Here is a 56,269-nt window from a genome sequence, read left to right on the forward strand (position 1 = left end):
AACCCGGTCGAAGGCGTCCGCGAACACCGGGAACGTCGTGTAGAGGCCCCGGCCCATGCCGGCCCGCTGCGCGCCCTGACCGGTGAACAGGAACGCCAGGCGACCGGGCCGGGCGACACCCCTGACCGTGGTCTCGCCGAGAATCACGGCGCGATGCGACAACGCGGCACGCCGCGCGGCAGCAGCACCGATGGCGAGCACATCGCCGTCGAGACTCCAGAGGGCCTGCGCTTCCAGGGCCTCCTCCGTGTGACCGGACACCAGCACCGGCACCACCGGCAGGTCGAGCGCCTCCGTCTGCGCCGGCGGCGAGGTCGGCGGCTCCTCCAGGATCACGTGCGCGTTGGTGCCGGAGACGCCGAACGACGAGACGGCCGCGCGGCGGGTGCGGTCGCCGCCACGCCAGGGCTGCGCCTCGGTAAGCAGCTCAACGCGGCCGGCGCTCCAGTCGACGTGCGGCGACGCCTCGTCGACGTGCAGGGTGGCCGGCAGCGTCTCGTGGCGCAGCGCCAGGACCATCTTCACGATGCCCGCCACACCCGCGGCCGCCTGGGTGTGACCGATGTTCGACTTGATCGAGCCCAGCAGCAGCGGCCGCTCCCGGTCCTGACCGTAGGTGGCGAGCAGCGCCTGCGCCTCGATCGGGTCACCCAGCGCGGTGCCGGTCCCGTGCGCTTCGACGACGTCCACCTCGGCCGCGGTGAGCCCGGCGGTGTTCAGGGCGGCGCGGATCACGCGTTGCTGGGCGGGACCGTTCGGCGCGGTCAGCCCGTTGGACGCGCCGTCCTGGTTGACCGCCGTCCCCCGTACCACGGCAAGGATGGACCGACCGGCGCCTCGCGCCGCGGAAAGACGCTCGACCAGCAGCATGCCGGCGCCCTCGCCCCAGGCCGTGCCGTCGGCCGCGGCGGCGAACGACTTGCAGCGGCCGTCGGTGGCCAGGCCGCGCTGACGGCTGAAATCGACGAAGGCGTCCGGGGTGGACATCACGGTGACACCGCCGACCAGAGCCATCGTGCACTCGCCGGAGCGCAGCGCCTGCACGGCAAGGTGCAACGCGACCAGCGACGACGAGCACGCCGTGTCGACCGTGACCGCCGGGCCCTCCAGGCCGAACGCGTAGGAGACCCGGCCGGAGACGACGCTGCCGGCGGTGCCGGTGCCCAGGTAGCCCTCCAGGTCGCTGGGCACGTCGTGGCGGTGGGTGGCGTAGTCCTGGCCGTTGGAGCCGGCGAACACGCCGATCTGCTGGCCGCGCAGGCTCAGCGGGTCGATCCCGGCCCGCTCGAACGCCTCCCACGACGTTTCCAGCAGCAGCCGTTGCTGCGGGTCCATCGCGAGGGCCTCACGCGGCGAGATGCCGAACAGGGCCGCGTCGAAGTCGGCGGCGCCGTGCAGGAAACCGCCCTCGCGGGCGTACGACGTACCGGCGTGATCCGGGTCCGGGTGGAACAGCGTGTCCAGGTCCCAGCCGCGGTCGGCGGGGAACTCCCCGATCGCGTCGGCGCCCGCGGCGAGCAGCTCCCACAGCGCCTCGGGGGTGTCCGCGCCCCCGGGGAACCGGATACCCATGCCGACGATGACGATCGGGTCGCCGGTGGCCACGCCGGCCGGCGCGGTGACCTGCTCCGGCAGGGTGCCGGCGAGCTGCTGCTGCACGTAGGCGGCGAGCTGTTGCACGCTCGGGTGGTCGAACGCGAGCGTGGCCGGCAGCGTGAGCCCGGTCGCGGCGTTCAGCCGGGTTCGCAGTTCGACCGCGGTCAGCGAGTCGAAGCCCAGTTCCTTGAAGGCCCGGCCGGGCGTGATGGCGTCGGTGGAGGCGTGGCCCAGCACCGCGGCGACGTGGGTGCGCACCACGTCGGCGACCAGCCGTACGCGTTCGGGTGCGGCGAGGCCGAGCAGCCGCTGACCGAAGGTGGAGAACACGGTGCCGGCGGCGGCCGGTGCCGTGGTGAGCTCGGCAAGCAGCGGACGCTCGCGGGCCGCGGCGAACAGCGGCACGAAATCGTCCCAGCGCACGTCGGCGAGGGTGATGGCAGTGTCGCCGGCCCCGACCGCGGCGGCCAGCGCGGCAACGGCCTGCTCCGGCGGCAGGGGAAGCAGGCCCTGCCTGCGCAGCGTGGCGGTCTCCTGCTGGTCGGCGGCCATGCCGATCCGGTCCCAGGGTCCCCAGGCCAGTGCGGTGCCCGGCCGGCCCTGGGTGCGGCGGCGTTCGACGAGGGCGTCGAGGGCGGCGTTCGCGGCGCCGTAGGCGGCCTGGCCGCGGCTGCCCCAGACGCCGGAGATGGAGGAGAACACCACGAACGCGCCGACGTCGCCGGCGAGGTCGTCCAGGTGCCGGGCGCCGTCCACCTTGCCGGCGACGACGCGGCGCAGGTGCTCGTCGTCCGCGTCGGCGAGGGTGGCGTCCTCGCCGATCCCGGCGGCGTGCACCACCGCGTCGAGCGGGCCGACCGCCGCCAGCAGGGCCTCGACGGCGTCCCGGTCGGCCAGGTCGCACGCGTGGATCTCGGCATGCGGCAGCGCGGCGAGCAGGTCGGCGGCGCCCGGCGCGTCCGGGCCGCGCCGGGAGACCAGCACCAGCCGGTCGGCGCCGTGCGCGGCGGCCCAGCGGGCCACCTGCGCGCCGAGCCCGCCGGTGCCGCCGGTGATCAGGACGGTGCCGCGCGGCTGCCAGGTCCGCCCGGACGTGGCGGGCGCCGGGGTGAGCCGGCGCAGCAGGATGCCGCCGCCGCGGACCGCGATCTGGTCCTCGGTGCCGAGCGCGCCGCTCAGGACGGCGCCGATGCGGGCAGTGGCGCGGGCGTCGACGGTCTCCGGCAGGTCCAGCAGGCCACTCCAGAGGCCGGGATGTTCGAGGCCGAGCACCCGGCCGAGGCCCCACAGGGCGGCCTGGTCCACGTCGGGCGCGCCGTCGGCCGGCCCGGTGCGCACCGCACCCCGGGTGACCAGCCACAGCGGCACGTCGCGGCCGGCCGCGATCAGGTCCTGGATCAGGTGCAGCGCCTCGGTGAGCGAGGACGGTGCGGCGATCACGCCGGTCCGGGCATCCGCCACGGGCACCACGGTGGCGCCCAGCCGGGTCAACAACGCGGCGAGGTCGTGCCCGTCGTCGCCGGCCACCGCCCAGGTGCCGGTGAGCCCGGCCGGGGCCGGGTCGGCGGCCGGGCGCCAGGTGACCCGGTAGCGCCAGCCGTCGACGAGCGAGCGGGACTTGCCGCGCTCGCGCCAGGACGCCAGCGCGGGCAGCACCCCGGCGACGTCCTCGGCGCCGACGCCCAGCTCGGCGGCGAGCGCGCCGGGGTCGGCCCGGTCGACGGCCGCCCAGAACAGCGCGTCGGCACCGGCCGGGCGGGCCGGGGCGCTGTCGAGCCAGTAGTGCTCGCGCTGGAAGGCATAGGTCGGCAGGTCCACCAGGTGGGCGTGCGGGTACAGCGCCCGCCAGTCGACCTGGGCGCCCCGGGTGTGCAGGGCGGCGAGCGCGGCAGCCACCGTCTGGTTCTCGTCGTGGCCGCGGCGCAGCAGCGGCACCGCGCCGGGCACCAGCGCGGACAGCACCGCGTCCGGGCCCAGCTCCACGAACCGGGTCACGCCGGCGAGGGCTTCGAGCGCGTCGGCGAAGCGGACGGTGTGCAGCACGTGCCGCACCCAGTACTCGGGGTCGGTCCACTCCCCCGGGCCGACCGGTCGGCCGGTGACCGTGGAGACGACCGGCACCGCCGGCTCTCGGAAGGTGAGGAAGCGCAGCAGCCGGCGGAACTCGTCGAGCATCGGCGCCATCAGCCGGGAGTGGAAGGCGTGGCTGGTCCGCAGCCGGGTGGCGGTCCAGCCGTGCCCGGCGACGGCCGCCAGGTCCGCGTCGGTGCCGGAGACCACCACCGCCGCCGGGCCGTTGACCGCGGCGATGTCCAGGTCCGGGAACGCGGCGCGGACCTCGTGCTCGCCGGCGCGCACGGCGAGCATCGAGCCGCCGGGCGGCAACGCTTGCATGAGGCGGCCGCGCGCGCCGACCAGGGCGGCGGCGTCGGCGAGCGACAAAACCCCGGCAGCGTACGCCGCGGCGATCTCCCCGATCGAGTGCCCGGCGAGCACGTCCGCGGTGATGCCCCGGTGCCGTACCAGGGCGAGCAGGCCCACCTGCACGGCGAAGATGGCCGGCTGGGCGTACTCGGTGCGGGCGAGCAGGTCCTCGTCGGCCAGCGCCTCGCGCAGCGGGCGGTCGAGCTGGATGTCGAGGTACCAGGCGGCCTCGTCGAAGGCGGCCGCGAAGACCGGTTCGCGGGCGTACAGCTCGCGGCCCATCGCCACACGTTGCGAGCCCTGCCCGGTGAACAGGAACGCGGTGCGGCCCTCGGCCACGGTCCCGGTGATCACCGTGGCGGACGGGTCGCCGGCGGCCAGCGCGGCGAGGCCCCGGGCCAGCTCGTCGCGGTCGGCGCCGAGCACGACGGCCCGGTGCGCGAAGTGCGTGCGGGCGCTCGCCAGCGACCAGCCCAGGTCCGCCAGGCCGGCGTCCGGCTCACCGAGGCGGTCCCGCAGGGCCGCCGCTTGCGCGGCAAGAGCCTCGGGGGTACGACCGGACAGCGGCAACACGACGGTGGACGGCACGTCCACGGTGGCCGGGTCGTCCACCTCGTCCGGCGCTTCCAGGATCACGTGGGCGTTGGTGCCGCTCATGCCGAACGAGGAGACCGCCGCGCGCCGTGGCCGGCCGGTGCCGGGCCAGGGCTGCGCCTCGGTCAGCAGCCGGACCGCGCCGGCGGTCCAGTCGACGTGCGGGGTGGGCGCGTCGACGTGCAGGGTCGCCGGCAGCACGCCGTGCCGCATCGCGTGAACCATTTTGATCACGCCGCCGACCCCGGCCGCAGCCTGGGCGTGGCCGATGTTCGACTTGAGCGAGCCGAGCCACAGCGGGTCGCCGGTACGGTCACGGCCGTACGTGGCCAGCAGCGCCTGCGCCTCGATCGGGTCGCCCAGGGTGGTGCCGGTGCCGTGCGCCTCGACGGCGTCCACGTCCTGCGCGGTGAGGCCGGCGTTCGCGAGCGCCTGGCGGATCACCCGCTGCTGCGACGGGCCGTTCGGTGCGGTCAGGCCGTTGGACGCGCCGTCCTGGTTGACCGCCGAGCCGCGGATCACCGCGAGCACCCGGCGGCCGGCGGCGCGCGCCGTGGAGAGCCGCTCGACCAGCAGCATGCCGACACCCTCGGCCCACGCGGTGCCGTCGGCGCCGGCCGCGAACGGTTTGCACCGGCCGTCCGGGGCGAGGCCGCGCTGGCGGGAGAAGGCCAGGAAGGACGCGGGGCTGGCCATCACGGCGACACCGCCGGCCAGCGCCATGGTGGCTTCGCCCTGGCGTACCGCCTGCGCGGCCAGGTGCAGGGCGACCAGCGACGAGGAGCAGGCGGTGTCGACGGTCAGGGCCGGGCCCTGCAGGCCCAGGGTGTAGGAGACCCTGCCGGAGGCGACGCTCGCCGCGTTGCCGGTGACCAGGTAGCCCTCCAGGCCGTCGGCGGCGTCCTGCAGGCGCGGGCCGTACTCCTGGGCCTCCGCGCCGACGAACACGCCGACGCGCTGCTCGCGCAGGGTGTCCGGGGCGATGCCGGCGCGTTCCAGCGCCTCCCACGAGGTCTCCAGGACCAGGCGCTGCTGGGCGTCCATGGCCAGCGCCTCGCGGGGGCTGATGCCGAAGAAACCGGCGTCGAACCCGGCGGCGTCGTAGAGGAAACCGCCGTGCCGGGTGTACGTGGTGCCGGGGTGCTCGGGGTCGGGGTCGTAGAGCGCGGCGAGGTCCCAGCCGCGGTCGGCCGGGAACTCGCCGATCGCGTCAGTGCCGGTCGCGACGAGCTGCCAGAGCGCCTCGGGTGTGCCGGCGCCGCCGGGGAACCGGCAGGCCATGCCGACGATCGCGATCGGCTCGCTCGCGTCGCCGGGCCCGTCGCCGGTGCCGTCCGGTTCGGGCGCCAGGTCGAACAGTTCGCCGTGCAGGTGGCGGGCGAGCGCGGCCGGCGTCGGGTGGTCGAACGCGAGGGTGACCGGCAGCGCGAGGCCGGTCGCCGCGGTCAGCCGGCTGTGCAGTTCGACGGCGGTCAGCGAGTCGAAGCCGGACTCGAAGAACGTGCCGCCGGCCGCGACGGGTTCGCCGGCCGGGCGGCGCAGCGCGGCCGCGGCCAGCTCGGTCACCAGGTCGGTGAGCATCCGCCGGGCGTCGGCGGGCGCCAGGGTGGCCAGGCGGTCCCGCAGCTCGTTCGAACCTGTCATAACGCGACCACCATTTCGGCGAAGCAGAACACACTTTCGCGCGAGGTTAAGTGGCGATGCTTTCGCGGCAGAGCCCCTGCGGCACCCCTAGGGGGTGATGCTCACGGCGTTTTCTTCGACCGGTTCGGGCGCGGGTGGGAAATCGTCGGCGAGAAACGGTTCCAGCATTCCCGGGGTGGCCGCGCGAATGAGCGCGAGGCCGTCGGCGAGCGCCACGTCGCGGATCTTGTAGCCGCCGCGGCCGGCGGGCACCAGGGCAACCAAAGTGGCCAGCCCGGCACGCCGCTGGGCGCTCGAGCGGTTGATGCCCCAGCCGAGGATGCCGGAGCGGTCCAGCAGCACGGTGCGCCGGGCGTACGTGCCGCAGCGGGTGACCAGGTAGCGGCCGAGCAGTCCGGAGCCGAGGTTGCGGTAGGCGTCGACCGCCGCGGCCAGCGCCACCGGCAGCAGCACCAGGGCGCTGATCCAGGCGAGGTGCAGCAGCACGTCGGTGAGCAGCAGACCGAGGATCACCAGCGGCGCCTCGATCACCGCGACGGCGGCGAGGGCCCAGGTGATCCGCCGGCGCAGCGCGGCGCGGGGTGCCCCGGCCAGGGTCAGCCCGGCCAGCAGGTCCGGTCGTTCGCCGAGCACGGCGGTGGCGACCCGCTCGGCCTCGGCCCGGGAGGCCGGCGGCAGCAGGGCGCTCTTCATCGACGTCGGCCGGTCGTCGGCGCTGCCCAGCCCGGTGGCCACCGCGTTGAGCCGGGCGCCGCGGGCCCAGCGCAGCGGCAGCGGTTCGGTGAGCTGCACCCCGCGCAGCCGGTCGCGGTCGAGCCACACCGACCGGGTGCTGAACAGGCCGCGGTGCAGCCGGACCGTGCCCGCGCCGGCGTGCTGCAGGCGGTAGTCCCACCAGGTCTCGACGAAGGTGGCCACCGAGGTCAGCGCGCCGAGCAGCAGCATCACCAGGATCGGCAGGACGATCGCGAGGGCCAGCGGCAGATCGGCGAGGGTGAACCACAGGTCGCGCAGCACACCGACCTCAGCCGGGTTGATCTTCAGCGAGTCGAGCAGCCGGGCGAAGCCGCCGACCACGACACCGACGCCTGCGATGCCCCAGAGCGTGAGCGGGGCGTAGCGCAGCCAGCGCCAGGTCAGCACGGCGAGCGCGGCGTCCCCGCCGGTCGCGTCCTGGGCGAGCCGGCGCAGTTCGTCGGCGCGCGCGACGGTCACGCCGTCGAGGGTCAGGTGCCGGCCGTCGCCGGCCACGTGCTCGCCGGTGCTGAACCGGACCGCGCGCAGCCCGAGCAGCCGGTACAGCGGGGTGGCGGTCACGTCGACGGTACGGATCCGGTCGCGGGGAATGGTACGGAAGCGCCGCAGGAACGCCCCGGAGCGCATCTCCACCCGGTCCGCGGTGATCCGGTAGCGGGTGGTGGCCAGCCGGACCGCGAACGCCGCCGCGATGACCAGGAAGCTGAGCAGGATCGAGCCGAGGGTGATCACCGCGGCGAGGTCGAGGTTGCCGCCGGTGAGCAGCAGGGTGAGCAGGATCGAGCCGAGCGGCGGGATCAGCCAGGTGAGGCTGATCGCGACCATCCGCGGGTGCAGCCGCTGCCACGGCGGCGCCGGGTCCGGCGTGGTCACTGCCCGTCTCCCGGGGTGGCCTGCGCGCGGCCGGCCAGGGTTTCGGCCAGCTGCTGGGCGAGCTTGCGGTCGAGGCCCTGGATGCGGATCGGCCCGGCCGCCGAGGCGGTCGTCACCACCAGCCCGGTCAGCCCGAACAGCCGCTGGATCGGCCCGCTCACCGTGTCCACGGTCTGCAGCCGGGCCACCGGTGCGATGCGGGAACGCTGCCAGAACCAGCCGGAGACCGCGTAGACCGCCTCGTCGGTGGTCTCCCAGCGGTGCACCCGGTAGCGCCAGATCGGCATCACCAGCAGATAGGCCAGCCCCAGCCCGGCGACGATGCCGAGGCTGAGCCCCAGCCAGGTGCGGGCCGGCGGGATCAGCGCGGTCAGCAGGGTGAGCACCGCGACCGGCGGCAGCACCACGACGGCGGCCTGCACGCTCCACCAGCCGAGGACGCGTCGTTCCAGCCGGTGACGGGGACGGCGCAGCTGTGGCGGGTCGTGGTCGGACACCCGGCCAGCATAGGGGCCGGACAATTTCCGGCCGTTGTGGGATTGCGCACTGGGGTGCTGCGGCCGGATAGGGGTTGCCGATTTCCGGGGCCGCCGATAGCAATTCGCAGGCCACGTCACAGCGCCTGCTCGAAATGCGGGGATAAACGACCGGTGAATGATTCGGAAACTGCAGGGACAATGCGTGTCGCGTGCTGGCAGCCCGCATGGGTGCCCGGCCGGGCGCACCGCGACGCCTTCCTGGCCCGGCTGGGCGCGGTCGCGGCGGACGCGGCGCGCGGCGGCGCCACGCTGCTGATCACGCCGGAGATGTCGGCGACCGGGTACCACCTGGGCCGGGCCCGGACCGCGGAGCTGGCCGAGCCGGCCGGCGGGCCGCTGGCCGACGCCGTCGGCGAGATCGCCGCCCGTACCGGTGTCGCGATCGTCTACGGCTGGCCCGAGCGCGACGGCGCCCGGATCCACAACAGTGTCCGGCTGGTCGACGCCGCCGGTACGGCCACCGTCTACCGCAAGACTCATCTGTACGGCGAGGGTGACCGTGCGGTGTTCACCGCCGGCGACGAGCTCGTGGTGCAGGCGCGGCTGGGCCCGCTCACCGTCGGCTTGCTGGTCTGTTACGACGTCGAGTTCCCCGAGGCGGTCCGGGCGCACGCGCTGGCCGGCACGGAGCTGCTGGTGGTGCCGACGGCGCTGGCGCGGCCCTGGGAGGTCGTCGCGCGCACCCTGGTGCCGGCGCGGGCCTTCGAGAGTCAGCTGTTCGTCGCGTACGTGAACTGGTACAGCGACGGCCCGGACGGCTACTGCGGGCTGAGCCGGGTGCTCGCGCCGGACGGCACCGCACGCGGCGGCGCCGGAGAGGGCGACACCGAGACGCTGTTGTTCGCCGACGTGGACCCGGCGGTGATCCTGGCCGCCCGGCAGGTCACGCCGTATCTGGTCGACCGGCGCCCGGAGCTGTACGGACCGGTCCGTTGACCACGTTCGCCGAGATCACCGCGCCGCCGGTGACCATGTTCGGCCCGGACTTCCCGTTCGGCTACGACCGGTGGCTGGCCCACCCGGACGGGCTGGGCGCCGTTCCCGCGGCCCGGCTCGGCACCCCGGTCGCGGTGGTCGGCGGGGGTGTCGCCGGGCTGGTCGCCGCGTACGAGCTGATGCGGCTGGGGCTGCGCCCGGTGGTCTTCGAGGCCGAGCAGCTCGGCGGCCGGATGCGCTCGGTCAGCTTCGAGGGCCATCCCGGCACCGTCGCCGAGCTGGGCGCGATGCGGTTCCCGCCGTCGGCCACCACGCTGTTCCACTACGTCGACCTGGTCGGCATCGGCACCCGGCCGTTCCCGAACCCGCTGACCGCGGCCACGCCGCACACCGTGGTGGACGTCAACGGCGACCGGCGTAGCGCGCACCGCAGCGACGACCTGCCGTCGGTGTACCAGGAGGTCGGCGACGCCTGGGCCAAGGTCCTCGAGGAGGGCGCCGACTTCACCGCGATGGAGTCCGCGATCCGCCGCCGCGACACCGCGACGCTCAAGGCGCTCTGGAACCGGCTCGTGCCGCTGCTCGACGACCAGTCGTTCTACGGTTTCCTGTCGTCGTCGCCGAGCTTCGCGTCGTTCCGGCACCGGGAGATCTTCGGCCAGGTCGGTTTCGGCACCGGCGGCTGGGACACCGACTTCCCCAACTCGATGCTGGAGATCCTGCGGGTGGTCTACACCGCGGCCGACGACCGGCACCTGAGCCTGGTCGGCGGCGCCCAGCAGCTGCCGCTGCGGCTCTGGTCGCACGCGCCGCAGGCCATGGCGCACTGGCCGGCGGGCACGTCGCTGGCGTCGCTGCACTCCGACGGTTTCCGCCCGGCGGTCTCCCGGCTGTCCCGCAGCGCCGAAGGCATCCGGGTGGAGACCGCGGACGGTCGCGCCGACTTCGCCGCGGCGGTCGTCACCCCGCAGGTACGCCTGCTGCTCAACCGCATCGACACCGCCGAGGACCTGCTGCCCGCCGACGTGTGGACCGCGGTGGAGCGCACCCACTACATGGGCGGGTCGAAGCTGTTCGCGCTGGTCGACCGCCCGTTCTGGTCCGACCGCGACGAACGCACCGGCCTGCCGGTGATGGGCATGACGCTCACCGACCGCGCCCCGCGCGGTGTCTACCTGTTCGACGGCGAACCGGGCGAGCCGGGCGTGATGTGCCTGTCCTACACGTGGAACGACGACTCGCTCAAGACGGCCGCGCTGCCGGCGGGCGAGCGCCTCGACGTGATGCTGCGCCACCTGCGCCGCGTCTATCCCGGCGTGGACATCGGCGGCCGGATCATCGCCCCGCCGGTCGCGGTGACCTGGGAGACCGAGCCGCACTTCCAGGGCGCGTTCAAGGCCAACCTGCCCGGTCAGTACCGCTACCAGCGCCGGCTGTTCACCCACTTCATGCAGCGCGACCTGCCCGCATGCCAGCGCGGCCTGTTCCTGGCCGGCGACGACGTGTCGTGGACCGGCGGCTTCGCCGAGGGCGCGGTGACCACCGCACTCAACGCGGTGTGGGGTGTGCTGCACCACCTCGGCGGCGCCACGCCCGCGACGAACCCGGGCCCGGGCGACGTCTTCGACGCGATCGCACCGATCGACCTGCCGACCGGCTGACGCACCGGCGCCGATTGCCGGCGGGCGGCGGTCAGCGACGCGGGCGGGCGGTCAGCGACGCGGGCGCACCAGTACCCGGCGCAGGTCGCAGAGCTCGACGGCGAAGGTGTCCACCGTGCTGCGCAGCCGGGAGAACATCGTGTCCGGCCCGGCCACCCAGAGCCGGTCGACGCCCTGCTCGCGCAGGCCGCGGACGGTGTCGAGCCAGCGGATCGGGCGCACGAACCCGTCGAGCAGCGCGGTACGCAGCGCCACCGGGTCGGTCAGCAGCGCGCCGTCCTGATACGACACGATCGGGATCCGCGGGGCCGCCAGGGTGTACCGGGCGTAGACCTGCTGCATCCGGGCGCGGACCCCGGTGAACAGCGATGCGTGCGCCGGCGGGCGCATCGTGTAGAGCGAGTAGCCGCCGGCCGCGCTGATCGCCGTCTTGAAGTCGTCCAGGGCGGTCTCGCGCAGCGACACCATGTGGAAGTCGGTGTCCAGCCGGCCGGAGATGTCGTGCCAGTCCAGGCCGGCCAGCAGTTCGTCGAGCCGGTCCGGTGGCACCCGGGTGAACGAGTGGGTGACGACGTCGCGGTGCTCGGTGGCGAAGTAGTCCTTCTCGGCGCGGGCGATCTCGTCGACCAGGCGCACCGTGTCGGCCAGCGGCAGCGCACCGGTGTAGGCCAGCGCGGCCCGCTCGCCGAAGCTGGGGCCGGCGCAGTACGCCGGGGTGGCGCCGTGTTCCCGCTGCGCCCACTCGGCCAGCGCCAGGCAGGCGACGAGCACCGCCACCTGGACCGGGGCGGCGTAGTCGTCGTCGGCGGGGGCGTCGGCCAGCGCGTCGCTCAGGTGGTAGCCGAGCACGTCGTCGGCTTCGGCCAGGCGCTGCCGGGCGTACGGATGGATCTGCAGGAAGGTGCCGAGGTCCTTGCGCCGCACCGGCGACAGTGCGGGAAAGACGATCGCGTCGCTCATGCCGGCACCTCGGCCGGCAGTTGCAGCGCGGCCCGTTCCAGCGCGGCCCGGTCGGGTTTGCCGTTGCGGTTGAGCGGCAGCCGGTCCAGCACGACGACCCGGTTGGGCTGTTCGTAGGCGGGCAGCACCGCGCAGATCTGCTCGCGCCACCGGGCCACGTCCGCGCCGGTCTCGTCCTCCACGAAGAAGGTCAGGGAGCTGCCGCGGCGCTCGTCCGGGGTGGCGATCACCTTGGTCGAGCAGCCCGCGGTCGCCAGCCGGGCCTCGATCAGCTCGGGGTAGAGCGTGTAGCCGAACCGGCGCACCGCCAGTTTGCGCCCGGCGACCTCGAGGTTGCCGTGCTCGTCGAGCCGGCCCAGGTCGCCGGTGCGCCGCCAGGTGCGCGGCGCCGGGTCCACCTGGCCGTCCGCGTCGAGGTAACCCTCCATCAGATCCGGGGAGTCGACCTCGATCTCACCGATCTCGCCGGCGCCGAGCGGTTCGCCGTCGTCGCCGACGATGCGCACGCCCATGCCGTCGACCGGCTGTCCGGTGGCGACCGGGTTGTCCGCGGTGGCGAACGCGACGTTGCCGAGTTCGGTGCTGCCGTAGCTGTCCAGCAGCGGTTTGCCGAACAGCGCGAGGTAGCGGGCGGTCACGGTGGGATCGAGCGGCGCGGCGCCGCTGCAGAACAACCGCACGGTACGCAGGTCGGCGGGCGCGCCGGGCCGCCGGTCGACCAGGTTCGCGAGAGTCCGGTACGTCGCCGGTGTCGCGTCCAGCACGGTGGCACCGGTCTGCCCGGCCATCCGCAGCGCCCGGTCCGGGCGCCGGTACGGGGCGATGACCAGCGAGCACCGCACCAGCCACGCGATCAGGACCATCGACAGGCCGTACTGGTGGGAGAACGGCAGCAGCGGCAGCAGCACGTCGTCGCGGCGGTGACCCATGTGCTCGGCGTTGCGTCGCAGGTTGTCCAGGAAACGCGCGCCGGTCTTGACGATGCCCTTGGGCGTGCCGGTCGAGCCCGAGGACCACATGATCAGGCCGTCCGGCAGGGCCCGCCAGACGTCCAGGTCGAGTGGGCCGTCCAGGGCCGGGCCGGTGCGGGCCGCGGCGGCGGCCAGCAGCTGGTAGACGTAGACCGTGCGGCCCTCGGCCGGCGGCACGGCGTCGTCGTCGACGATCGACAGCGCGGCGCCGGTCAGCCGGTGCACGCGGGTGGTCTCCTCGGCCTTGTCCTGGTGGTCGAGCAGCACGATGGAGGCGCCGGCGCGGGCCAGGCCGAGCAGCACGGTGACCCAGCCGGCCGAGTTGTCCGCCTTGAACAGCACCCGGATGCCGGGCCGGACCCCGAGGCCGGCGAGCACCTCGGCGACGCGGGCGGCGGTGCGTTCCAGCTCGGCGAGCGGCTGGGCGGAGTCGGGCGCGAACACTGTGGCCGTCATCGGACGGATGTCCTTCCGCGATACGGGCGGACGCGTCAGACCAGCGGGAACTTGAGCTGGCCGGAGGCGATCGGGTTGACGTAGTCGGTGCTGACCATCCCCGCCTTTTTCATGGCCAGGCCGGTCAGGCCCTCGAAGATGGCCCGGCGCGCGTTCATGGTCGTGGTGTAGCCGGGGTCCAGGTGCGGGGCGACCTCGACCACGTCGATGCCGATGACGTTGGTCTCGGCACAGATGCGCCGGAACGCCGGGAACAGCTCGCGCGGGGTCAGGCCGCCGGGTTCGGGGGTGCCGGTGCCCGGGGCGTACGCCGGGTCGAGCACGTCGATGTCGAGTGACAGGTAGACGAACTCGGGCCCGTCGAGCACCTCTTCGATGACCTTGTCGAGCACGGCGGTGAAGCCGGAGCGTTCGATCTCCACCATGAAGTGGGTCCGCAGTCCCTGCCGGCGCATCCAGTTGAACAACTGGTCGTCGGGCCCGGTCGGGGTGCGCAGTCCCACCTGGATGAAGTTCTTGCCGGGGATCTTCTTCTCCTCGATCAGCCGCCAGATCGGGGTGCCGTGCGTGACGCGGTGGCCGAAGATGTGCTCGTGGCAGTCCGGGTGGGCGTCGAAGTGGACGACACCGATCTTGTCCGGGCCGTAGAGGTCGGCCAGCGCGCCGACGCTCGCGATCATCAGCGAGTGGTCGCCACCGAGGATGACCGGGATGGCACCGGTCTGCGCGACCTCGGTGACGGTCGCGGCGATCGACGGCAGCGACTTCTCCACGCTGAAGATGTCGATCGCGGCGTCGCCGTAGTCGACGACCTTGAGCTGCTGGAACGGGCTGACCCGGGTACTCGGGCTGATCAGCAGCTCCGGGGTGTTGAACAGGTAGCGCTCGTCGGAGCGCAGCGCGCGGGGGCCGTACGCGGCGCCGCGGTGACCGGACGAGGAGTCCAGCGGCACGCCGAGCACCGCGACGTCGACGCCGCCGGCGCGCAGGTCGGCCGGGTCGAGGCAGACCGGCAGGCCCATGAACGTGGGGATGCCGGAGTAGGCGGCCTGCAGGAAATTGCGGCGCAGGTCGATCGGGCCGGGTTCGCGCGCCGGTGCCTGGGTGCGGTCGACCGGAATCTGCCAGTCCTCGCCCGCTCCGTTTTCCGTCACGCCACTTCCTCACCGTGAAAGCTGTCAGCGCCATTATCAAGCGCCTGCTCCGGACCGTACGTAATGCGGAATGACGGACCAACCCCAGCACACCCCCTAGCAGTTAAGACGCATTACTTCAGAGACCGTCCACGGTTAGATCAGCCGCAGGAAATCATCCGTTAAACTTTCCGTCCAAAAGAGACGTACGCGACATGGGAGCGCGCCCAGTTTTCGATGACCCAGAGCGATAACGCCTGCTCTCTCCGCATAATCTCCACCCTTTTTGCCCGGATACGAGATGATCTTGGGCCGATGCTTTTCGCCGTACGTACCCGATTTGCGACCCGGGCGAAGGTCCAAAGTTCACGGCTGCGTTGATTGCTCCACGCATCCAGCCGATGCCATACTCGCTGCGCCGTACAAAACCCGGAAATGATTCCGCAACGATGGCAACCGATACACCCCTATCGGTTGTCTATTTTTTCGTGCATACGAAGGAATGCGTCCCCCGCACCGCAACCCGGATAACGGGCGGTGACTTCTAGGAGAAGCCACGCATGTTTGTCGAACGACAGGAACAACTCGCCGCATGCGACGATGCCCTGGCGGCCTGCCGGGCCGGCGAGGGACGCGTCCTGGCGATCACCGGTTCGCTCGCCAGCGGGAAATCCACGATGCTGCGCGCCCTGGTCGACCACGCCCACCGGGCCGGCTACGCCGTCGTGCGCGGCACCGGCGCCCGCACCGAGCGGGAGCTGCCGCTGAGCCTGGTCAACCAGTTCTGCGCCGACCTGCCGTTCTCCGCCGAACGCCCGGACCTCGCCGCACTGATGCGCGAGGTGCACGGCGCGGCACTGCGCCACGGCCACACCCCCGGCCAGATGATCCCCGATCCCCTGCTGGGCACCCTGCTCGCGACGGCCGCGGCGGCGCTGCTGACCGGCGCCGAGCACACCCCGCTGCTGATCGCGATCGACGACCTGCACCACGTCGACCCGCTGTCGCTGCACTGCCTGCTCTACCTGATCCGGCGCATCCGCCATGCCCGGATCCTGGTCGCGGTGGCCTGCGGCGACCTCGTCGAGCCGTCCGACCCCCAGCTCTACGCCGAGCTGCTGGAACTGGCCGCCGGCCACCACCTCGCCCTGCCGCCGCTGACCCGCCGCGGCGTGGGCGAGTTGCTCGCCGACGCCCTCGGTGAGCGCCCCGGCGAGAGCCTCGTGCGGGCCTGCACCGAAGCCTCCGGCGGTAACCCGCTGCTGACCAGCACACTCATCGCCGACCTGCGCGACGCCGGCGGGCCCCACCTCGACCACGACGGTCAGGTGCAGCCGGGCCGCGCGTACACCACCGCGCTGCGCCGCTACGTTGAGCGCTGCGACCCGGTCCTGCGCAAGATCCTGGCGGCCGCCGCGCTGTTCGACGGCACCCCGCCGGCCGATGCCCTCACCCTCGCCCGCCTCGCCGAGGTCGACACCGCGGCCGCCAGCCGCACCCTGGCCGCCCTGCAGAGCGCCGGGCTGATCAGCGACGGCCGCCTGCCGCACGCCGCCGCCCGCCAAGCCGTGCTCGACCAGCTGCCGCCGGCCACCGTGACGGATCTGCACCTGCGCGCGGCCCGGCTGCTCTACGAACAGGGCGCGGCGCCACTCGCGGTCGCCCGGCACCTGCTCGCCGCCGGCCGCGCCCCGGGCTGGGCCGCCGCGGCGCTCGGCGTCGCCGTCGACGGCCTGCTGGCCGCCGGGGACACCGCACCGGCGGTCGCCCTGCTGCGCCTGGCCCACGACGGCGCGGCCGACGACCGGCAACGCGCCGCGCTCAAGGTCGACCTGCTGCGGGCCGAGTGGCGTGGCGACCCGGCCGCCGCCGGGCACCGCCTCGATCAGCTGATGGCCGTCGCCCGGGCCGGGCAGCTGAACGCGGCCGGCCGGATGGTCGTCGCGCACTGCCTGCTCTGGCTCGGACGCAGCGTCGAAGCCGTCGAGGTGCTCGACGGGATCACCCGCGCCGACACCGACGCGGTGTTGCGCTCCGAGATCCGGCTGCTCACCGCATGGATCCGCTTCACCACACCCGGCCTGCTGCGCGACGAGGCACCCACCCTGCTCCCGGCGGGCCGCAGCACCGAGGTGACGGCCAGCATCCCGGACGCGCTGGCGCACACCCTGGACACCCTGCACAAGGGCCCCACCAGCGCGGGAGTGCTGGTGGCCGAGCAGGCCCTGCAACGGTCGCCGCTGTCCGGGCGGACCCTGACCGCCATCGCCGCGGCGCTGACCATCCTGATCCACGCCGAGCATCTGGAGACCGCGAGCCTGTGGACCGAGCGGCTGCTGAGCCAGGCCGGTACGCACGCCGCCCCGTCCTGGCAGGCCCAGCTGCTGGCCATCCGGGCCGAGATCGCGCTGCGCACCGGCCGGCCCGCCGAGGCCGAACGTTCCGCCGAGGCCGCCCTCGCCGCGATCTCCCGGCAGAGCTGGGGCCCGGCGATCGGCTACCCGCTCAGCACGCTGATCCTGGCCCACGTCGCCCGCGGCCGGCTCGCCGAGGCCGGCCGGCTGCTCGACGACCCGGTGCCGGACAGCATGTTCGAGACCATGTGGGGCCTGCTGTTCCTGCGCGCCCGCGGCAGCTACTACCTGGCCGGCGGCCGCGCGCAGGCCGCCCTCGACGACTTCACCACCTGCTGGGACCTGACCGCCGGCTGGGATCTCGACCTGCCGTCGATCGCGCCGTGGCGCGTCGACGCCGCCCACGCCCACCTGCGCCTCAACCAGCCGGACCAGGCCCGCGCGCTGGCCGAGAGCCAGCTCACCCAGCTGCCCCCGGAACCCAGCCGGGTCCGCGCCGCGACCCTGCGGGCCCTGGCCGGCACCGTGCCGCTCGGGCAGCGCCCGTCGCTGCTGCGCGAGGCCGCCGAGATCCTGCGCGCCTGCGGTGACCGGCTGCTGCTGGCACACACGCTGGCCGACCTCGGCGAGGCGCAACGGTCGCTGGGCGACTTCCACCGCGCCCGGATGACCGTGCGCCGGGCGTACGACCTGGCCGGCGACTGCCAGGCCGACGCGCTGCGGGCCCGGCTGCTGCCCGACGTCGACGACGTGGTCGCCGACAGCAGCGACCGCAGCGACGCGGAAGCGCTCGGTTCGCTCAGCGACGCCGAACGCCGGGTCGCCACCCTGGCCGCGCAGGGCAGCACCAACCGGCAGATCGCCACCCGGCTCTGCGTCACGGTCAGCACCGTGGAACAGCACCTGACCAAGATCTACCGCAAGCTCGACGTGGCCCGGCGAGCGGACCTGCTGATCAAGCTCGGTCCGCGGATCAGCAACGTGGCCTGACCGCCGTGGAACCGTTGTCAGTCCAGCACCCGGCGCAGCACACCCGGCGCGCCGCCGCGCTGGCGCCACTCGCGGGGGTAGCCCACCGACACCTCCTCGAAGCGGACGCCGTCGTACCAGGTCGTGCGGGGGATGTGCAGATGGCCGTAGACCGCCGCCGCGGCCCGGTACTTCACGTGCCAGTCGGCGGTCAGCTCGGTGCCGCACCACTGCGCGAACTCCGGGTAGCGCAGGATCCGGGTGGGCTCGCGGACCAGCGGCCAGTGGTTGATCAGCACGGTCCGCAGGCCCGGGTCGACGGCGTCGAGTCGCCGCCCGGTCGCGGCCACCCGCTGCCAGCACCACTGCTCCCGGTTCGGGTACGGGTCCGGGTGCAGCAGGATCTCGTCGGTGCACACCACACCCACCTCGTACGCCCGGGCCAGCGACGCCTCCTTGGTCGCCAGGCCCGGCATCCGGAACGAGTAGTCGTAGAGCAGGAACAGCGGCGCGACGACGGCCGGGCCGCCGTCGCCACGCCACACCGGGTACTCGTCCTCCGGCGTGACCACGCCGATCGCCCGGCACGCGTCGACCAGTTTGCGGTAGCGCGCCTCACCGCGTTCCTGCTCCGGATCGTCGCGTGGCGTCCACAGCTCGTGGTTGCCCGGCGACCAGATCACCTTCGCGAACCGGCCGGCCAGCAGCTCCAGTGTGCGCACCACGTCGGCGAAGACCTCACCCACGTCGCCGGCGACGATCAGCCAGTCACCGGGGTCGGCCGGTCGCAGGCCCTCGACGATCTCCCGATTCTCGGCGTAGGACACGTGGAGATCGCTGATGGCGTACAAACCCGGGGTGCTCACCGCAGCAGGGTAGAACCGGCGCCCGGCGCCGCACACCCCTGCCGGACCCCGGTCCGGGCGTGTCCGTCGATCGATGGACACGGCTGTCGCTCGGCCGGATCTCGCGGCCGCCCAACCCACTACCGGAGGCTGACACCGTGACAGACGCAGTACGGGTACGTGGCCTCCGCAAGCACTACCAGGGCTCCACCGCCGTCGACGGGGTGGACCTCGACATCGCCGAAGGAGAGATCTTCGCGTTGCTCGGCCCCAACGGCGCCGGCAAGACCACCACGGTGGAGATCCTCGAGGGGTTCCGCAAACGCGACGCCGGCGAGGTACGGGTGCTCGGCGAGGACCCGCAGCGGGCCTCGCGGCGCTGGCGCTACGGCATCGGGCTGGTGCTGCAGAGCGCCTCCGACATGGCCGACATGACCGTCGCCGAGACGGTCCGGCACTTCGCCCGCTACTACCCCGACCCCCGGCCCGCCGACGAGGTGATCGACCTGGTCGGGCTGACCGCCAAGGCCGGCGCCAAGGTCCGCACGCTCTCTGGCGGTCAGCGCCGGCGCGTCGACGTCGCGATCGGCGTGATCGGACGGCCCCGGCTGCTGTTCCTCGACGAGCCGACGACCGGCTTCGACCCGGAGGCCCGCCGCCAGTTCTGGGCGCTGATCCGCCTGCTGTCCGAGCAGGACGCCACCACGATCCTGCTCACCACCCACTACCTCGACGAGGCGGAGACGCTGGCCGACCGGGTCGGCGTCATCGCCGCCGGGCGGATCCTGGCCGTCGACACCCCGGCCGAGCTCGGTGGCCGCGCCAGCGCCGAGGCCGAGGTGAGCTGGCTCGAGGACGGCACGCACCGCACCCTGCGTACCGCGGAGCCCACCGCGGCCGTACGCGAGCTCGCCGACCGGCTCGGGCCGGAGATCCCGCACCTCGCCGTGCGGCGGCCGTCCCTGGAAGACATCTACCTCGACCTGATCGGAAGCCCCCAGTGACCGCGCCGACCACCGCACGCCCCGCACCGATCGAACGCACCCTGCGCGAACCCTCGGTCGTCTCGCTGTGCGCGGCCCGCGCCGGCGTCGAGCTGCGCCAGTTCTTCCGCGAACGCACCGCGGTCATCTTCACGTTCGCGCTGCCGGTCGTGCTGCTCGTGCTGCTCGGCTCGATCTTCGACCAGCAGATCGCCGGCAGCGGCATCCCGGCCAGCCAGCTGCTGGTCGCCGGCATGATCGCCGCCGGCATCGGTTCCACCTGCTTCGTCAACCTGGCCACCAGCATCACCAGCGACCGCGAGGACGGCACGCTCAAACGGCTGCGCGGGGTGCCGATGCCACCGATCGCGTACTTCGCCGGCAAGATCGTCCTGGTCCTGGTGACCGCGGCCGCCGAGGTCGCGATCGTGCTGGCCGTCGGCATGGCCTTCTACGACCTGCCGCTGCCGTCCGACGCCACCCGCTGGGCCACCTTCACCTGGATCCTGCTGCTGGGCGTGATCGGCTGCGCCCTGCTCGGCACGGCGATGAGCAGCGTCCCGCGCTCGGTGCGCGCCGCCGCGCCGATCGTCAACCTGCCGTTTCTGATCCTGCAATTCGTCTCCGGCATCTTCATCGTGCCGCTCACGACGCTGCCGCAACCGTTGCAGCAGATCGGGGCGCTGTTCCCGCTCAAATGGATGGCGCAGGGGTTCCGCTCGGTGTTCCTGCCCGACTCCGCGGCCGCCATGGAGCCGGCCGGTGCCTGGGAGCACGGCCGCATCGCGCTGGTCCTCGGCGCCTGGTGCCTCGGAGGGGTGATCCTGTGCCTGACCACGTTCCGCTGGCAGGGCCGCAAGGACGGGTGACCGCGCTGCCCGCGCCCGAGGAGTGGCTGCGCTGGCAGCCGCTGTGGGACGCGTACTTCGTCGTCGCCGCACTGGGCAGCATCGCGGCCGTGCTGCTCACCGGGGAGCCCGCTCCGGTCCGGCGCGCCGCGGCCGCCGGGCTGCTGGCCGTGCTGGTCGCCGCGCACCTGCTGCTGGGCCGCCGATTGATCCGGGCCGCGCGCGGCAGCCGCACGGCCCTGCTCTACCAGCTCGCCGTGGTGGTCGTCTTCACCGCCGCCGTGCTGCTCGCCCCGGCCAGCGCGTTCATCCTGTTCGCGCTCTGCGGCCCGGTGTTCATGACGGTCGGCCCGGTGGTCGGCACCCCGGTGGTGCTGGTGCTCAACCTGGTCTGGCTCGCCGGCGCGCCGGCCGGGGCGCTGCTGCCGGTCGCCGTGGCCGGCGCGGTCCTGTCGGTGCTGCTCGGCGTGTGGGCGAGCTCGATCATCCGGCAGAGCACCCAGCGCGCCGAGCTGATCCACGAGTTGCGGCGCACCCGCTCCGAGGTGGGCCGGCTGTCCTACGAGGCCGGCCGGGTCGCCGAACGCGAGCAGGTCGCCGACGCCCTGCACGACACCCTCGCCCAGGGCCTGTCCAGCACGATCATGCTGGTGCAGGCGGCCGGGGCGACGCTGGACACCGACGCGGAACGGGCCCGGTACCTGCTTGCGCTGGCCGAGGCGACCACCCGCGACAACCTGGCCGACGCGCGGGCGCTGATCGCGTCGCGCCCGCTGCCCGAGGCCGCACCCGCCTCGCTGGCCGACACGCTGGGCCGCGAGGTCGACCGGCTGCGCGACGTGCACGGCATCGACGCGCGCCTGCGCATCGACGGCACGACCGACCCCGGCGACACCGCCCTCAACGTCGACCTGCTGCGGCTGGCACAGGAGGCCCTGAGCAACGTCCGCAAGCACGCGCACGCCGGCCGGGTCGACGTCACCCTCGCCGCCGGCGACGACGGGATCCGCCTGGAGATCAGCGACGACGGGCGCGGCTTCACCCCCGGCATCACGCCATCCGGGCACGGGTTGCCGCTGATGCGGCGCCGGCTGCACGCGGTCGGCGGGCAGTTGCACATCGACTCGGCGCCCGGCACGGGCACCCGCATCCGGATCCAGGTGCCCGCGTGACCATCTCCGTCCTGCTGGTAGACGATCACCCGGTGATCCGGCTCGGCATCCGCGCCATGCTCGACCACGACACCGGGCTGACCGTCGTCGGCGAGGCGAACTCCGGCGCGACCGCGGTCGAGGCGGCCCGCGAGCTGACGCCGGACGTCGTGCTGATGGACCTGCGGATGCCCGGCGGTGACGGGGTGAGTGCCACCGCCACGATCCGCGGCGAGCTGCCCGGCACCCAGGTGGTGATCCTGACGACGTACGAGTCCGACGGCGACATCCTGCGCGCCGTCGAGGCCGGCGCCGCCGGATACCTGCTCAAGGACACCTCCCCCGGCGACCTCACCCAGGCGATCCGGGCGGCCGCGCGCGGGGAGACCGTACTGTCGCCGTCGGTCGCCGCCCGACTGATGGACCGCGTGCGCCGGCCTCGGCCGGACACCCTGTCGCCCCGCGAGACCGAGGTGCTGCGCCTGGCGGCCCGGGGACTCACCAACGCCGACATCGGCCGCGCGCTGATCATCACCGAGGCCACCGTGAAAACCTACTTCGTCAGGATCTTCGCGAAGCTCGAGGTGTCCGACCGCACCGCCGCGGTGATGGCCGCGACGCACGCCGGCCTGCTCGGCTGACCAGCCGCGACAGGGGTTCGCTACGGGTGCCGCCGACCCCCGGCGACACCCACCCTGTCGCCATGACGGTCGATGATCTCGAGGGGTCCGTCGCTGTCGCGGCCGACGCCCGCTCGCCCCTGGTCCGCCTCGGTCACCTGCTCGACCCGGGCAGCATCGTGGCCCTGCACCCGCCCGACGACAGCGGCGTGCTCGCCGTCGCGGGCGCGGTCGGCGGCCTGCCGGTGTACGCGTACTGCACCGACGCCACCCGCATCGCCGGTGCGCTGGGTGCCCGCGGCGCCGATCACATCGTGGCGGCGATCGAGGCCGGTGTCCGCGACGGCCGGCCGGTGCTGGGCGTCTGGCACTCCGGCGGTGCGCGCCTGGCCGACGGCGTGAGCTCGATGCACGGCATGGCCCGGATGTTCGCGGCGATGACGGCCGCCTCCGGGCGCGTACCGCAGCTGTCCGTGATCGTCGGCCCGGCCGCCGGCGCCGCCGCCTACGGCCCCGCCCTGACCGATGTCGTCGTGCTGGCCGGCACCGGCCGGATGCTGATCACCGGACCCGACGTGATCCGCAGCGTGACCGGCGAGCAGGTCGACCTGGTGACCCTCGGCGGCCCCGAAGTGCACAGCCGTACCTCCGGCGTCGCCCACGTCGTCACCGCGACCGAGGCCGAGGCGTTCGCGGTGATCCAGCGGCTCACCGCGCTGCTGGGCGACCCCGGCACGATCGACCCGGCGCTGACCGCGACGCCGACCGACCTGCTGGCGCTGCTGCCCGAGCGGCCCCGCCGCGCCTACGACGTGCACCCGCTGCTGACCGCGCTGCTCGACGACCTGCCCGACGGCGGCTCCAGCCTGGTCGAACTGCAACCCCGGTGGGCGCGGAACATCGTGGTGGGTCTCGGCCGGTTCGCCGGGCGCGCGGTGGGCGTCGTGGCGAACAATCCGGTACGCAAAGGCGGCTGCCTCGACTCGCTCAGTGCCGAAAAAGCATCCCGATTCGTACGCATGTGTGACGCGCTCGGCGTCCCGCTGGTGGTCGTGGTCGACGTGCCCGGCTACCTGCCCGGCGTCGACCAGGAGTGGGGCGGTGTGATCCGCCGCGGCGCCAAGCTGCTGCACGCCTTCGCCGAAGCCGTCGTCCCGCGCGTGACCCTGGTGACCCGCAAGGCCTACGGCGGCGCCTACATCGCGATGAACTCCCGTGGCCTGGGCGCCACCGCCGTGTTCGCCTGGCCGCAGGCCGAGATCGCCGTCATGGGCGCCGAGGCCGCCGTCGAGGTCCTGCACCGCAAACGCCTGGCCAGCACCGACCCGGCCGACCTGCCGGCCCTGCGCACCCACCTGATCGCCGAACAGACCCGCACCGTCGGCGGCGTCGACCGGGCCGTGGAGCTGGGCATCGTCGACGCCGTGATCAACCCGTCCGACACCCGCCGAGCCCTGGCCGAGGCCCTCGCTACCGCCGCTCCCCGCCGCGGCACCCACACCAACATCCCGCTCTGACCGCGACCGTCTCGACCGTGCGCGCGTCGGCACGCCACTCGTGGTCATCTCCCGGTCGAGGCCGTCATCGGGCCGGTGCCTGACCGTGATCTGCTGCGGGCAGTGAGCCGGACTTTCGTACCACTTCGTCGTGCGCTTTACCTGGCGCGATCAAACCGGCGATAGCGGCCGGGTGGACGACGTGGGGAAAGTGCCCGCCCGGCAGGATTGTCACCCGGACCTCGGGGATGATTGACCGCAGCCATTGCAGGTACTGCTCGGGAGGCTCCGTCGCCGTTACCCAGTGATAGTCGATCCCGTTCGCGGCGATGGTCTCCAGTTCCTGCCGCCGCTGGCCGTCGATCGCCGCGTCGGAGCGGTGCAGGATCTCGTCCCAGTATCCGAGCAGCAGATCCGGCCGTGGATCTGTTGCGGTCTCGACAAGTCTGCGGCCAGGTTCCGGCAGCGACTCGACGCCCATCTCGGTGAGCATGCGATTCCAGAACTGCTTCCATTCTGGGCCGCGCAGCATTGGTTCGGCGGCGCGGACGGTAGCGAAGAAGGTGCCGGGACGCAGAAACTGGTCGAGGTTGAGGACGGCTGTCGCGGGGAATCGTGCCGCGTAGGTCGTGGCGATGATCGCGCCGACGGAGTGGCCCACCACGACGGGTTTGGTGAGTCCGGCGGCGACGACCTGTTCGTGGATGATGTCGGCGACCTCGGTCATGGCGTATGACGGTCGCCGGGGCGAGGTGCCATGGCCGGGAAGGTCCACGGCGAGTACCCGGCAGGCCGGACCGAGCTCGTCGCGGAGTGGCTCCCAGGTGCGGTGGTCGTAGGTCAGGCCGTGAAGCAGCAACAGGTCGGGCATACTCCTGATGCGTAACAAGTCGTGGAACGAATTGTTCGTCGTGTGGGTCATACCCGCCAGTGCCGCGGTCCGCCGGGTGCCGGGTGGTAACGGAAATAGCTGCCGGTCCGCAGGGATGCCCGCAGGTGGACCGCGACGAGCGGAGCGGTTGTCTCGAGGCGGCTCAGCACGGTGCTCAGCGCCCGGGTGGCATTGACCCGGGCGCGTTCGCCCTCGGAGCTCTGGCGCCTCGATCTGACGCCGGTCCCGCTTTGGGTGCGCAACTCGGTGACGAGCGCGGTGCGTTCCTGGGCCAGGGTTTGCGCTCGTGTGACGTCGCCGGCTCGATCGGCGGCGTCGAGTTGTTCCTCCAGCGTCGCCAGCCGACGCTGGTAAGCGCGGCGGCCGGCCGCGTCCAGCACCGGTTCACCGGGCGGAACTCGCAGGCCGGACCCGCCGGCGATCAGGTCCAATGCGGCTATCTCCTGTCCGGGAGACATCAACAACGTCCGCAGGTAGTGCAGTCCCCGGACGTCTCTGAGGCGAACGGTTTCGGTTCCGGCCTCCAGACGCCATTCGGTGCCGTCGCGCAGTAGCCGCCATTCGTCGCCTGCCGCGACCGCCGCGAGACCGAGGCGGCCCGCGATGGAACGCGACCGTTCTTGGTCGCCTGGCTGGTCGCGGATGGCGAGGGTCGTGGCCAGCCAGGGCAAAGCGCCGAGTCGTTCCTCGAGAATCACGGCCTGATTGAGGTGCGCCAGGGCCTGCTCGGACCGTCCGAGTCGTCCGGCGAGACGCCCGAGGTATTCGTCGACCGGCCCGGCGATCGTGTTCGCTCCGCCCCAGACGACAAGCCTGCCCTGGTACGGCGTCAGCGCGTCGTACAGGTGCTGTGCCGAGGCCGGATCGCCGCTGCGGGCCGCCACCAATGCCAGATCGGCGACTGCGCCGAGCCATCGGGGACCAGTTCCGGCAAGCACCGCCGGCAGCAGCCGGTCGAGTTCCAGCAGTGCCTCATCGTTGCGGCCGGCCTCGGCCATGACCCGAGCTGCCGTGGCCTCGAAGAACTGTCCGGGCAGCCGCCGTGCAAGTTCCTGCAGCGGCGCGATGTGCTGATCGGCCTCATCACGCAGCATCGCGAGGCGTCCGGTCAACGACGCGGTCAGCCGCACGGTGTCGGCCAGCCCGGCCCGGCGACCGGCTGTCGCCACCTCGGCGGTCAGCGCTGCAGCGAGGTCGAAACGGCCGCGTACCAAGGCAAGCTCGGCTTGGCGCGACAGGACCACGACAGCGGCCTGCGCGTCGCCAGCGAGCTCAGCCGTTCGGGCATACGTTGTCAGGACTGCCTCAGCCGCTTCTAGATCACCCAGCTCTACCAATGCCGTGAACCGCCAGAACAGGCCCCGCAACTCGGCTGAGGGGTCGCCAGCCTGGCGCGCAAGCTCGACGATTTCGGATGCGGAGGCGAGCCGGTCTTGGGCCGCCGCCGGATCCCAGAGTGCGTGCAACCGGCCGTCTAGAACTTCGGCCAGTGTCCCGGCGTCCCCGGCCCCGCGGGCCAGCCGCACAGCTTCGGCCACGAGTTCCCGGCGGCGGCGCGCCGCTGAAGGGTCATAGAGCAGTTCTCGGGCAAGCCGGATCAGTAGGCGGGCACGGACCCCGGCCGGGCGAGACTGCGCGGCTGCCGATTCGAGCAGCCGGATCAGTGCGACGTCGGGAACGAGGAACTCAAGGCGAGGCAGCGTGTTCAATGCCAGCGTGACGATGGCGTCGTCGTCATCGCCGACCGTCGCCGCGAGGTCGAGCGCCGGACCAGGTAGCCCTCCGGTCACCAGCCAGACTGCTTGCACCACTGCGGAGGGCCGGCCGGTCAGCAGCCGACCGAGCTCCGTCTTGGTCAAAGGGGCGAGCCGGAAATGCGGCTCGGTGGCATCCGTTGCAGTGATCAGTACTGCCGCGCCGTCGGCGGCGAGTTGGTCCGGGTGGTCGATAGGTGCACCGATACCGTCCAGGACGACAAGGCGGGGTCCGGCAGCGCCGGTGGCGGTCCGAGTCACCGGCAGACCACGCGATCGGGCGGCGGCTATGGCGGCATCGGCCAGCGCGGTCTTGCCAGACCCACGCGGCCCGACGACGACCAGAACCGCGCCGCTGCCACGCGACGATCGGTCGAGAAGGCCTTCTATCGCGGCAAGCTCGCGACGTCGGCCGATGAGTTCCATCGGGCGAGCGTATGTGCCTGCCATCGAGCGCCGTTGCCGCGCGTGCCTGGCGGTGGCGGAACGGCGGACCAGCCGTGACGTCGGTGACGGGCTCCGGTGCGCGCCCCGTCGGAGCCGGCATCCGGATCGGCGCGGCTTCGACGGGCTCGAGGTGCTGTCTCACTCCGGTGGGTGGACGGCCGCTTGGTCAGCGGGTGGTCGCGGTGAGTCTGGTCTCAAGGATGAGTACGTACCGCGAGACGGAGGCGGTGCCTTGTTCGGACAGGGTTTCGTGGGCCAGCAGCGCCCCCGTGCCGGGGTCGAAGATCAGCAGTTCCTGGTAGGCGTACGGCGGCTGGTAGGTGACGGCCACCCCGGCCCGGCCCGCACGGTCGAGGACGGGACCGCGCCAGGAGTAGCCGGAAAGCCCGGCGAGGAGGCGCAGTAGGTGGGCCCTGGTCGCCCGGGGAACCGCATAGTCGGTGTACAGCTTGGTCAGCCGGTCGGGCACGTTGCTCGGCTCGGCGACGTCGAGCGCCGAGGACAGGGCTGCCGTGCCGGTGGGCAGTGGGGGCCGGTTCCAGGGCGCCGAGTTGCCCTGTGAGTCGGCGCGCTGGTCGAGAAAGTCGTGGTGGGCTTCGAAGTAGGCCCGCGAGGCCTCGTCGCGGTACTGCGCGGGCAGGTGCTTCCACACCCATCGGCCCGCGCCGTCTGCTGCGAACCAGTTGTAATGGTCGTCCACGGCAGCTTTGTAGTAGCGGCCGCCTTCGGCGCCCGCGCCGAACGTGCCCCACTCCTGGACGTGGTGGAAGGTGTAGAGGCCGGTCACCGTGTCCCAGGGCGCGTCGCCGATGCGGTCCGCCAACTCGCGCAGGTGCTTCGCGGCGGCCGGCGGGTGGTCGGGGATCGCGTACGCGACGGGCCGCACCACGAGGCCGCCGCCGGTCGGCAGGGTTGCCGGAGCGTCGTGGTCGCGGTGAACGGCAGCCACCGCCGTGGCCGCCGCCACCACGGCCGCGGACGCCAGGACCAGCCTGCGCCCGACCCGCGGTGCGCGCCGTGTCGTGTCACCGGCCTCCTGCTCCGCCTTGACGATCAGGTCGTGGGCGGCCAGCAACGGCGGGGGTACCGGCAGGCCACGCGCCGGGTCGGCAGGGGCCAGCAAGGCACGTGTACGTTCGCTGAGCATTTCGATCCTCCTCACAGCGGCACCGCCGCAGGGTTGTTCATCGGGTTGCCGCACGCTGTCATCGCGGCGGCGAGCCGGCGCCGTGCCCGGTGCAGCCGGACCGCCGCGGTCGCCCGGCTACAACCCAGCACGACGGCCGCCTCGGGCAGGCTCAGTTCCTCCCAGCCGATCAGGCGCAGCATTTCCTGATCGTTGTCGGTCAGCGTGGCCATGGCCGCGCGCAGGTCGACGACGGTGTTCACCAGGCCCACCTCGTCCGCGACGGCGGTGTCGATCTGTGGGGCCGACGTGGCGCGTTCGGTGCGGTAGTAGTTGGCGAGCAATCGCCGGGCCACTCCGTAGAGCCAGGGCAGGGCATGGCCGGGTACGTCGAGCCGGCGCCGCCACGCCACGACGAAAACCTCCTGGGCCAGTTCACGGGCGCTGTCCACGCTGCTCAGCCTGCGCATCCCGTAACGGGTCACCGGGGCGTGACAAGTCGTGTACAGGTCAGTGAACCAAGCTTCGCCCCGGACATCGGGTGCTTTCATCGGTCTCCCTCATCAGGCACGTCACGCTCTCATGAACGTTTGTGTCCCCAGGCGGCCGATGATTACCGGTATTCCACATCGATCCGTCCGGACTGGCCGCGTGCTCGTTGATCGCAGCTGCGGCGGGAGATGCTGGCGGCCTACGGATCAGAAGGGAAATGGTCTTTTGTTTCCCGTCTTCGCGCTGCTCTGCCCGGTTACGCCGCGGGCCGGGACCGGCGGATCAGGCGGCCCGCCTCCCGGGCGATGTAGAGGCCGTAGGCGGTGGTGGCCAGGGCCGCACCGACGGCGACGAATCCGGTGACCTGAGCGAGCGGGGCGCCCGCGACCAAGGCCACGATTCCGGCCAGCCCGACCACGGTTGTCCAGGTGGCCAGGTACAGGTCGATGGTGCGCTGGAAGACCCGGGCCATCGGGTAGAAGTGCAAGCCGACGATGAGCGCGATGGCCGGGACCACGTAGCCGGGGTGTCCGCGACTTCCTCCAGGACTGCACCGCACCCGAGCAGCCACAGCGACCCATGCCACCACCCTCGATCCGCAAAGTCACCAGCTGGATCTGCCGACGCCCGGACAACCTGAGCGACGACGACCGGCGTGCTCTGGAGGCCGTGCTCACCGCTGTCCAGAACTACGCCAAGCCCATCAACTCGTCCGCGACTTCGCCGCGATGATGGCCCGCCGCACCGGCAATACGACCCTTACCACCTGGATCGCCGGCGCCATCGATACCGGCCTGCCGGGAATCAGCACCTTCGCCCGGCATCTCACCGCTGACATCGACGCGGTCACTGCCGGCCTCACCCTGCCGTGGAGCTCCGGCCCCGTCGAGGGCAACGTCAACCGGATCAAGATGCTGAAGCGGCAAATGTACGGCCGGGCCAACTTCGACCTGCTCAGGAAGCGAGTACTCCTCGCGTGACCGTCAACCGGAGCCGTCTCGGTTCCCCGAAAGTGGGCCAGAACCCAAATACAACCGTCATAGCCAGCCCAGATCAGCAGGCCGACCACGGCCAGGCACCACAGTGACTCGCACAGGAACGTCGGGTGGTAGGTGGCGATGTCCGGGGTGTCGGCGGGGCGGGATCGATCCGCAGACCCCACGGCAGAGTGGTGGGGCCGCCGAACAGTTCCTGGTTGAACAGTTGCCCCAGCGGCCGATCGCCTGCGCCAGCACCAGGCCCGGAGCGAGCGCATCGGCGGACGCGGTCAGCCGGACTCCCGGCGCGGCGGCAGCCGATCCATGCCCCGAGCGCGCCAAGGGCGACCGCTCCCCAGATGCCCAGCCCGCCGTCCCAGATGTAGAGCGCTTTGATCGGTTGTCTGCCTGCGGCGAAGTACAGTTCGAGGTCGGTGAGCACGTGGTAGAGGCGCCCACCGGCGATGCCGAACGGCACTGCCCAGCCCGAGATGTCCAGGACCTTTCGGCCTGCCCGCCGCGGGCGATCCACCGTTTGCGGGTGACCAGCACTGCGACGAAGATCCCGGCGAGGATGCACAACGCGTACGCCCGGATCGGCAGCAGGCCCAGATGCCACACCCCGCGAGCCGGACTTGGGATGACGGCAAGGGTCGGGTCTCCTCCAGCCTGGCGGCGGGCGTACACAGCTCAGACCGATAACCCTCTCACTTCTCCGCGTCGCCACCTCCGACGGGGTAAGCCGTGAGATCCGATCCGCCCGTCGGCGCGCCTCGCCCGGGCGGCGGATGTCGACGCAGACCGGAAAACCTCTCGGGTTCCGCGGTTCGCAGTTCGCGCCACCGGCCAAGCAGCCCGTCCCGGCGCTGGCCGTGGGCCTGGTGCGGGGTCTTCGCCCGTGGTCCGTGTTACGACGCCAGCGGGGCCAGCAGGTCGCGCAACTGCCCGGCAGTGGGGACGCGGCCGGCGAGCAGGACCTGCTCGCCGACGACCAGCGCCGGGGTGGTCATCACCCCGTAGCCGGCGATGCTCGGAAAGTCGGTGACCTTCTCGATCTCGGCGGCCACGCCGAGCGCTTCGACGGCCTGGCGGGTGGCGCGTTCGAGCGCGACACAGTTGGCGCAGCCCGGGCCGAGCACTTTGATCAGCATCTGAATCTCCCGAAGGGTGAGCGCCTCGCTGTCAGGCGAGGAGGAGGTTGAACAGGTAGCCGACGGCGATGATGCCGGAAGCCGTGACCGTCACGAAGGCCGCCAGCAGTGGGGGTTTGAGGACGCGGCGCAGCAGGATCAGTTCGGGCAGGCTCAACGCGACCACGCTCATCATGAACGCCAGCAGCGTGCCCATCGGCAGTCCCTTGTCGTGCAGTGCTTCCACGAGCGGCATCACCCCGGCGGCGTTGGAGTACAGCGGCACCCCGACCACGACGGCGACCAGAACCCCGAACGGGTTGTCCGGTCCTGCGTAGCGGGCGAAGAAGTCCTGCGGCGCCCAGCCGTGGATGACCGCGCCCAGCCCGATACCGAACAGCAGGTATGGCCAGATCCGGCCCAGGATCGACCGGACCTCTTCTCGGCCCATCTGGACACGTTGACGCAGGGTCAGCCCGGCGGTGGAGTCGATGACCTGCCCGCCCAGGCGGGTCTGGAACACGAACGGTTCCACCCACCGCTGCACGCCCAGCCGGCCCAGCACCCAGCCGGCCAGCACCGCGACGGTCAGGCCGGCGGCCACGTACAGTCCGGCGATGCCGGGGCCGAACATGCCCAGCAGAAAGGCGATCGCGACCTCGTTGACCAGCGGGCTGGCGATCAGGAACGACAAGGTCACCCCGATCGGCACCCCGGCGGCGACGAACCCGATGAACGCCGGTACCGCCGAACACGAGCAGAACGGGGTCACCACCCCGAGCCCGGCGGCCAGCACGTTGCCCACGCCCTCACGCCGGCCGCCCAGCAAGGCCCGGGTGCGTTCCACGCTCATGTACGAGCGCAGCACGGCGACCACGAAGATGATCCCCACCAGCAGCAGAACGATCTTCACCGTGTCGTAGAGGAAGAAGTGCATCCCCGACCCCCACCGTGACCCGGGATCCAGACCCCACCACCGGTACACCACTAGGTCCCACCACTGCCCGTTGACCTGGTACGCGGCCAGCCACACCGCGAACACACCGGCCCCGGCCGCTGCGCCCATGACCGTTCGCCGCCAACCCGAAACCGGGCGTTCCGCACGAACGATCTGCTCGCTCACCGGGTCACCGCCTCGTCCACCGAAGGATCCGCGCAGGCGTACCCCGGCGCGGGCAGGGCCCGGTGAAGTTGCTCCGGCAGGTCCGCCACGATCGTGTAGTAGACCCGGGTGCCACGCCGGGTGGCCCGTACCAGCCCCGCCTCGCGCAGCACTCTCAGGTGGTACGAGAGCAGACCGGTGGGTACGGCGGCGACCGGCTGTAGTTCACATACGCACCGGGTGGCTCCGTCGGCCAAAAACGCCAGCAGCCGCCACCGCACAGGACTGGCGATCGCGCCCAACAGGGCTGCAGCCGCGACGGAGTCTGCTTCAAGAAAAGTTTGACCAGCCACGTCTCGAGCGTGCGTCAGGGCCAGCCGGGTCGTCAGGGTCGAAGGTCAGCACTGTTGCGGACGTCGAGGCCCCTGATTCCCGTGGCTGCTGGTTCGGGACGGCTCAGTTCGCCGCATCGTACGGCGAGCAGGGTTCGTGCGGTGAGGCCGGCGGTGAGAAGGCTGACCATGCCCAGGGTGAGTGCGGCGGCGGGCCGGTATCCGCTCAGGCCGGACTGGGCGGCGGCGAGGAACGCCGCCGTCAGCGCAGCAAGCGGGAAGGTGTACGCCCACGCGGACAGCGTAAACGGCAGTTTGCGGAGCCGACCCGTTTGCACGGTACTCAGGAGTGCCTGGAAGGTGGCCAGGTGCAACAGGATCCGGGCGGCCGGGTCGGTGGCGGCTGCGCCGAGGTGCAGCCAGGACAGGTACGCCACGGCGGGCGGGGCGATCAGAATCGCCAGGGTCGGTGTGAGCTGCGGCGGGAGCGGCCCGTGCAGGAGCAGGCGGTTGAGAATGATCGGGAGCAGGGTGAGCCAGTAGCCCAGGCCGACGGCGAAGAAGTACCAGGGCACCTCGGCCGGGGCGTGCGTGGTTCCGGCGAGTGGGACGACGAGGTTGTCGACGATTGGGATGCACCAGGCCGGGTGGACGTGTCCGGGTTCGAAGCGTGGATCGGCGATCAACGTCCGCAGCACGTGCAGGGTCAGGGCGAGTTGGGCCACGCTGCCGGCCCACCACAGCCCGGCCGACAAGGGCCGGGACGCGTCGAGCAGCGCGGCCGCGAGGATGAGCGCGGACACGGGGATGGCGCGGAGAACGCCAGCATCACCGGGTGGCGCCATCCCTGGCGGACGGTGGCCGGGCGCCGGAACGCTTTCGTGGTATCAGCGGTGCCAGTCATGGCGAAGGCGGTGAGGGCGGGCCAGGCCAGGATCCGGCCCGGGAGCGGCGACAGGGTGAAGGTGCCGGCGACGCGTTGCCGGGCCAGTGCGGTCCCGCCCAGCCCCATCACCGTCGCGAAGACACTGACCGGCAGGTGGGCCAGCCCGCTGGATGGGTGAGTGAGTGTGCCGCCGATCGGTGCCGGTGCCGTGCCGGTGGTCATGTGGGCACCCCATGGTGGTCGGCCGACGGCTCATCCGAAGGCAGGTCCGACGGCCGTGCGGCCGGGCCGGGCGGCACGGGCCCGGTGATCTCCGTCTGCTGTATCGGGTGGGTGTCCGGCAGAGTCGCGGACCGTCGGTGCCGGCGGGCGAGGGCCAAGGCCGTGCCGGCAGCGGCAAGCACGGTGGCGCCCACCCACAGGATCGGATTGGTGGAGAAGCGGGAGGGGAGTTGCTGGGCCAGGACGAAGGCGCCCATGACGGCGACGAACCAGCCGAAGGCCTTACGCAGGATCACTTCGGGGATTCGTCCGGCGAGTTTCCCGCCGGCGAGGCTACCAAGGATGGCGGCGACGGCGACGGCGGCGAGGGGCCAGTTGATGTGCACGGTTGAGAGGTAGCCGGCCAGGCCGGCGAAGGATTTCATGGCGATGACCAGCAGCGAGGTGCCCACAGCGACGGGCATGGGGAGCCCGCCGAGCAGGGCAAGGGCAGGCACGACCAAGAAGCCGCCGCCTGCGCCGACCAGGCCGGTGATAAGGCCGACGACGATGCCGTCGGCGATGACGTGTAGTACGGGCAGTTCGTGCGGTACGGGCTTGCCCGGTTTGGGTCGGCGGCCGCGGATCATCGCGATCGAGGTGGCGAGCATCATCAGCGCGAACCCGGCGAGCAGGACGGTGCCGGGGATGTGGGCCGCGAGCCGGCCGCCGGCGTAGGCGCCGGTCATGCCGGCCGTGCCGAAGATCAGGCCGGTGCGCCAACGGACCCGGCCGGCACGGGCGTGCGGGAGGACACCGACGGCGCTGGTGGCGCCGACGACCAGCAGGGAGGTGGCGATGGCCTCTTTCACGGGCAGGTCGGCGACGTAGACGAGCAGGGGTACGGCGAGGATGGAACCGCCGCCGCCGAGCAGGCCGAGGCTGACACCGATGCCCACGGCGAGCACAACGGTGAGCACGAGTGTGGCCGTCATGGCCGACTCCCGGTGTCGCGCAGTTGCCCGACGATGGTGGTCAGGTCGCAGCTGTTGGTGCCGCGGTTGTACGGCAGCTTCGCTAAAAGCATGCCCATAGCGCAGGTGTTGGTGAGCGCCGCGACGGTCAGCCCGGCGCCCATCAGCGCGGCTATCCACTGCAAGCCGGGCAACAGCAGGGAACCGAGGACGCTGGACGCGACGATGAGGCCGGCGACGAGGCGGACCTGCCGTTCCAGGTCCCAGCGGGTCCGGCCGTGGTTGACCGGGGCGTCGGTCTGCTGCCAGGCGGTCATGCCGCCGTTGAGGATCTTCACGTTGGGTAGGCCGGCCTCGGCGAGGGTCTGGCCGGCCTGGATGGCGCGGGCGCCGGAGCGACAGACGAGCACGACCTGGTCGTCGAGGTGGGTGCGGAACTCGGTGCCGTGCTCGCGGAGCAGGTCGAGCGGCACGTTGTAGGCGCCGGGGATGTGTGCTGTCTCGAACTCCCCCGGGGTGCGTACGTCCAGGATGCGGACGCCGCCACGTGTGGCCAGTAGCTCGCGCAGGGTCGCGGCGTCCACGCCGGCGGGGTTGGTGACATCGGGCGAGGTCATGGCTCCTCTTCGGATCGGGTTTCGGGCAGGGTGGGTCGGCCGGACCGGCGGGTCGGTCCGGCGCGGCGGCCGGGCGGGTCAGTTCGCGGCGAGGGCGAGCAGGCCGCTGGCGTGGGCCTGGTCGAAGTCGTCGTCGACGGCGACGACATGGTGGCCGTGCGCGGCCAGCAGCGACGCGGCGATGCTGGCGCGGTAACCGGCGGCGCAGTGCACCCAGACCTCGCCGCCGGGTACGTCGGCGAGACGGCCCGGCAGGTCGTGAAGCGGGATGTGCAGGGCGCCGTCGATGTGCGCGCTGCCCCATTCGAGGTTGCGGCGCACGTCGAGGACGGTGACGTGCCGGTGGTGGCGGATCAGGGCGAGGTCGGCGAAGGTGGCCCGAGGGATCGTGGCCAGGTCCTCGCCGCCAGCCCACTGGTGCGGGGTGCCGGTGGCGTGGGCGGCGGGCCGGTCGATGCCGATGCGAACCAGTTCCCGCTGGGCCTGGGCGATCTGGTCGGGGGTTTCGCCGAGCAGGGTGAGCGGGGTGCCCCACGGGATGAGCCAGCCGAGGTAGGTGGCGAAGCTGCCGTCGAGGCCGAAGTTCAGGGTGCCGGCCAGGTGCCCGGCGGTGAACGCAACCCGGTTGCGCAGATCGACCACCCATTCCCCGGCCGCGATGCGTTTGCGCAGTTGCCCGGCGTCGGCTCGCTCCGGTGGGGACAGGTCGGGTGCGGCCGGGCCGGCGGTGTTGGTCGCGGCCATGTGGGCGTAGTAGGCGGGCCAGGCGTCCAGGCCGGCAAGCAGTTCGTCGACGAAGGCCTGTTCGTCGTGGGTGAGTGCCGGGTTGATCAGCTTTTCCGAGCCGATGGTGGCGGTGGTCGCGTCGCTCTGGGTCGCGGAGCAGAAGCTGCCGAACCCGTGTGTCGGATACACCCCCGCCTGGTCGGGCAGTTCCGCGGCGAGGCGACGGGCGGAGGCGTACTGGTGCCGGACGAGGGCGTGGGTGTGACCGGGGCCGAGTAGGTCGGGCCGGCCGACCGAGCCGTACAGCAGGGATCCCCCGGAGAACACCGCCACCTGCTCGTTGCCGGTCTCGAGGGCGTAGGCCAGGTGGGTGAAGGTGTGTCCTGGGGTGGCCAGGGCCCGTACCCGCATGGTGTCGCCGACCGTGATGACGTCGCCGTCGCGGACCGGGACCCGGTCGAAGGTGACCGGGTCGTCGGCGTTGACATGGTATGCGGCGCCGGTCGCGGCGGCGAGGGCATATCCGCCGGTGACGTAGTCGTTGTGGATGTGGGTCTCGAAGATGTGGGTGATCCGGACGCCCTCGCTCGCGGCGACGCCCAGGATCCGGTCGATATCACGTTGCGGGTCGACCACGAACGCGACCCGGCCGTCGTGGACCAGGTAGCTGCGGTCGCCCAGGGTCGGGGTGTCGATCGGCACGATGTATGGCACGGCAGAGATCTCCTTCGTGGATGGTTAGGCGGCGGCGTGCATGCCGCGGGTCACCGGGTGGCCGGAGCGGGTCCACGCCCCGGTCCCGCCGGCGACCGACCAGGCGTCGACGCCGGCGGTTGCCAGGAAGCCGGCGGCGGCCAGGCTGCGGTTGCCGCTGGCGCATACGACGTAGACCGGCACATTCCGCGGTAGGTCGCTGACGTGCGAAGACAGCTGCCCGAGCGGCATCAGCCGGGCGCCGGGCACGTGGCCCTCGACGTACTCGGACGGCTCCCGCACATCGATGACGACCGCGCCGTCGCGGTGAGCGGCGGCGAAGGTCCTCTGGTCAATCTCGCGCATCTCGCACTGCTCCCTCTCGATTCGTATACCCCCAGGGGTATCTAATATTTACGATAGCGCGGCGGCCGGCGGTCCTGTCAACGTCGTCCGGGATACCTCACGCCCGGCCGCGGAGCAGGCCGTGCCAATACAACTGCGGCAGCCCGTAGCGCTTGAGCAGGTACATGTCATAGCGCGGGCGCATGGTGTCGATGAACGGGAAAGTGGGACGCGGGGTGAGGGTGTAGTCGAACTCGGCGAGCAGCATCCGGTTGTGCGCGGTGACCACCGGGCAGGAGGTGTAGCCGTCGTACCGGGCGACCGGTGGCTCGCCGCGGCGGGCGGCGAGCACGTTCGCCGCGACGACAGGTGCCTGTTTCCCGGATCGCCGCGCCGGTCTTCGACGTCGGCAGGTCCGCCGCGTCGCCCAAGGCGAACACGTCGGGCCAGTCCGGGCTGCGCAGGGTGTGTTGGTCGACCCTGAGATAGCCGTACGGGCTGGCCGGGTCGGCGAGCGGGCCGTCGCGGATCCAGTCGGGGGCGCCCTGCGGGGGTGCGGTGTGCAGGACCTCGAAGTCGAGTCCCTCCTTGGTGCCCGCTGTGATGTCGAGCAGCACGGCACGCCGGTTCGGGCCGTCGACCTCGGCCAGTTCGGTGTTACGGCGGACTTCGATGCCGTAGCCGGCGGCGACGCGTTTGAGGACCTCGCCCCAGTCGGTCGGGCTGAACATCGCCGCGGTGGGCAACACCATGATCAGCCGCATCCGGTCGATGCATCCCGTGGCGGCGCCACCAGTCGGCGGCCAGGTAGGCGATCTTCTGCGGGGCGCCGGCGCACTTGATCGGGCCGGGCGGGGTGACGAACAGTGCCGTGCCGGACCGGGCTTGCTGGATGAACTGCCAGGTCCGCGGGGCGAGGTCGACACGGTAGTTGCTGGACACCCCGTCGCGGCCGAGCGTTTCGGCGAGCCCGGGTATCGCGTCGAAGTTGAGTTGGATCCCCGGCGCCAGCACGAGCTTTTCTTAACTGACCAGGCTGCCGTCGCCGAGCGTGACGGAGTGCGCGTCGGGATCGATACCGGCCGCCCGGTCGCGGATCCACCTGACTCCCGTGGGGATCACGCTCGCCTCGGGCCGGACCGTCTCACAGGTCTCGGCCAGTCCGGCGCCGACCAGCGTCCACAGCGGTTGGTAGTAGTGCAGGTCGGCGGGTTCGACGACGGTCACGTCGGCGACTCCGGCACGGCGTAGGCGGGCGGCGACGCTGATCCTGGCCAGGCCGTCGCCGACGATGACCACCTCGTGCCGGCTGGCACTCACCGTTCCGCTCCCCGATCGGACTGAGTCGCCAGGTACCAGTCGGTGAGCTTGACGTCGTGGTCGGCAAGCCTCGCGTCCAGCGCGGCCTCGGTGCGGGGCGCGCCGAGCACGACGTCGTCGCCGGGCCGCCAGTTCGCGGGGCAGGACACGCTGTCGCGGTCGGAGGTCTGCAGCGCGTCGATGAGGCGGAGGATCTCCGGCATCATCCGGCCGGCGTTCATCGGGTGATACAGCACCGCCCGGACGGTCTGCTCCGGGTCGATGACGAACACCGCCCGTACGGCGGCGGTCTGCGAGGTGTTCGGGTGCAGCATGCCGTAGGCGCGGGCCACCCGCATGTCGAGGTCGGCGATGATCGGGAACGGGATGCGCACGCCGAGTTTGTCGGCGATCGCCCGGGTCCAGGCCGGGTGGCTAAAGACCGAGTCGATCGAGTTGCCCAGCAGCGCGGTGTTACAGGCGGCGAAGTCGTCGACGAGTTCGTCGCCTTCGCCGAACTCAGTGGTGCAGACGGGGGTGAATTCGGCCGGGTGGCTGAATAGCACCAGCCACCGCCCGGCGTAGTCGGCCAGGCGTACTCGTCCGTGGGTGCTGTCGGCCTCGAAGTCGGGTGGCGGGTCGCCGATCCGCGGCAGCCCCGCCGGTACGGCGATCTGGGAAGTGTCGATCATGGTGAGATTCAGCTCCTCGCTACAGACGTTTTGGGGGTGGCCGCCCCGGGTTTGGGCGGTAGCGGCCATCCGGTCGGGGCGGGTCAGGCGGTGACCGGCTGGTGGGCGGCCTGCCAGGCGAGGTAGCCGCCGAGCAGGTCGGAGACGTCGGGGTGGCCGCCGCGGTGCAGCAGGCTGGCGGCGGCCGAGGAGCGGTAGCCGCCCTGGCAGTAGACGACGACGGCCCGGCCGGTGGGGACCTCGCCGAGGCATGCGGGTAGCTGGGCGAGCCGGATGTGCATCGCCTGGTCGACGGTGCCGGCGGCGACCTCGCCGGGATTGCGCACGTCGAGCACGACCGGCGGGTTCTCGCCGGCCAGAGCGCCGCGCAGTTCGGTCACGGTGAGCCGGCTGGCCCGTACGATCTGCTCCGGTTCGGTCAGGAACGCGGCTTCCGGTTCGCGCAGGTAGCCGGCCACGTTGTCCGGCCGATGCGGGCGAGCTGGGTGACGATCTCCTCTTCGCGGTCCTGGGCGGCGATGACCAGGATCCGCTGGTCGGGTTTGACGACGGTGCCGGCGGTTTCGGCGAATCGCCCGTCTGCCGGGACGTTCAGCGAGCCGCGCACATGCCCGGCTGCGAAGTCGGGGGCGTCGTGGGTGTCCAGGACCACGGCGCCGTCGGCCCGGGCGGCCAGGAACTCGCCGACGCTCAGCGGAGGAGGTTTGGCGACGTCGAACAGGGCGTGCTGCCGGCGGTTGAGCACGGCGTCGTGGACGAAGTAGCCCGGTGCGGCCGGTTGCCCCTCGGTGACCATCGTGAGGAACTGCTCGGCGGTCATCGGGGCGCAGGCGTAGTTGGTGGCGCGTTGCTCACCGATCGTGGAAGCCCGTTCGGCGGACAGGTTCTTGCCGCAGGCCGAGCCGGCACCGTGCGCGGGCAACACCCGGACCTGGTCGGGCAGGGCCATCAGCTTGTGCTGCACGCTGTCGTACAGCATCGCGCCGAGTTGCTCGGCGGTGTGACCGAGCGAGGCGAGCAGGTCCGGGCAACCCACGTCGCCGATGAACAGCGCGTCCCCGGTGAGCACCGCGTACGGCACCTCGTCTGTGGCGTGCTCGTAGACCAGGACGCTGATCGACTCCGGAGTGTGGCCCAGGGTCTCCATGATCTGCAACGTGACGTCGCTCAGGCTGATCCGGTCGCCGTCTGCCAGCTTGCGGATCGGGTAGTCGGCCTCGGCGCGCTGCCCGGAGCCGATCCAGGCGCCGGTCTTCGCGGCCAGTTCCAGGTGCCCGGCGATGAAGTCGGCGCGGAAGTGGGTGTTGATCACGGCCTCGACCCTCAGGCCGTGCGCGGCCGCGTCGGCCAGGAACTCGGCGATGTCCCGGCGCGGGTCGACCACAATGGCGTGGTGGGTGGTCTCGTCCGCGATCAGGTAATACGAGGCCTGGGACAGACAGTCCAGGTAGTACTGGGTGAAGATCACATGCGCCTCCACGGCATGTGGTACGGGTGAGTTCCTACCCGACGAAGAATACCCTCCTGGGGTATATGGAAGGCGTCGTACCGAACGCCTCCGATTCTTGGGACCAAGGTCTTGCCGTTCTCGCCGCCACGGGTGATGCCGGCCATATACCCCCGGGGGTAGCATGGGTACTCGGACGTGGGACGAGGGAGTGTGTGATGCAGGTCGACGAGACCGCCACCGGCGACGTGATCAAGCGGCTGCGCCGGGCCGAGGGCCAGATCCGCGGTGTGATTGGCATGCTGGAAGAGGGCCGGGACTGCGCCGAGGTCGTGATGCAGTTGGCCGCCGTCTCCCGCGCTTTGGACCGGGCCGGCTTCAAGATCATCGCCAGCGGTCTGCAGCAGTGCTTGACCGCCGACGAGGGCGAAGACCAGAGCGTCAACCTGGAACGGATGGAGAAGCTGTTCCTGTCCCTGGCTTGATCGAGGTCGTCCGAACGCGGCGGGCGGTGGGATCCACGGACCCCACCGGCCCGCCGCGTTCGGTAGCGTTCAGCGTTTGGCGGCTGCGGTCTTCGCGGCGATCTCGGCTCGGACGTCGTCCATGTCGAGGGCCTCGACGGCAGCGATGACCTGCTCCAGCGCGGCGGCCGGCAGCGCGCCGGGCTGGGAGAAGACCAGCACCCCGTCCCGGAACACCATCAGCGTCGGGATGGACGAGATACGCAGCATGCCCGCGAGACCGGCTTCGGCCTCGGTGTCCACCTTCGCGAACACCACGTCCGGATGCCGCACGCTGGCCTGCTCGAAGACCGGCGCGAAGCGCCGGCACGGGCCGCACCAGCTGGCCCAGAAATCCACCAGGACGATGCCGTCGCCAGCCACCGCCTGCTCAAACGTGTCGGCCGTCAACGCCACTGTTGCCATCTGAACCCTCCTCGACAGATACCCCTGTGGGTATACGTTTCAACGGTACGGCGACGCCGAGGTATTCCGCCCGACCCGATGCTCCCGTCCCGAACGGGACTTAGTCCCCTACGCCGCCGTTCGCTCCGCCGATACCGTGGGGGGTATCAGAGATCGGTGGGAGGTGGCGTGATGCGACGACTGCTCGTCCTAGGCGCCGGCACGGCAGGCACGATGGTGGTCAACAAACTGCGCCACCGGCTGGCCCGCACGGACTGGCAGATCACCGTGGTGGAGCCCAGCGACACGCACTACTACCAGCCGGGATACCTGTTCCTGCCGTTCGGCATGTACCGCGCGGAGCAGGTGGTCAAGCCGACCCCGCCGCTGATCGCCGACGGCGTGGAGCTGATCCGCGGCGAGGTCGACCGGGTGACCGCGGTGGACAACCGGGTCCTGTTGTCCGACGGCCGGTCGCTGCCGTACGACTACCTGGTGATCGCCACCGGCGTCACTCCGCGGCCGGACCAGACTCCGGGCATGCTCGACGGCGGCCAGTGGCGCCGCAGCATCTTCGACTTCTACACCTACAACGGCGCGCTGGCGCTGGCGAAGGCGCTCGACGCGTTCGAGGGCGGCCGGCTGGTCGTGCACATCACCGACATGCCGATCAAATGCCCGGTCGCGCCGCTGGAGTTCATCTTCCTCGCCGACGCCTACCTCCGGCAGCGTGGCATGCGGGACCGGGTCGAACTGGTCTATGCCACTCCGCTGCCCGGGGCGTTCACCAAGCCGGTCGCGTCCGCCCGGCTCGGGTCGATGCTCGACGACCGGAAAATTACCGTCGAGCCGGATTTTCTGGTCGAACGTGTCGACGGCACCACGCTGGTGTCGTATGACGAGCGGGAGATTCCGTTCGACCTGCTGGTCACCGTGCCGTTGAACATGGGCGCCGACTACGTGGCCCGTTCCGGGCTGGGCAACGAACTGAACCTGGTCCCGGTCGATCGGCACACCATGCTCGCCAGGGCGTACGACAACATCTTCGCCCTCGGCGACGCCAACGACATCCCGACCTCCAAGGCCGGGTCGGTCGCGCACTTCTCCGTCGACGTGTTCGCCGACAACTTCGTCGAGTACGCCGCCGGAAAGCCGATGACCGGCAGCTTCGACGGGCACGCCAACTGCTTCGTCGAGTCCGGCGACGGCAAGGCGCTACTGATCGACTTCAACTACGACACCGAACCCCTGCCGGGTAGCTACCCGGTGCCGTTCGCCGGCCCGTTCCGGCTGCTCGACGAGGCCGCCGTGAACCACTGGGGCAAGCTCGCGTTCCGGTGGATGTACTGGAACGTTCTGTTGCCCGGCCGGCCGATTCCGTTGCCGGCGCACATGTCGATGGCCGGCAAACACACCCCGAAATCCGAGGAGTGAGCACCATGCCCGTCACCACCATCGCCGGCCGCGACATCCACGTCGACGACGAAGGATTTCTGACTGTCTACGACGAATGGGATCCCGACCTGGCCAAGCAGCTTGCCGCGCAGATCGGTATCGACTTGACCGACGCGCACTTCAAGGCGATCGATTTCCTGCGCGCCGACTACGCCACCCAGGGCGAGACGGCCACGCTGCGCCGGGTCTCGACCGCCGGGGGCGTGCCGACCAAGGAACTGTTCACGCTGTTCCCCAAGAAGCCGGCCAAGAAGATGGCCTACATCGCCGGCCTGCCCAAGCCGCACGGCTGCGTCTGAACGGGAGTGCTGCCATGACAACCCAAGCCGCACCGGCGATCGTCCCGAACTTCGACGACGACGCCACCACCGGCCGCAAACTCGCCATCATCTGTTCCAAGGGCACCCTCGACATGGCCTACCCCGGCCTGATCCTCGCCAACGCCGCGCTCGGCGAAGGCGTCGAGACCCACCTGTTCTTCACCTTCTGGGGCTTCGACATGATCACCAAGTCGAGGATGGGCGACCTTAAGTTCACGATGCTGGGCAACACCGCCACCCACATGCCGCAGGGGATCGGCGGCCTGCCCGGGATGACCGCGATGGCCACCCACCAGATGAAGAAACAGATCGCCGAGGTCGGCGTCCCCGAGGTGCCGGAGTTCCTCGAGCAGATCGTCGCCTCCGGCGGTCACCTGTGGGCCTGCCGGATGTCCGCCGACATGATGCATCTGGCCGAGGAGAACCTCTACGAGGGTGTCGAAGGCATCATCAACGCGGCCGACTTCATCGAGAAGACCGACGGCGCCCAACTGCTGTTCATCTAGGAGATCGTCATGACCAGCGGACAGGTGAGCGTCGGCCATGTCGACGGTGACGTCTACGAGATCCACGTACGCGGACATCGCCTCACCGTCGACCAGCCAGTCGAGGCCGGCGGTACCGACAAGGCAGCCACCCCGACCGAGCTGTTCGCCGCCTCGCTCGCCGCATGTGTGGCGTTCTACGCCGGCCGGTACCTCGACCGGCACGGCCACGACCGCACCGGACTACGCGTGCACGCCGCCTTCGACATGGCCACCGACCGGCCCGCCCGAGTCGCCGCGATCCGGATCACCGTCCACCCACCCGCGGGCTTCCCCACCGAGCGCATTCCCGCGCTGACCGCGGTAGCCGGGCACTGCACCGTCCACAACAGCCTTGTCCGCGTGCCCGAGGTGGCCGTTTCCGTCAGGTAGGAGGCGTGATGAACATCGACCAACCGCGTTCGCGGGTGGTGAGCCGGCGATTGCGTCGCGCCGCCGGCCAACTGCGTGGGGTGATCGGCATGCTGGAGTCAGGCCGGGACCACGAAGCCGTCCTGCTCCAGGTCGCCGCGGTGTCCCACGCCGGTCGCCGACCCGCCTATCTGATCATCGCGGACCAGTTGCGGCAATGCTCGGCTGCCGGGCACCGCCAGAGTGTGACGCTCGCTGAGGTAGAGCGGGCCTTCCAGAACGTCGGATAGCTCAGGGACACAGGAAGCTGGGGAGGGCACGAATCATGTCAGGTGCGGTCCTCGTCGTCGAGGACGATCGGGAATTGCGGGAGGTCGTCCGCCGGTACCTCGAACGTGCCGGCCACACGGTGCACACCACCGGCTCCGGTGCTGAGGCATTGAGCCTGCTGGAAAGCGGCGGGGTCGGTCTGGTCGTCCTCGACCTCGGCCTGCCCGACGTGGACGGCCTCGAGGTCCTGGCCGCCGCTCGCCAGGGCCAGGAAATCCCGGTGGTGGTGCTGACCGCGCGCAGCCAGGTCGAGGACCGCATCGACGGGCTCCGGCGAGGCGCCGACGACTACGTCACCAAACCGTTCAGCCCGACAGAACTCGTCCTACGGGTCCAGGCCGTCCTGCACCGCGCCCAGGGCACCAGCGGCGCGGCCGAGGTAGCCGCGTTCGGCGGCGGACGGCTGCGGATCGTCGAGGTGCGACACGAAGCACACCTCGACGGCGCCGAGCTGGAGCTGACCCCCACCGAGTGGGGGCTGCTGACCGCGCTGGCCGCCGCCCCGGGCCGGGTGTTCTCCCGCTACGAACTAGTCAACCAGGTCCGCGGGTACGAGTTCGCCGGCTACGAACGCACCATCGACTCGCACGTGAAGAACCTACGCCGCAAACTCGGCGACCCCGGCGGCGAGATCGTCGAAACCGTCCTCGGCGTCGGATACCGGCTCGGGTGGTCCCGTGATCGCTGACCGGTGGTTCCGCAGCCTGCTGGGCAGCCCACTCGGGCGTCGGCTGCTCGCCGCGTTCCTGTTTGTCGCGCTGTCCTCGGTCGCCGTGCTGACCGCCGCCGCTCTGGTCGGCACCGCCCAGGGTTTGACCAGTGCCCAGCAGAGCGACCGCCGGGCAGCCGCGGCCCGCACCGCCGAAGCCGCGTCCGTCGCCTACGAGCAGGCCGGCGGCTGGACCGGCGCGGACCTGACCGCCGCGTCGGCGATCGCGGATGCCGCCGGCGCCAGGCTCATCGTGCAGGACGACACCGGCCAGATGGTCTGGCCGGGCCGGGGAATGGGACCGGGAATGCAGTCGATGCACACCGGCGCCGCAGCCGTGGTCGAGGCGCCCGTCGTCGCCGACGGGCAGACCGTCGGCAGCGTCCGGCTCGCGTTCACCACGACCGCCACCGCCGGGCGGGCGGTGGCCTGGTCTTGGGTGCTCGGCGCCGCCGCCGTTGCACTGTTCACCGCCCTGGCCGCCGCCGGCTACGTGACCCGGCGACTGACCCGCCCCCTGCAGGCCCTCACCGGGGCCGCGCGCCGGTTCGCCGCCGGGGAACCTGGTGCCCGCGCGGCCACCGGCGGCCCCGGAGAACTCGGTGAGCTCGCCACCGCGTTCGACACCATGGCCGATGACGTGGTTCGCGCCGACCAGATCCGGCGCAGCCTCGCCGCCGACGTCGCCCACGAACTGCGCACCCCCCTCGCCGCCCTGCAGGCCGGGCTCGAGGAACTCCGCGACGGCCTCCGCGAACCGGACACCGCACGCCTCGTAGCCCTGCACGACCAGACCCTGCGACTCGGCCGAGTGGTGCAGGACCTCGCCGACCTGTCCGCGGCCGAGTCAGCGGCGCTGTCATTGCACCGCACCGACACCGACCTGGCCGAGATCGCCCGCACCGCCCTCAGCGCGCACCAGGCCCCGCTTGACGCCGCCGGCCTGCACATCGACACCGACCTGACGGTCGTGTTGCCCGTGCACGCCGACCCAGATCGGCTGCACCAGGCCGTCACCAACCTGCTCGCCAACGCCGCCCGCTACTGCCACCCCGGCGACCGCGTCGCCGTCCGCGGACACCGCAGCGGCGACCTCGCCGTCCTAGAGATCGCCGACACGGGCCCCGGGATCCCCGCGGACGAGCTCCCACACGTCTTCCAGCGGCTCTGGCGCGGCCAGCACGCCAGGTCCGTCGCCGGCTCCGGCATCGGCCTCGCCGTGGTCCGGGAACTGGTCACCGCGCACGGCGGCACCGTCTCGGCGGCCTCACCCACCGGCGGCGGCACCACCATCACCATCCAACTCCCGCTCGCCCGCACAGCCTGGGCAGATCGATAGGTTGCCGCTCATGACGTGGTTTCCGAGGCGGGCTGATCGTCCGCCGTTGCACGAGGTGGGCGAGCATCCCGACTACCGGTTCAGCCTCGCCAACGAACGCACTTTCCTCGCCTGGGTCCGCACCGCACTGGCACTGCTCGCCGGGGGTATCGCCGTCGTCCAGATCGTGCCGGACTTCACGATCCCCGCGGCACGGCACATCCTCGGTATCGTCCTCATCCTGATCGCCACCGCGATCGCCGTCACCAGTTACACCCGGTGGGAACGCCGCGAACGCGCCATCCGGCTGGGCGGGCCGCTCCCACCGTCGCTGCTACCCCGCCTGGTCGGCGGCGGCCTGGCGATCGTCATGCTGCTCGCCCTGGTATTCGTCCTCCTCGAAGCCGTCCAGGGCGGCCGATGACCCGCCCGTGGCCGTGCGAACCGGTCGACCCGGGCCTACAGACCGAACGCACCTACCTCGCCTGGCAACGCACCGGCCTCGCGTTCGCCGGCGTCGGCGCACTGCTACTGCGCAGCTGCTTGTCCGACGGCACGCTCCTCGCCGTACCCGGCGCGGGCGGCCTACTGACCGGAGCACTGCTGATCATCCGTGCACAGCGGCGCTACCGCGCCACCAGCGCCGCCGTCCGCAACGCCCACCCCACCTCCAACCGGCGACTGGTCGCCACAGTCGCCGCCGTTACCATCCTGCTCTGCCTCACCGGCCTCGGTGCCCTCCTGATCTGAACCCGAGCCCGCGGTGGCCCGCCGACCACACGGGCGACGGCGGCGAGTGTTACCCCGCCGCCGTCTTGACACGCCCTGTTACCGGTTCGACCATTTCTGGAACGCGGCCAGGTGATGCCGCGAGGCCATCCGCAGCTGGGTGTAGGCCTGCGTGACGTCGGGGGCGCTCAGCCCATCGAGGGCGGCGGTGAGATCGGCGATGTCGGTCTGCTCGACCGTCACGCCCGCCTGCAGCGCGGCGGCCTGGCTGGCTTGGCCCTGTGCCAGCAGCTTGTCGTAGGTCGCCTGCACCGCCGGGTCGCCGAACTGCCCGGCCGCTTTGCCAGCCGTCGGGTCGGCCACGCCGTACCGGGTCAGCAGGGTCCGTACCACGGCCAGGTGCCGGGTCTCCGAGGCGGCGATCCGGTCGAACACGACCACGTCGTACTTGCCGGCAAACGCCGTGTACAGGTCGTGCGCGAGCTTTTCCTCCTGTGCCATCGCGACCAGCGCCGCCTTCTGCTGCTCGGCGAGGGAACCTTTCGCGGCGTTGATCGCCGGGTCGAGGCAGGCGCTGGCCCCCATCATCCCGGAAGCGCCCATGCCATACCCGGAGCCCATCCCGTAGCCGGAGCCCATACCACCGCCCGCCCGGCCCGACCCCGGGGTAGCCGCCGCCACCGGTTGATACGCGAACGGACCCACACCGGCCAGCGCCGGCGCCGCCACCGCGGCCCCACCAAGACCGAGCGCACCCGCAGCCACCAGAACCGCCGCCCGGCGTGTCGCCTTCCTCATCGCTTCCTCCATTCATCGATCCAGCTGACACTCCTACCGTGACGCCATGATGTGCGGGCCAGATGGAACCGATGTGGAGAACCCATGGAGCTGATGCCTATGCCGGGACCATCGGCCTTGGCCGGTAACGAGCTACCGGGTCATCCTTGGGACAGGAAGCCCTGACGACTGCGGGAGGTTTCCATGTGGCAAGCACTGCGCGACATCGTCGACAACGTCAAACAATCCCTGGGGGTTGAGACTCCCGCCCTTCCGGACGCGTCGGCGGTCACTGACGCAGCTGGGCAAGCGGGTGAGGCAGTTACCACGGCGGCTGACACCGCAACGAGTGCCGCCACGGGGGCGGCGACCGCTGCCACCGATGCGGCGGCTAACGCCGCCGACGCGGTCACCGGAGTCGGTGAGCAGCTCACCAGCAAGGTGTCGGACTTCCTTGGTCGCTTCAGCGGCTGACCGCTCTCCGAGCGTCATCTGGAAAGGGCCAAGATCGTGCCGACACTCTCGCAACGCGTACGAGTCTTTCTGAGCAACCCGCGAGGCAGGCGACTACTCAAGCGGGGACAACGTCAACTCGCCAAGCGAGAGAACCAGCAGTAGGCAGCAGCACCCAATCGTCCGCGGTGCGCCGGCGGGGTCGGCGGGCCAACTCGCGACGATCGCGGCGGCGACGGCACGGCGGTGCACCACCAGCCGCAACGCCCGGGCGGCCTGCTCCTCGGCCGCGCGAAGGACCCGGTCCGGCACCCGCACACCTGCCGGCACGACCACGGTCCAGCCGAGCCGACGAAGCGCCATCCACCCCTTGGACGGCAGCTTCCTGCCCGCGACGTCGACACCGCAAGCGAGCTGATCGAGATCCCGCTCGGACCACACCGACGCCAACAACACGGCAGCGAACTGCTGAACCAGCGCGGTCAGGGACCCGGCGCGTTCGAACAACACCCGCCGGCTCACCGGCTGCCGCAGGCCGGGTTTCTCCGGCGTCCTGGACACCACCCATGCCGTACCGGCGGTGCAGGTCGCGACCGCGGTGAGCGTCACCGTCACGGCCGGGCGTCCGCGGCCGGGGCCAGACGAGGAAGAGCCACGGAAAAATTACTAAAACACATGACCGCTGAGCAAAGACCCCGACTGTGTCACACCCTCCACAGCCTACGGACGAACGTGCGAAGACCGGCTTGGTTCCTACGGCGTCAAGGAGACGTAGACATTCGCCGCTCCCCGCCACGGCCGCCACCGACAACGGCAATACCTCGTACCAGGAGAGTGGATTTTCTTGTCCCTGGTGTTGAGTAAGTCTCTTGCCGGCCTGGGCGGTTTTGCTTCCACCGATCCTGTTCGAGTGCTAAAAAATGGGTGTCGCTGCTGCTCCACGCGGTGATGGACCACCACGGAGCACGCGGCGACCTCGGCGAGACTGGTCTTCAGCCGAGCGCCACGCGTCCGCCGGACAGCCCGGCGGATCTCTCGAGGAGGTGGATCCCGTGGTGCTGACTTTCGATCCTTTCCGTGAGCTCGACCGCCTGGCCGGACAGATGCTCGGCACCGGCGCAACGGTCCCGGCCAGTGCCACCCTGGCCATGCCGATGGACCTCTACCGCTCCGGCGACCACTTCGTGCTGCACTGCGACCTGGCCGGGATCGACCCCGGTTCCGTCACGATCGACGTCGACAACCGCGTCCTGTCCATCCGCGCCGAACGTTCACCGCGCACCGACAACGACATCCAATGGGTACGCCGTGAGCGCGCGACCGGTACCTTCGAACGCCGGCTGGCCCTCGCCGACGGCCTCGACCCGTCCCGGATCACCGCGACCTGGCAGGACGGCGTGCTGACCCTGACCATCCCGGTCGCCGAGGCCGCAAAACCGCGCCGCATCCCGATCTCCACCGGCGGGCAGCCGGCCGTCACGGAAGCACCCACCGACCAACCGGCGATCACACAGCCCTGACCCGCTCATCCGGGTGGGCGGGCCCACCACCCGTCCACCCGTCGCACCGAAATGATCGGCCGCCGGCCGCAGCTTCCGGATTTGCTGATGTGAGTGCGTTCAGAGTCGGGTAGCTGAAGCATGCGCTTCTGTATGTAGCTACGCGGCGGAAATAACCTTCCAGCAGGCTGCACAAAATTCAATCGTCGCTACTCACCATGTGCCGAAGCGGCGCATCATGTTACGCAGGATGGGATGCACGACGTGCCTGTTTTGTGAGTGAACGAATTGAATGGAACCGGGATCACCAGCTGATTCCGGTCGGAGTGATTTCATGCACAGCGCCATCGAACCATCCTCCGTGAGAACGGATATTACGGTTTCTTCTCGAAGAGGGTCTTTCTCTTCGATCCGTTGTATTTGCACATCAGCGACATCGGGCAACGCCGAGCCGCTGAGGAGAGCCAGGTAGGTGAAGTGATCAGCCGCGCCGGTGAGTCGCGGAAGCCATCGCGACGGCCGGCCCGGCTCATTGATGGCGCACAGCACGATGCTCTGCCGCCCGCGTTCTCCGAGGGACGCTACGACATGGTCGATCAGAGCATCTGCCATGTCCGGCCCGGCAACGCGCACCGGGTGTCGGTGCGAAGCTATGGCGAACGGCGTGTCCCCGTACACCGGTTCAAGACCTGGCACGGCGTTGGACACAGCAGGAGACTTCGCGTACTCGCGCCCCAGGAGCGTTTCCAACGGCCCGGGCCGACCGAATAGCCACCCTTGGCCCCATCGCGCTCCCAGAGCCGCGGCGTTCACCTCGTCGTCCGGTGTTTCGATGCCTTCAGCCAGTACAGTCGCTCCGCTACGGTCGGCGTATCCGACGACGGCTGCGGCCGTCGCTTGGGTTTTCGGCGAATAGGGATCGCGGATCAAGTGCATGTCGAGCTTGACGACATCCGGCTCGACCAGCGGCAAGAACGCCAGCGAGGCGGGATCAGCACCCACGTCGTCCAACGCGACAGCGTTACCGACAGAATGGACGAGGTCGGCAAGGCGCAGCACCGCAGCCGGGCGGCTCGTCAGCGCCCGCTCGGTGAATTCCAGCACGATCCGAAAGGGCAGGCTGCTGCGGACCACTGCGGCGAGGTCGGGAGACATCGGCTGGCTCAATCCGGCGGGCTCCGCGTTGACGAATACCAGCGGTGGCACCGGTGGACCGGCGTCCCGGACCGTCTCCAGCGCGCGGGCATAACACAACTGGTCCAACTCGGTCAGCAAACCGGCCTCGATCGCGGCCGCGAACAGCGCGTCGGGGGTTTCCAGCGCAGAACCCGCCGGCCCACGCGCCAACGCCTCAACCCCGACGACCGCATGGGTGCTGAGATCTACGATCGGCTGGAAAACCGGGTAGATTGCGCGCTCGGCCACGATCCGCTCGATCAGCGACCCCGCTACCAGTCGCCGTGCCGGTATCGCATTCGACCGCTGTGCGACCATCCCGCAGCTCCGTTCGGCCAGGACTTTCCAGTGTCCCGATCGGCACCCTCGCGGAGGACCTGAGGTCGAGACCGCGCCCAACCGAACTCACCGACAAAGTCAAACCTCAGCCGCAGGACTGCCGATGGCTAACAATCGACACTCATTCACGATGCCGAGCTGTGATACTCGAAGCCACCAGATTGTCTTCGCGTAACTCTCATGCCGCGAGTCGCGCGCCACGAAGCGTCACGGACGTCTTGCTTTGGGTGGCACTCGCTCCCGTTCAGAACGGTACTTGGCCATCGATCCACCGTTTGCCTACCGCTTCTGCCAGGCCCCCACGGTCCAGCGGCAATGGCCGCCATACGCTCGCAGCGTGTTTGACGACGTGCGGGACCGACTCCTGGACCGATTGATCGAAGCGCTGGCGGCGCAGGTCGACATCGCCGACAGCCGTGCCCTCGCGCCGGAGGCTGCCGCGGCGTTGGCCGAGTTGAGCAGGGCCGAGACTCGGTTGATTTTCGGCGCAGCGGGCCACCGTGTTCACTACGAAGGCGCCGAACCGATAGCAAGGCTCATCAAGCTCCTGTCAGACGTGCAACGCTCCGCAGCCGACCCAGACGCCGGCTTGCGTGCGGGCGACGAAGTGCACCTCGCCCAAGAGCTCCTGCCGATGGAAGCGCGAACCAGCGTCTCCTGGTGGGACGAGGTCAGCTATGTCGTCCGCTACGTCGGAGACGATCAAACGGGCGACGTACAAGCGGAGCTGACGATGGAGTACGCCATCGAGACCGTCCCCGTAGCCGCCCTGAGACAACGCCCGGCGGAAAGCTGATGCGCATGATCAGGTGTGTTCATCCGGCCGACAGAGCTCGCCCATCGACGGCCGATTACTCTCGGTGACCGGTGCGCGCCTCGGCGGACGTGTAGCCGATGAGAGATGCTCAGACTCGCGACAATCCGAGCTCGAGGTGCCGGTCGCGATAGTCCGGCGGGGTCGTACGCCGGACCCACTGATCGGTGTGGCCGACGGGCGTGCGGTTCTTCCGTACTTCGACGAAGCCGAGTCCGAGGTGCAGCGCGACCATCGGGCCGATGAGCGAGCCTCGCGAGTCGGGCCCGAGCACCACGGTGGGTGCGGTATCGGGGAACAGCCGGGCCAGGGCCGGCCCGAGAAGGCGAAGCAGTTCAGCGTCGCGCCACCAGCCAGTGACGTCTGCGCCCATCGCTCATCGATCCCGAGCAGGAGGTGCAGCCACCAGTTCGCCTCCGGAGGTACCAGCTGGCGGTCGTCGAGCCATCGCAGAAGCCCGTCGTCGTCCGACCGCAACAACTGATCAAGTTCGCCGTCAGGGATCGTCGCGCCACGCACCTCGCCACCAGGGACGCGACAAACGATGAGAAACAAGAACGCGAGCAAAGGGACTCCCGGTTCCGTCGCTGGACGCTGGACCAGCCGGGCAAGACCACGGCGCCACGACCCTTGTGCGGGACGTATTCCCCTTGACGGGTCACTTGCATTTTGCAAGCATGGCCCGCATGAGCCTCTTCATCACCTGCCCGGTCGAGAGCGTCGAGCGCGCAACCGCCTTCTACACGGCCCTCGGCTGGACCCTTAACGCGGAGATGTCCGACCACAACGTGTCGTGCTTCGCGATCGCGCCCGAGCAGTACGTCATGCTCGGCAGCCGTGAGATGTACGCGAGCGTCGGCGGCGTCGAAGAGCTGATCGGCGGACCTCAGACGCCCTCGAAGGTCACGGTCTCGTTCAACCTGGGCAGCCGCGAGGCGGTCGACGAGCTCGTTGACCGCGCCGGCGCCGCTGGCGGTCGGATCGGTGACACCGACGACTACCCCTTCATGTACCAGCGCCAGTTCGACGACCCCGACGGCTACCACTACTCACCGTTCTGGATGAAGGCGGACGCCGCCCCGGCCGCGTGAGCGACCTCGCCGCGGCCCTCGACATCGTCGGAGCACGGTGGGCCCTGCTCATCGTGGAACGGCTGCTCGACGGGCCACAACGCTACGGTGACCTGCAGCGCGACCTCGGTGTGCCGACGAACATGCTCGCGACACGCCTGCGCGAGCTCGAAGCGGCTGGCGTGCTGCTCCGCCTGCCGCTTCGACACAACACCCGGGCCTACGCGCTGACCGATCGTGGGCTCGCCTTGCGCGAGGCGATCGTCGCGCTCGGCAACTGGGGCAAGAACGACGCCTCTCTCGATTCATGATGTGATCCAGTGCCGGATCCCCGCGGGGGTGGGTGCGGCCTGGTAGTGCACCGCGGGTCTCTCGGTGCGCATGGCCAGGCCCCGCCACTGTTTATCGGTTTGCACCGTCTGCTGTCCTGCATAGTGTCGGCGCGTGAGCAAGAAATTCGAGCAGCGGCTACGAATGATGTACAGCCGCGACGGGATGACCGCGGAGGACGGCTTCGGCGACCTTCTGGCGCATGTCGAGGAACATACCGAGGACTTGATTGCTGCGTTCCGCGCGGAGCTCACGAGCTCGGACCCCAATCCAGCGATGCAGTCCTGGCTCCTGGAGCTCATCAGCGAGAGCAGGTCAGAGGCCGCGCTGCCGACGCTCGTGGAGGGCGCGCGGCGATCCGAGCGTCATGGCGCGCGCTCGGGCTTGCCCCAGAATCTGGCTGGATGTGCCGAAGGCGATTAGCCGGATGGTCCGCGGGTAGCCGTGCCCCGACACCATCGCGCGGCACTTGAGGAGCATCACTGTGGTCCAGGACCAGCACGGCAAGCAAGATCCGCAGAAGCAGTTCCGTGGTCCCGACGACCAGGACAGCGGCGCGATCGCGCACCCCGGCATCACCGCCGAGATGGACACCGAGCCTGATCACGGCGAGGACAGCTATCGGGGCAGCGGACGGCTGACCGACAAGCGGGCGATCATCACCGGCGGGGACTCCGGCATCGGGCGGGCGGTCGCCATCGCCTTCGCCCGCGAGGGCGCGGACGTGCTCATCTCGTATCTGCCCGAGGAGGAGCAGGACGCGCGGGTGACCGCCGCACTGGTCGAGAAGGCCGGGCGCAAGGCCGTCACCGTGCCGGGCGACATCCGCGACGAGGAGCATTGCACGCGGATCGTGGCGACCGCCGTGGCCGAACTCGGCGGTCTGGACATCCTGGTCAACAACGCGGCCTACCAGATGGCCCAGTCCGGCGGGATCACCGACATCAGCACCGAGCAGTTCGACCGGGTCATGAAGACCAATTTGTACGCCATGTTCTGGCTCAGCAAGGCCGCCGTGCCGCACCTGGAACCCGGCTCGACCATCATCAACACCGCGTCGATCCAGGGTTACCAGTCGTCGCCGGAGCTGCTCGACTACGCCACCACGAAGGCCGGCATCATCGCTTTCACCAAGGCCCTCGGCGCTGGGCTGGCGGAGAAGGGCATCCGGGTCAATGCCGTGGCGCCGGGGCCGATCTGGACGCCGCTGATTCCCGCCACCATGCCCGCCGAGAAGGTCGAGTCCTTCGGCGCGGACACCCCGATGGGACGGGCCGGGCAGCCGGCCGAGCTGGCACCGGCCTACGTCTTCTTCGCCTCGCAGGAATCCAGCTACGTCACCGGCGAGGTGCTCGGTGTCACGGGCGGCAAGCCGCTGGCCTGAGATGCCTGGCTCTGAGGAGAACACGTACGTGCGGGATCAGAACGCGCGCGTCGATCCGCTGTTCACCATCGGCGCGCTGACCGTGGCCGCCGTGCGCGAGATCCTCGCCGACCTGCCCGACGACGCGGTCGTGGTGGTGGCGCACCCCGATCGGGACGGCACGGACTGCTCACCGCTGGCCGACGTACAGGAATGCTGGTTTCTCCCCCGCTCCGGCGAATCCGTTCCGATCGGACGCGACGCGGACGGCAACGTCCACGAGCCGGGCCCCGGCGACCTCTACGCCGTCCTGCTGCAGCCCGTCATGTGACCGTCGCCCGAGAAAATCTATGACAGATGGACTAGACTTTCTGATGGGACCTGGTTAGTGTTCCTCCTGTCGACAACAAAGATCGCTGAAGACGCAGACGATCGGACTGAGCGTCACACAGGGCCCGGAACCACTTCGCGGCTCGCCCGGTCCCGCAGTGAGCAGTAAGCACCGCACGCAAGACCCTGACGTAAGTCCAGGTCAGGGCAGATCAGGTAGGGCCGACGCAGGTTCAGGGCTCCGCTTGGGGAAACCAGCCCACCGCACGTGTCCGGGGCCATGAAGTCGCGTGGGGTTCCGACACCGGCAGGCAGCACGACAGCAGTATCGAACGAAGAGGAAAGGGAGGACTGGACACCGTTGGATCGCCCGCCACCAGAAGGCAGTTCCCATTCTGGGGCGGACACCGAAATTCCATCGTACGAAAGGTGGTCTCCGGTCACGCTTATGCGATCCTCGCGCCCCACGCCGTTCACGGCAGTGAGCGCGGAAACGACAAGCCGACGAACCAGTCGGTAGATGGTGTTTCGACCTATCAACCCGGGCCCCGGCGCTGTTTGCGCCGGGGCCCTCGTCGTTGTTCCCACCGGGGCCCGTGTCGATTCATATCACACCTATAGTTCTACTATTCTTTAGTGGATCACCGAGCGGTATCCGACGGTGGAGGTGCTCGCCCGCCTTGAAGAATGAACGCCATGACGCGCTTCTATTTCGTTGACGTATTCGCGGACCGGCCGCTGACCGGCAACCCGCTGACGCTCGTGCCCGACGCCGACGACCTGACCGTGCCGCAGATGCAGGCCATCGCGCGCGAGTTCAACCAGTCCGAGACGACCTTCCTGCTGCGGCCCGGTGAGGACGGGGTCGATTGGCGGCTGCGCTCGTACACGCCGGCCGGCGTGGAGGTCGACGGCGCCGGGCACAACGCTCTGGGTGCCTGGCTGTGGCTGGCCGAGCAGGGGCTCACCGGCGACGCGGCGGCGGTGACGATGCGGCAGCGGATCGGCGCCGAGATCCTGGCCGTCGAGATCCTGCGCGCCCCGGGCCGACCGGTCCGCGTCGTGATGGACCAGGGCACTCCGTCGTTCGGCGAGCAGGTCACCGACGCCGGGCGGCTGACCGGCGCGCTCGGACTCGCACCGCGGCATCTCGCCCGCGACGCGGTCGCCCAGGTCGTGTCGACCGGCGTCGCACACCTGCTGGTCCCGCTGGCCACCCGCGAGGCGGTCGACGCGGCCGTGCCCGAGAGCCGTGAGCTCGCCGCGCTCCTGGCCGAGTCCGGCGGTGAGGGCTGCTATCTCTACACGACCGCCGGTGACGACGGGGCCGCGGCGTACACCCGCTTCTTCAATCCGACCGTGGGAATCGCGGAGGACCCGGCCACGGGTACGGCGGCCGGCCCGCTCGCCGTGGCCCTGATCCGCTCGGGCCGGGCAGCCGCCGAGGCTCCGGTCCTGATCGAACAGGGCCATCACCTCGGGCGCCCGAGCCGCATCCGGGTCGACGTGACC

Annotated in this window: 57 protein-coding genes and 3 pseudogenes (1 of these 60 cut by a window edge); 28 read left to right on the forward strand and 32 right to left on the reverse strand. The window is 71.0% G+C overall.

The features are described 5' to 3' along the window. From ADL15_RS36750 to ADL15_RS36760, 3 genes and pseudogenes are all read right to left on the reverse strand, one after another. Positions 1 to 6,219 (reverse strand): annotated as a pseudogene (locus tag ADL15_RS36750) (SDR family NAD(P)-dependent oxidoreductase); the annotation flags it as partial. 126 nt (positions 6,220 to 6,345) lie between these two features. Continuing rightward, positions 6,346 to 7,887, reverse strand: a complete 1,542-nt coding sequence (locus tag ADL15_RS36755; protein ID WP_067701262.1) for a PH domain-containing protein — start codon at positions 7,885 to 7,887, stop codon at positions 6,346 to 6,348. Continuing rightward, a complete protein-coding gene (locus tag ADL15_RS36760; RefSeq protein WP_067701265.1) occupies positions 7,884 to 8,384 on the reverse strand; it encodes a PH domain-containing protein in 501 nt (166 codons plus the stop codon). Before ADL15_RS36760 ends, ADL15_RS36755 begins: the two co-directional genes overlap by 4 nt. 180 nt (positions 8,385 to 8,564) lie before the next feature. Here ADL15_RS36760 and ADL15_RS36765 point away from each other — a divergent pair, with 180 nt between their 5' ends. Then, the gene (locus ADL15_RS36765) at positions 8,565 to 9,362 is read left to right on the forward strand and encodes a carbon-nitrogen hydrolase family protein (RefSeq protein WP_067701268.1); all 798 of its coding nucleotides are present in this window, start codon (positions 8,565 to 8,567) and stop codon (positions 9,360 to 9,362) included. Beyond that, positions 9,359 to 11,023 carry a flavin monoamine oxidase family protein gene (locus tag ADL15_RS36770; RefSeq protein ID WP_232344769.1) on the forward strand — a complete coding sequence of 555 codons (1,665 nt, stop codon included), beginning with the start codon at positions 9,359 to 9,361 and terminating at the stop codon, positions 11,021 to 11,023. The genes ADL15_RS36765 and ADL15_RS36770 overlap by 4 nt, the downstream gene beginning before the upstream one ends. 51 nt (positions 11,024 to 11,074) lie before the next feature. Here ADL15_RS36770 and ADL15_RS36775 read toward each other — a convergent pair whose 3' ends face one another. Genes ADL15_RS36775 through ADL15_RS36785 form a run of 3 tightly spaced genes read right to left on the reverse strand, consistent with a single transcriptional unit; the run spans position 11,075 to position 14,564 of the window. Further along, positions 11,075 to 11,983: an ACP S-malonyltransferase gene (locus ADL15_RS36775; protein WP_067701270.1), complete on the reverse strand. Its 909-nt coding sequence runs from the start codon at positions 11,981 to 11,983 to the stop codon at positions 11,075 to 11,077. Next, positions 11,980 to 13,410, reverse strand: a complete 1,431-nt coding sequence (locus ADL15_RS36780; RefSeq protein ID WP_067701273.1) for a class I adenylate-forming enzyme family protein — start codon at positions 13,408 to 13,410, stop codon at positions 11,980 to 11,982. The genes ADL15_RS36775 and ADL15_RS36780 overlap by 4 nt, the downstream gene beginning before the upstream one ends. Before the next feature lie 35 nt (positions 13,411 to 13,445). Further along, entirely contained in the window at positions 13,446 to 14,564 is a 1,119-nt protein-coding gene (locus ADL15_RS36785) for an agmatinase family protein (protein WP_067701276.1), read from the reverse strand. A gap of 539 nt (positions 14,565 to 15,103) precedes the next feature. Between ADL15_RS36785 and ADL15_RS36790 the strand changes: the two genes are divergently transcribed. Further along, complete coding sequence (locus tag ADL15_RS36790) at positions 15,104 to 17,887, forward strand: helix-turn-helix transcriptional regulator (RefSeq protein WP_067701279.1); 2,784 nt, start codon at positions 15,104 to 15,106, stop codon at positions 17,885 to 17,887. A gap of 17 nt (positions 17,888 to 17,904) precedes the next feature. On the opposite strand, the gene ADL15_RS36795 is transcribed toward ADL15_RS36790, so the two are convergent. Next, positions 17,905 to 18,768 (reverse strand): metallophosphoesterase family protein, encoded by an 864-nt coding sequence (locus tag ADL15_RS36795; RefSeq protein WP_394326972.1) that lies wholly within the window; start codon positions 18,766 to 18,768, stop codon positions 17,905 to 17,907. A 101-nt stretch (positions 18,769 to 18,869) separates the two neighbouring features. On the opposite strand from ADL15_RS36795, the gene ADL15_RS36800 reads away from it, so the two are divergent. The 5 genes from ADL15_RS36800 (at position 18,870) to ADL15_RS36820 (ending at position 23,830) form a co-directional block, all read left to right on the forward strand. Continuing rightward, a complete protein-coding gene (locus tag ADL15_RS36800; RefSeq protein WP_067701409.1) occupies positions 18,870 to 19,715 on the forward strand; it encodes an ABC transporter ATP-binding protein in 846 nt (281 codons plus the stop codon). Next, entirely contained in the window at positions 19,712 to 20,563 is an 852-nt protein-coding gene (locus tag ADL15_RS36805) for an ABC transporter permease (RefSeq protein ID WP_232344770.1), read from the forward strand. Before ADL15_RS36800 ends, ADL15_RS36805 begins: the two co-directional genes overlap by 4 nt. Beyond that, positions 20,521 to 21,714, forward strand: a complete 1,194-nt coding sequence (locus ADL15_RS36810) for a sensor histidine kinase (protein WP_067701282.1) — start codon at positions 20,521 to 20,523, stop codon at positions 21,712 to 21,714. The genes ADL15_RS36805 and ADL15_RS36810 overlap by 43 nt, the downstream gene beginning before the upstream one ends. After that, positions 21,711 to 22,334: a response regulator gene (locus tag ADL15_RS36815; protein WP_198171169.1), complete on the forward strand. Its 624-nt coding sequence runs from the start codon at positions 21,711 to 21,713 to the stop codon at positions 22,332 to 22,334. Before ADL15_RS36810 ends, ADL15_RS36815 begins: the two co-directional genes overlap by 4 nt. Positions 22,335 to 22,396: 62 nt before the next feature. Continuing rightward, positions 22,397 to 23,830 (forward strand): acyl-CoA carboxylase subunit beta, encoded by a 1,434-nt coding sequence (locus tag ADL15_RS36820; protein ID WP_067701286.1) that lies wholly within the window; start codon positions 22,397 to 22,399, stop codon positions 23,828 to 23,830. A 64-nt stretch (positions 23,831 to 23,894) separates the two neighbouring features. On the opposite strand, the gene ADL15_RS36825 is transcribed toward ADL15_RS36820, so the two are convergent. The 5 genes from ADL15_RS36825 to ADL15_RS36845 form a co-directional block, all read right to left on the reverse strand. After that, positions 23,895 to 24,680 carry an alpha/beta fold hydrolase gene (locus ADL15_RS36825; protein WP_067701289.1) on the reverse strand — a complete coding sequence of 262 codons (786 nt, stop codon included), beginning with the start codon at positions 24,678 to 24,680 and terminating at the stop codon, positions 23,895 to 23,897. A gap of 47 nt (positions 24,681 to 24,727) precedes the next feature. Next, on the reverse strand, positions 24,728 to 26,881 hold the full coding sequence (locus ADL15_RS36830) for an ATP-binding protein (RefSeq protein ID WP_198171170.1): 2,154 nt from the start codon (positions 26,879 to 26,881) through the stop codon (positions 24,728 to 24,730). Between the two features lie 187 nt (positions 26,882 to 27,068). After that, positions 27,069 to 28,049, reverse strand: coding sequence for a hypothetical protein (locus ADL15_RS36835; RefSeq protein ID WP_067701295.1), 981 nt, complete (start codon positions 28,047 to 28,049; stop codon positions 27,069 to 27,071). Between the two features lie 11 nt (positions 28,050 to 28,060). Next, on the reverse strand, positions 28,061 to 28,579 hold the full coding sequence (locus ADL15_RS36840) for an RNA polymerase sigma factor (RefSeq protein WP_067701298.1): 519 nt from the start codon (positions 28,577 to 28,579) through the stop codon (positions 28,061 to 28,063). Positions 28,580 to 28,776: 197 nt separating this feature from the next. Beyond that, positions 28,777 to 29,037, reverse strand: coding sequence for a hypothetical protein (locus ADL15_RS36845; protein WP_067701301.1), 261 nt, complete (start codon positions 29,035 to 29,037; stop codon positions 28,777 to 28,779). 100 nt (positions 29,038 to 29,137) lie between these two features. Here ADL15_RS36845 and ADL15_RS55915 point away from each other — a divergent pair, with 100 nt between their 5' ends. Further along, positions 29,138 to 29,500, forward strand: coding sequence for a transposase (locus tag ADL15_RS55915; protein ID WP_269748418.1), 363 nt, complete (start codon positions 29,138 to 29,140; stop codon positions 29,498 to 29,500). Between the two features lie 73 nt (positions 29,501 to 29,573). Here the strand turns inward: ADL15_RS55915 and ADL15_RS54660 are convergent, their stop codons facing one another. From ADL15_RS54660 to ADL15_RS36905, 15 genes and pseudogenes are all read right to left on the reverse strand, one after another. Beyond that, on the reverse strand, positions 29,574 to 30,224 hold the full coding sequence (locus ADL15_RS54660) for a prolipoprotein diacylglyceryl transferase family protein (RefSeq protein WP_394326971.1): 651 nt from the start codon (positions 30,222 to 30,224) through the stop codon (positions 29,574 to 29,576). Between the two features lie 181 nt (positions 30,225 to 30,405). Then, complete coding sequence (locus ADL15_RS36855; RefSeq protein ID WP_067701307.1) at positions 30,406 to 30,648, reverse strand: thioredoxin family protein; 243 nt, start codon at positions 30,646 to 30,648, stop codon at positions 30,406 to 30,408. A gap of 31 nt (positions 30,649 to 30,679) precedes the next feature. Further along, positions 30,680 to 31,750, reverse strand: coding sequence for a permease (locus ADL15_RS36860; RefSeq protein WP_198171172.1), 1,071 nt, complete (start codon positions 31,748 to 31,750; stop codon positions 30,680 to 30,682). Further along, entirely contained in the window at positions 31,747 to 32,082 is a 336-nt protein-coding gene (locus ADL15_RS36865) for an ArsR/SmtB family transcription factor (RefSeq protein WP_067701313.1), read from the reverse strand. The genes ADL15_RS36860 and ADL15_RS36865 overlap by 4 nt, the downstream gene beginning before the upstream one ends. 32 nt (positions 32,083 to 32,114) lie before the next feature. Next, positions 32,115 to 33,169: pseudogene (locus ADL15_RS36870) on the reverse strand (SLAC1 anion channel family protein). Positions 33,170 to 33,285: 116 nt separating this feature from the next. Beyond that, a pseudogene (locus ADL15_RS36875) lies at positions 33,286 to 34,143 on the reverse strand (sulfite exporter TauE/SafE family protein); the annotation flags it as partial. Further along, positions 34,140 to 34,739, reverse strand: coding sequence for a rhodanese-like domain-containing protein (locus ADL15_RS36880; protein WP_067701316.1), 600 nt, complete (start codon positions 34,737 to 34,739; stop codon positions 34,140 to 34,142). The pseudogene ADL15_RS36875 and the gene ADL15_RS36880, both read right to left, overlap by 4 nt. Before the next feature lie 78 nt (positions 34,740 to 34,817). Further along, positions 34,818 to 36,179, reverse strand: a complete 1,362-nt coding sequence (locus ADL15_RS36885; RefSeq protein ID WP_067701320.1) for an MBL fold metallo-hydrolase — start codon at positions 36,177 to 36,179, stop codon at positions 34,818 to 34,820. 24 nt (positions 36,180 to 36,203) lie between these two features. Continuing rightward, the gene (locus ADL15_RS36890; RefSeq protein WP_067701323.1) at positions 36,204 to 36,524 is read right to left on the reverse strand and encodes a rhodanese-like domain-containing protein; all 321 of its coding nucleotides are present in this window, start codon (positions 36,522 to 36,524) and stop codon (positions 36,204 to 36,206) included. A gap of 97 nt (positions 36,525 to 36,621) precedes the next feature. Continuing rightward, a complete protein-coding gene (locus ADL15_RS55920; RefSeq protein ID WP_232344771.1) occupies positions 36,622 to 36,855 on the reverse strand; it encodes a hypothetical protein in 234 nt (77 codons plus the stop codon). A gap of 305 nt (positions 36,856 to 37,160) precedes the next feature. Beyond that, positions 37,161 to 37,517 (reverse strand): hypothetical protein, encoded by a 357-nt coding sequence (locus ADL15_RS55925; protein ID WP_232344772.1) that lies wholly within the window; start codon positions 37,515 to 37,517, stop codon positions 37,161 to 37,163. 9 nt (positions 37,518 to 37,526) lie between these two features. Then, positions 37,527 to 37,823: a hypothetical protein gene (locus ADL15_RS55930; protein WP_232344773.1), complete on the reverse strand. Its 297-nt coding sequence runs from the start codon at positions 37,821 to 37,823 to the stop codon at positions 37,527 to 37,529. Next, the gene (locus ADL15_RS36900; RefSeq protein WP_067701326.1) at positions 37,820 to 38,494 is read right to left on the reverse strand and encodes a peroxiredoxin; all 675 of its coding nucleotides are present in this window, start codon (positions 38,492 to 38,494) and stop codon (positions 37,820 to 37,822) included. The genes ADL15_RS55930 and ADL15_RS36900 overlap by 4 nt, the downstream gene beginning before the upstream one ends. 83 nt (positions 38,495 to 38,577) lie before the next feature. Beyond that, on the reverse strand, positions 38,578 to 38,952 hold the full coding sequence (locus tag ADL15_RS55935; RefSeq protein WP_232344774.1) for a rhodanese-like domain-containing protein: 375 nt from the start codon (positions 38,950 to 38,952) through the stop codon (positions 38,578 to 38,580). Continuing rightward, positions 38,913 to 39,962 carry an MBL fold metallo-hydrolase gene (locus ADL15_RS36905; RefSeq protein WP_232344775.1) on the reverse strand — a complete coding sequence of 350 codons (1,050 nt, stop codon included), beginning with the start codon at positions 39,960 to 39,962 and terminating at the stop codon, positions 38,913 to 38,915. Before ADL15_RS36905 ends, ADL15_RS55935 begins: the two co-directional genes overlap by 40 nt. Positions 39,963 to 40,159: 197 nt before the next feature. On the opposite strand from ADL15_RS36905, the gene ADL15_RS36910 reads away from it, so the two are divergent. After that, positions 40,160 to 40,426 carry a metal-sensitive transcriptional regulator gene (locus ADL15_RS36910; RefSeq protein WP_067701330.1) on the forward strand — a complete coding sequence of 89 codons (267 nt, stop codon included), beginning with the start codon at positions 40,160 to 40,162 and terminating at the stop codon, positions 40,424 to 40,426. Between the two features lie 69 nt (positions 40,427 to 40,495). On the opposite strand, the gene trxA is transcribed toward ADL15_RS36910, so the two are convergent. Further along, complete coding sequence (gene trxA / locus ADL15_RS36915; RefSeq protein ID WP_067701333.1) at positions 40,496 to 40,870, reverse strand: thioredoxin; 375 nt, start codon at positions 40,868 to 40,870, stop codon at positions 40,496 to 40,498. A gap of 171 nt (positions 40,871 to 41,041) precedes the next feature. On the opposite strand from trxA, the gene sqr reads away from it, so the two are divergent. Genes sqr through ADL15_RS36960 form a run of 9 tightly spaced genes read left to right on the forward strand, consistent with a single transcriptional unit; the run spans position 41,042 to position 46,627 of the window. Further along, a complete protein-coding gene (gene sqr / locus ADL15_RS36920; protein ID WP_067701336.1) occupies positions 41,042 to 42,283 on the forward strand; it encodes a type III sulfide quinone reductase, selenoprotein subtype in 1,242 nt (413 codons plus the stop codon). A 5-nt stretch (positions 42,284 to 42,288) separates the two neighbouring features. After that, the gene (locus ADL15_RS36925; protein WP_067701418.1) at positions 42,289 to 42,603 is read left to right on the forward strand and encodes a TusE/DsrC/DsvC family sulfur relay protein; all 315 of its coding nucleotides are present in this window, start codon (positions 42,289 to 42,291) and stop codon (positions 42,601 to 42,603) included. 14 nt (positions 42,604 to 42,617) lie between these two features. Next, on the forward strand, positions 42,618 to 43,130 hold the full coding sequence (locus ADL15_RS36930; RefSeq protein ID WP_067701339.1) for a DsrE/DsrF/DrsH-like family protein: 513 nt from the start codon (positions 42,618 to 42,620) through the stop codon (positions 43,128 to 43,130). A gap of 9 nt (positions 43,131 to 43,139) precedes the next feature. Beyond that, the gene (locus tag ADL15_RS36935; protein WP_067701342.1) at positions 43,140 to 43,541 is read left to right on the forward strand and encodes an OsmC family protein; all 402 of its coding nucleotides are present in this window, start codon (positions 43,140 to 43,142) and stop codon (positions 43,539 to 43,541) included. A gap of 8 nt (positions 43,542 to 43,549) precedes the next feature. After that, a complete protein-coding gene (locus tag ADL15_RS36940) occupies positions 43,550 to 43,810 on the forward strand; it encodes a metal-sensing transcriptional repressor (RefSeq protein WP_067701345.1) in 261 nt (86 codons plus the stop codon). A 35-nt stretch (positions 43,811 to 43,845) separates the two neighbouring features. Continuing rightward, positions 43,846 to 44,538: a response regulator transcription factor gene (locus ADL15_RS36945; protein WP_067701348.1), complete on the forward strand. Its 693-nt coding sequence runs from the start codon at positions 43,846 to 43,848 to the stop codon at positions 44,536 to 44,538. Next, on the forward strand, positions 44,528 to 45,898 hold the full coding sequence (locus ADL15_RS36950) for a sensor histidine kinase (protein WP_067701350.1): 1,371 nt from the start codon (positions 44,528 to 44,530) through the stop codon (positions 45,896 to 45,898). Before ADL15_RS36945 ends, ADL15_RS36950 begins: the two co-directional genes overlap by 11 nt. Positions 45,899 to 45,908: 10 nt before the next feature. Beyond that, the gene (locus ADL15_RS36955) at positions 45,909 to 46,301 is read left to right on the forward strand and encodes a YidH family protein (protein WP_067701355.1); all 393 of its coding nucleotides are present in this window, start codon (positions 45,909 to 45,911) and stop codon (positions 46,299 to 46,301) included. Next, a complete protein-coding gene (locus tag ADL15_RS36960) occupies positions 46,298 to 46,627 on the forward strand; it encodes a YidH family protein (protein WP_067701358.1) in 330 nt (109 codons plus the stop codon). The genes ADL15_RS36955 and ADL15_RS36960 overlap by 4 nt, the downstream gene beginning before the upstream one ends. A 78-nt stretch (positions 46,628 to 46,705) precedes the next feature. On the opposite strand, the gene ADL15_RS36965 is transcribed toward ADL15_RS36960, so the two are convergent. Beyond that, positions 46,706 to 47,404, reverse strand: a complete 699-nt coding sequence (locus tag ADL15_RS36965; RefSeq protein WP_067701421.1) for a ferritin-like domain-containing protein — start codon at positions 47,402 to 47,404, stop codon at positions 46,706 to 46,708. 183 nt (positions 47,405 to 47,587) lie between these two features. Here ADL15_RS36965 and ADL15_RS36970 point away from each other — a divergent pair, with 183 nt between their 5' ends. Next, positions 47,588 to 47,857 (forward strand): hypothetical protein, encoded by a 270-nt coding sequence (locus tag ADL15_RS36970; protein WP_067701361.1) that lies wholly within the window; start codon positions 47,588 to 47,590, stop codon positions 47,855 to 47,857. 93 nt (positions 47,858 to 47,950) lie between these two features. Here ADL15_RS36970 and ADL15_RS36975 read toward each other — a convergent pair whose 3' ends face one another. Further along, positions 47,951 to 48,451, reverse strand: a complete 501-nt coding sequence (locus ADL15_RS36975; protein WP_067701364.1) for a hypothetical protein — start codon at positions 48,449 to 48,451, stop codon at positions 47,951 to 47,953. Positions 48,452 to 48,888: 437 nt separating this feature from the next. On the opposite strand from ADL15_RS36975, the gene ADL15_RS36980 reads away from it, so the two are divergent. Beyond that, complete coding sequence (locus tag ADL15_RS36980; protein ID WP_067701423.1) at positions 48,889 to 49,356, forward strand: Hsp20/alpha crystallin family protein; 468 nt, start codon at positions 48,889 to 48,891, stop codon at positions 49,354 to 49,356. A 192-nt stretch (positions 49,357 to 49,548) separates the two neighbouring features. Here the strand turns inward: ADL15_RS36980 and ADL15_RS36985 are convergent, their stop codons facing one another. After that, positions 49,549 to 50,829 (reverse strand): EAL domain-containing protein, encoded by a 1,281-nt coding sequence (locus ADL15_RS36985; protein WP_083972245.1) that lies wholly within the window; start codon positions 50,827 to 50,829, stop codon positions 49,549 to 49,551. A 358-nt stretch (positions 50,830 to 51,187) separates the two neighbouring features. Between ADL15_RS36985 and ADL15_RS36990 the strand changes: the two genes are divergently transcribed. Beyond that, a complete protein-coding gene (locus ADL15_RS36990; protein WP_157441828.1) occupies positions 51,188 to 51,646 on the forward strand; it encodes a hypothetical protein in 459 nt (152 codons plus the stop codon). A 109-nt stretch (positions 51,647 to 51,755) separates the two neighbouring features. Here the strand turns inward: ADL15_RS36990 and ADL15_RS36995 are convergent, their stop codons facing one another. Beyond that, positions 51,756 to 52,037, reverse strand: a complete 282-nt coding sequence (locus ADL15_RS36995) for a hypothetical protein (RefSeq protein WP_067701370.1) — start codon at positions 52,035 to 52,037, stop codon at positions 51,756 to 51,758. Between the two features lie 313 nt (positions 52,038 to 52,350). Between ADL15_RS36995 and ADL15_RS37000 the strand changes: the two genes are divergently transcribed. From ADL15_RS37000 to ADL15_RS37025, 6 genes are all read left to right on the forward strand, one after another. Further along, positions 52,351 to 52,755 carry a VOC family protein gene (locus ADL15_RS37000; protein WP_067701373.1) on the forward strand — a complete coding sequence of 135 codons (405 nt, stop codon included), beginning with the start codon at positions 52,351 to 52,353 and terminating at the stop codon, positions 52,753 to 52,755. Further along, positions 52,752 to 53,045, forward strand: coding sequence for a winged helix-turn-helix transcriptional regulator (locus tag ADL15_RS37005; protein ID WP_067701376.1), 294 nt, complete (start codon positions 52,752 to 52,754; stop codon positions 53,043 to 53,045). Before ADL15_RS37000 ends, ADL15_RS37005 begins: the two co-directional genes overlap by 4 nt. A 133-nt stretch (positions 53,046 to 53,178) precedes the next feature. Beyond that, positions 53,179 to 53,487, forward strand: coding sequence for a hypothetical protein (locus ADL15_RS37010; RefSeq protein WP_157441829.1), 309 nt, complete (start codon positions 53,179 to 53,181; stop codon positions 53,485 to 53,487). Positions 53,488 to 53,548: 61 nt separating this feature from the next. Further along, positions 53,549 to 54,448: an SDR family oxidoreductase gene (locus ADL15_RS37015; protein WP_067701382.1), complete on the forward strand. Its 900-nt coding sequence runs from the start codon at positions 53,549 to 53,551 to the stop codon at positions 54,446 to 54,448. A 28-nt stretch (positions 54,449 to 54,476) separates the two neighbouring features. Continuing rightward, entirely contained in the window at positions 54,477 to 54,758 is a 282-nt protein-coding gene (locus tag ADL15_RS37020) for a hypothetical protein (protein WP_067701385.1), read from the forward strand. Positions 54,759 to 55,453: 695 nt separating this feature from the next. Then, a protein-coding gene (locus tag ADL15_RS37025; RefSeq protein WP_198171175.1) for a PhzF family phenazine biosynthesis protein crosses the window boundary here: on the forward strand, positions 55,454 to 56,269 show its 5' portion. It continues 66 nt past the right edge of the window; only the first 816 of its 882 coding nucleotides appear in the window; the start codon lies at positions 55,454 to 55,456; its stop codon lies off the right edge, out of view.

Origin of the sequence: Actinoplanes awajinensis subsp. mycoplanecinus (genome assembly GCF_001509495.1) — a bacterium.
Taxonomy (GTDB): Bacteria; Actinomycetota; Actinomycetes; order Mycobacteriales; family Micromonosporaceae; genus Actinoplanes; species Actinoplanes palleronii.

Excerpts from the sequence above, each read along its gene's own strand:
- ADL15_RS36765 (WP_067701268.1), top strand. The coding sequence starts at position 8,565 with ATGCGTGTCGCGTGCTGGCAGCCCGCATGGGTGCCCGGCCGGGCGCAC.
- ADL15_RS36775 (WP_067701270.1), bottom strand. The coding sequence starts at position 11,983 with ATGAGCGACGCGATCGTCTTTCCCGCACTGTCGCCGGTGCGGCGCAAG.
- ADL15_RS36780 (WP_067701273.1), bottom strand. The coding sequence starts at position 13,410 with ATGACGGCCACAGTGTTCGCGCCCGACTCCGCCCAGCCGCTCGCCGAG.
- ADL15_RS36790 (WP_067701279.1), top strand. The coding sequence starts at position 15,104 with ATGTTTGTCGAACGACAGGAACAACTCGCCGCATGCGACGATGCCCTG.
- ADL15_RS36820 (WP_067701286.1), top strand. The coding sequence starts at position 22,397 with ATGACGGTCGATGATCTCGAGGGGTCCGTCGCTGTCGCGGCCGACGCC.
- ADL15_RS36825 (WP_067701289.1), bottom strand. The coding sequence starts at position 24,680 with ATGCCCGACCTGTTGCTGCTTCACGGCCTGACCTACGACCACCGCACC.
- ADL15_RS36830 (WP_198171170.1), bottom strand. The coding sequence starts at position 26,881 with ATGGAACTCATCGGCCGACGTCGCGAGCTTGCCGCGATAGAAGGCCTT.
- ADL15_RS36835 (WP_067701295.1), bottom strand. The coding sequence starts at position 28,049 with ATGCTCAGCGAACGTACACGTGCCTTGCTGGCCCCTGCCGACCCGGCG.
- ADL15_RS36840 (WP_067701298.1), bottom strand. The coding sequence starts at position 28,579 with ATGAAAGCACCCGATGTCCGGGGCGAAGCTTGGTTCACTGACCTGTAC.
- ADL15_RS36855 (WP_067701307.1), bottom strand. The coding sequence starts at position 30,648 with ATGCTGATCAAAGTGCTCGGCCCGGGCTGCGCCAACTGTGTCGCGCTC.
- ADL15_RS36880 (WP_067701316.1), bottom strand. The coding sequence starts at position 34,739 with ATGACCTCGCCCGATGTCACCAACCCCGCCGGCGTGGACGCCGCGACC.
- ADL15_RS36890 (WP_067701323.1), bottom strand. The coding sequence starts at position 36,524 with ATGCGCGAGATTGACCAGAGGACCTTCGCCGCCGCTCACCGCGACGGC.
- ADL15_RS36900 (WP_067701326.1), bottom strand. The coding sequence starts at position 38,494 with ATGATCGACACTTCCCAGATCGCCGTACCGGCGGGGCTGCCGCGGATC.
- ADL15_RS36910 (WP_067701330.1), top strand. The coding sequence starts at position 40,160 with ATGCAGGTCGACGAGACCGCCACCGGCGACGTGATCAAGCGGCTGCGC.
- trxA (WP_067701333.1), bottom strand. The coding sequence starts at position 40,870 with ATGGCAACAGTGGCGTTGACGGCCGACACGTTTGAGCAGGCGGTGGCT.
- sqr (WP_067701336.1), top strand. The coding sequence starts at position 41,042 with ATGCGACGACTGCTCGTCCTAGGCGCCGGCACGGCAGGCACGATGGTG.
- ADL15_RS36925 (WP_067701418.1), top strand. The coding sequence starts at position 42,289 with ATGCCCGTCACCACCATCGCCGGCCGCGACATCCACGTCGACGACGAA.
- ADL15_RS36930 (WP_067701339.1), top strand. The coding sequence starts at position 42,618 with ATGACAACCCAAGCCGCACCGGCGATCGTCCCGAACTTCGACGACGAC.
- ADL15_RS36935 (WP_067701342.1), top strand. The coding sequence starts at position 43,140 with ATGACCAGCGGACAGGTGAGCGTCGGCCATGTCGACGGTGACGTCTAC.
- ADL15_RS36940 (WP_067701345.1), top strand. The coding sequence starts at position 43,550 with ATGAACATCGACCAACCGCGTTCGCGGGTGGTGAGCCGGCGATTGCGT.
- ADL15_RS36945 (WP_067701348.1), top strand. The coding sequence starts at position 43,846 with ATGTCAGGTGCGGTCCTCGTCGTCGAGGACGATCGGGAATTGCGGGAG.
- ADL15_RS36955 (WP_067701355.1), top strand. The coding sequence starts at position 45,909 with ATGACGTGGTTTCCGAGGCGGGCTGATCGTCCGCCGTTGCACGAGGTG.
- ADL15_RS36960 (WP_067701358.1), top strand. The coding sequence starts at position 46,298 with ATGACCCGCCCGTGGCCGTGCGAACCGGTCGACCCGGGCCTACAGACC.
- ADL15_RS36965 (WP_067701421.1), bottom strand. The coding sequence starts at position 47,404 with ATGAGGAAGGCGACACGCCGGGCGGCGGTTCTGGTGGCTGCGGGTGCG.
- ADL15_RS36970 (WP_067701361.1), top strand. The coding sequence starts at position 47,588 with ATGTGGCAAGCACTGCGCGACATCGTCGACAACGTCAAACAATCCCTG.
- ADL15_RS36985 (WP_083972245.1), bottom strand. The coding sequence starts at position 50,829 with ATGGTCGCACAGCGGTCGAATGCGATACCGGCACGGCGACTGGTAGCG.
- ADL15_RS36995 (WP_067701370.1), bottom strand. The coding sequence starts at position 52,037 with ATGGGCGCAGACGTCACTGGCTGGTGGCGCGACGCTGAACTGCTTCGC.
- ADL15_RS37000 (WP_067701373.1), top strand. The coding sequence starts at position 52,351 with ATGAGCCTCTTCATCACCTGCCCGGTCGAGAGCGTCGAGCGCGCAACC.